We start from the raw sequence: 57671 nt of genomic DNA, 5'->3' as shown, positions 1-57671 counted from the left end.
AGGCTGCTGGCCTGGCTGGAGAGCACCGGCACGGATGTGCTGTGCATCCAGGAGACCAAGTGCGCCGCCGAACAGTTCCCGGCGGAGCAGCTCCGCGAGCTCGGTTACGAGTCCGCGGTCAACGCCACCGGCCGGTGGAACGGGGTCGCGCTGGTCTCCCGGGCCGGCCTGTCCGACGTCGTCACGGGACTGCCCGACGGTCCCGAGTACGACGGAGCGCAGGAGCCCCGGGCGATCTCCGCGACCTGCGGCCCGGTCCGCGTCTGGTCGGTGTACGTGCCCAACGGCCGCGAGGTCGAGCACGCCCACTACGCGTACAAGCTGCGCTGGTTCGAGGCCCTGCGGAACGCGGTCGCCGCGGACGCGGCGGATGCGCGGCCGTTCGCGGTCCTGGGCGACTTCAACGTGGCCCCGACGGACGAGGACGTCTGGGACCCCGCTCTCTTCGAGGGGGCCACACACGTCACGCCCGCCGAGCGCGCCGCCCTCGCCGCACTGCGCCGGGAGGGCCTGTCCGACGTCATGCCGCGCCCGCTCAAGTACGACCGCCCCTACACCTTCTGGGACTATCGGGAGCTGCGCTTCCCGAAGAACAAGGGCATGCGGATCGACCTGGTCTACGGCAACGCGCCCTTCGTCGCGGCGGTCGAGGACAGTTATGTGGATCGCGAGGAGCGCAAGGGCAAGGGCGCGTCGGACCACGCCCCGGTGGTCGTGGATCTCGCCCTCTGACGGTCCCGGTGCCTCTGGCGGCCCCGGCACCTCTGACAGCTCCGGTACATCCGACGGGCCCGGAAACACGGGGGGACGGGGCGCGGAACATCCGGTACCGCGCCCCGGGCCCGCGACCGACGGACGGCCGTTGTCAGTGGTGGCCGATACGGTGAGGGTGTCCTTGTCCCGCTTGCTGGCTGCTTGCTCCGACCAGGACGGCCCCGTCCGTACAGCGCCGGGCGGGGCCCCTTCGCTCCCGCGTCAGCGCGCGGGAAGGCCGTCCGGTTCCGGCTCGGCGGTCCGGCGCGTCCCCAGCGTCGCCCGGGCCGTCATCAGCGACAGGCCCATCAGCGCGGCGCTCACCCACAGCGGTGCCCGGAAGCCGAACCCGGCGTCGATCGCGAGCCCGCCGAACCAGGGGCCGAACGCGGCGCCCACGTTGAACGCGGACGTGGCGAACGAGCCGGACAGCGTCGGGGCGTCGGCCGCCGCCCGGAACACCCACGAGATCAGCGCCGTGCCGGTGCCGAACGCCAATGCTCCCTGCACGAGGACGAACACGACCGTCGCGGCCGGATTCCCCGCGGCCGGCGCGAACCCGGCCCAGCCGGCGGCGAGTGCGACGAGCCCGGTCGCGGCGACGGCCACCGGCCTCCTGTCCGCGAGCCGGCCGGCGACGGTGACACCGACGAAGGACCCCAGACCGAACAGGGCGAGCAGCACCGGCACCCAGCCGCGACCGAGCCCGGTGACGCGTGTGGCGAGCGGTTCGAGGTAGGAGAACGCGCAGAACGTCGCCCCCTGGACGAGGGCCATGGTCAGCAGCGTCAGCAGCAGCCGCGGCCGGGCCAGCGCCCGCAACTCGACCCGGACGTCCACCGGGACGGCCTCGGGCCGGGTGCCCGGGATGGTCCTGGCGATCACGACGGCGGCCGGGACGGAGACGAGGGCCACGGCCCAGAACGCCGACCGCCACCCCCAGGCTCCGCCCAGCACCGCCCCGGCGGGCACCCCCGCCACACAGGCGAGGGTGACGCCCCCGACCACCACGGAGGTGGCACGCGCCCGGGCCCCGGGTCCGGCCAGCGACACCGCGGTCACCAGGGCCACGGACCAGAAACCGGCGTTCGCCAGCGCGCCGACGACCCGGGTCGCCAGGAGTACCCCGTAGCCGGGGGTGAGCGCCCCGACGACATGGGCGGCGCCGAAGACGCAGAGGAAGAACAACAGGGCGCGGCGGCGCGGCCAGGTGCGGCTGAAGAGCGCCGTCAACGGCGCCCCGACGATCATCCCGACCGCGAAGGCCGAGGTCAGCAGCCCCGCGGCGGGAATCGAGGTGTGGAGGTCGGCTGCGATGTCCGAGACCAGCCCGGACAGCATGAACTCGGACGTGCCCTGGGCGAAGACGGCGAGGCCGAGTGCGTAGACGGCGAATGGCATGAAGGAACCCCATGAACGGCTGACGGATGGACCGAGCGAAGGGGTGTGGGCCGCGCCCGCCCGTCACGACGGGCGGCAACGCGGAAGAACGTCCGGGGTGTTCGGGACGTGACCCGGCCGGGCGGCGGACGCCGGACGGGAGATCTGCGCACGAGCGCATACGGGGAACGCGCGGCCCACACCATGGTGGTCCCGCGGTGGCAACGGGCAGCGGAGGCGCCCGTGACCGGAACGGCCACGGGGGTGCGCACTCGACAGGGCTTCGGCCACCGGCGGACCGGTGGCTAGTCTCTGTCTGACTCGGGGCTGGACATGCCGCCGAAGCTATCAGCCGGTTCCCGCCCCGGGCCACCCGGTTTTCCCGTCGGCCCACCGGATTCGCGGACGGGCCGTGCGTGCGGGCGGCGCGGCCGGCAGGGCCGCGCGTACGACGGACCGCGCGCCTGTGGTGCGTACGACGTGGAGGATGCGACCCTGAGTGGTATGAACATCCCTTTCCTGGACAACTGGCGTAAGCGTCACGACGGGACGCGTGGGCAGGGGCTCGCCTCCGTCGTGGCGGCCGATCCCGAGGGGGTGGCCGAACTGCTGGCCGAGTGCGAGTTGCTGCGTGCCCGGGCGGGGCAGCGCGGCCTCCGACTCGACGACAGCCCGGCCTCGTTGGCGGCCCTCGACCAACTGCCGCCGCGCTGGCGCGACGACCCCGAGGAACTGCCCTGGCTGGGCAACGACGCGGGGCTGTACCTCGGCACGGTCCTGGTGCGCAATGTTCCCGGCGCGGTCTGGAGCATCTGGCCCAGCGGCCGGCCCGTGGTGAGCCTCGCCTCCGGGCGGGAGATCGACGTCGTCGAGGCCGGGCTGGACTGGGCGATGACGGGGAGCCCGGAGCTCTCGCAGGTGTACTCGGAGTCGGCGGAGGGGTAGCGCTTTCCATAAAACAGAAAAAGAAGCCTTATGCCCCATTTATGCGTGTCGACGGGGAAGTCCCTTTTCCCGCTGGATAGTTTGCGCTGACCTCGACAAAGCGAAATGTGGGTGGGGCAGCGCATGGCCGTCGATCCGTTGATCGAACTGCGGGACGTCAACAAGCACTACGGGCAGTTGCACGTGCTGCGCGACATCAACCTCACCGTCGGCCGCGGGGAGGTGGTGGTGGTCATCGGCCCCTCGGGCTCGGGCAAGTCGACGCTCTGCCGGACCATCAACCGGCTGGAGACCATCGAGTCCGGCCGCATCGTGATCGACGGCAGGCCCCTTCCCGAGGAGGGCAGGTCACTGGCCCGGCTCCGGGCCGAAGTGGGCATGGTCTTCCAGTCGTTCAACCTGTTCGCGCACAGGACCGTGCTGGCCAACGTCTCGCTCGCCCAGCTCAAGGTCCGGGGGCGCAGGAAGGACGAGGCCGACCGGCGCTCCCGGGAACTGCTGGAACGGGTCGGGCTCGCCGCGCACGCCGACAAGTTCCCCGCCCAGCTCTCCGGCGGGCAGCAGCAGCGGGTGGCCATCGCCCGGGCTCTCGCCATGGACCCCAAGGCCCTGCTCTTCGACGAACCCACCTCGGCACTCGACCCCGAGATGATCAACGAGGTGCTCGAAGTCATGCGGCAGCTCGCCCGGGACGGCATGACCATGGTCGTCGTCACGCACGAGATGGGCTTCGCCCGCTCCGCCGCCAACCGCGTGGTGTTCATGGCCGACGGCCGGGTCGTCGAGGACCGCAGTCCCGAGGCGTTCTTCACCGCCCCGGAGAGCGACCGCGCCAAGGACTTCCTGTCCAAGATCCTCAAGCACTGACGGGGGCTCCGAGTTGCGTACGAGAAGAGTCGCGGCCGTTCGCGCCGTTCTGCTGCTGGTCTCCGTGCTCGCCGCCGGGTGCGGCAAGGAGGGCAGCCCTCCGGTGAAGGGACCGAAGGCCGGTCAGTTGCCCGTGTACCGGGTCGACACCGGCTTCCGGCTGTACCGGTCACCGACCTGGACCGCGGCGAGGAAACGCGGCTACCTCCGGGTCGGGGCCAAGGAGGACCAGCCGTACCTGGGCGAGAAGGACCCGGCCACCGGCGCCTACTCCGGATTCGACATCGAGATCGCCAGGATGATGGCGGCGTCGCTCGGCTTCGAACCGAAGACCATCAGATTCCGGACGATCGCCTCCGCCAACCGCGAGACGGCGCTCCAGAACGGCCAGATCGACTACTACGTCGGCACCTACACCATCAACGCCATGCGCAAGAAGCTCGTGGGCTTCGCCGGTCCCTACTACATGGCCGGCCAGTCGCTGCTCGTCCGCACCGACGAGCACGACATCCACGGCCCCCAGGACCTGGCCGGCCGCACGGTCTGTTCGGCGGCGGGCTCGACCCCGTACCAGCGCATCGCCGCCGACTACCCGAAGGCGATCCTGGTCTCCTACGACACGTACTCGATCTGCGTGGACAACCTGCTCACCTACCAGGTCGACGCCGTCACCACCGACGACGCGATCCTGCTCGGCTTCGCGGCCAAGGCGCCGAAGGAGCTGAAGGTGGTCGGCAAGCCGTTCTCGAAGGAGCCGTACGGCATCGGCGTCCCGCGCGACGACAACGCCCTGCGGTTCGCCCTCGACGACGCCCTGGAGGCCAACCAGAGGAACGGGAACTGGAAGAAGGCGTTCGAGGCCACGCTCGGCCTGTCCGGAGCACCCGCGCCGACCCCACCGCCCATCGACCGCTACCCGGCGAGCTGAGAGGACGGCAACCCGCATGGACGTGCTCACACAGAATTTCTCGCTCTACGGCGAGGGCTTCCTCGGCACCCTCGAACTCACCGTCTACTCCTCCGTCCTGGCGCTGCTCCTGGGATTCGTCATGGCGTCCTGCCGGGTCGCGCCCGTCGGCTCGCTCCGGACCCTCGGCACGGTGTGGGTCACGGTGCTGCGCAACACCCCGCTGACCCTGCTGTTCTTCGCCGTCCTGCTCGGGCTGCCGCGCTTCGGCCTGATCCTCCCCTTCAAGGTCTTCGCGGTCCTCGCGCTCGGCTGCTACACCTCGGCGTTCATCTGCGAGGTGCTGCGTTCCGGCATCAACACAGTGCCGAAGGGACAGGGCGAGGCGGCCCGGAGCCTCGGGATGACGTTCGGCCAGACGCTGAGCCACGTCGTGCTGCCGCAGGCGTTCCGTTCGGTGATCCCGCCGGTCGGGTCGACCCTGATCGCACTTGCCAAGAACTCCGCGATCGCCGGGGCGTTCAGCGTCACCGAACTGCTCGGCACCTACAAGACCCTCAACGAACTGGGATACAGCATCATCTGGACCTTCGTCTGGATCGCCGTCGGCTACCTGATCATCACCCTGTCCATCAGCGCGCTGTTCCACGCGATGGAGAAGCGCTGGGGAGTCGCCCGATGACCACCCGCACCGAGCCGTCCGCCACCGCGCTCCACGACATCCCGGGCCCGGTCACCCGCAGGCGCCACCGGATCTACTCGGTCGCCTCGACGGTCCTGATCCTCGCCGTGATCGGCTGGGTCGTCTTCCTGCTCCTGGACACCGGGCAGTTCGCCGCGGCCAAGTGGACTCCCTTCGCGTACAAGGGAATTCAGGAACTCCTGCTGCGCGGGCTGGGCAACACCCTCAAGGCGTTCGGGTACGCGGCGGTGCTCTCGCTCGTCCTCGGGGCGGTGCTCGCCGTCGGCAGGCTCTCCGACCACCGGATCGTGCGCTGGATCGCCGCGGTGCTCGTCGAGTTCTTCCGGGCCATGCCCGTGCTGGTGATGATCTTCTTCGTCTTCGTGGCGCTGAGGGTCCAGCCGCTGCCCGCCCTGGTCGCCGGTCTGACCCTGTACAACGGATCGGTCCTCGCCGAGGTGTTCCGCACCGGGATCAACTCGGTCGACCGCGGCCAGCGCGAGGCCGCGTACGCCCTGGGAATGCGCAAGACCCAGGTCACCACGTACGTGCTGGCCCCGCAGGCGGTGCGTGCCATGCTGCCCACCATCATCAGCCAGTTGGTGGTGGCGCTGAAGGACACCTCGCTCGGCTATCTGATCACCTACGAGGAGTTCCTCCACGCGGGCAAGCTCATCGCGTCCAACCTCGACTACGATCTCCCCTTCATCCCCGTGGTGATGGTGATCTCGCCGATCTACATCGGGATGTGCATGCTGCTCTCCTGGTTCGCCACCTGGGTGGCCAGACAGGAGCGGCGCAGCCCGAAGACGAAGGCCGTGGAGGTGGCACCGGCCGAACCGGGAACGCTGCTGCCGGGAGCGCGGTAGGCCGTGTCGACGAAGCGGTACCACCCGGCCGGGGGCAGGATCGCGCGGCGAAGGGCGAATCGAGGACACGGCCGGGCCGGGGAACCGCCGTGAGGGGGTTCCCGAGGAGCGGTGCCCGTCCGGCAGCAGCCGGTGATCACTTCTCGCCCGAAGCAACGGACGCGTCCGACGGGTCCGCCGGAGGGACGGGAAGAAGGTCAGCTGCGGCCGGTCGGGTCGTGCTCGACGTGCGGCCGACCGCGCCGGTCACCGGGACGTGCCGGTGACCGGCCGGTGCCGGACCGTACGGTGGGGCGGGGCCGCGGCCGACGGGGACGGCCGCCGGAGGCCGCGACGAGGGGGACGGGCGTCGCGGCCCCGGCGCCGTTCCCGAGGGACCGCGATCCGCGTGCCGGACGACACGACGGGCGTGCCGCTCCCGGACCCCCGGCTCAGCGCAGGGCGCTCTTCGCCTGCCAGTCGGCCCACGACACGTTCCACGCCCCGTACCCGTTGCCCTCGGCGACCGTGCCCTTGGCGTCCGCGCCGGTGATCTCGAACGGGTCGCCGACGCGCACCTGCCGGTACAGTTCGCCGGCGTTCGCGTCGCTCATCCCGACGCAGCCCGAACTGCGGTTGGCGACCCCGAAGTAGCCGGCGTTCCACGGCGCGGCGTGCGCGTACATGCCCGACCAGGTCAGCCGCATCGAGTAGTCGACCATCTTGTCGTAGGCGTCGCCCAGGCCGACCGTCTCCGAGCGCATGTTGATCGTGCCCTCCTTGGACATCAGCACGGCCGTGCCGCGCCAGGACGCCTTCTCGCCGCCCGGAGTGCCGGCGGACATGGGCACGTCCATCACGGTCTTCCCGTCCCGCTTCAGCGCGAGCCGGTGCCGGTCGAGATCGACCCTGACCACCTGTGCGGCGCCGACGATGAACGTGGTGCGGTAGTCGCGGACGAACCAGCCGCCGGACGGGCCCGAGTCGATGCCGTTGAGACCGGCGTCGAGCGTGACCTTCGTGCCGGACTTCCAGTACTCCTTGGGCCGCCAGTCCACGCGGTCCTTGCCGGAGTAGTCCCGCAGCCAGCCCCAGGAACCCTCGGTGTTGTTCGACGTGGTGACCTTCAGGGCCTTCTCCACCGCGGCCCGGTCCTTCACCGGGTTGTCGAAGACGACCGACAGGGGCTGGCCGATGCCGACCGTGGTGTTCTTGCCGGGGGCCAGGGTCAGCTTGTTGACCTTGTCGGCCGCGGCTGTGGTGAACTCGGCACGGTCACTGCCGCCCTCGGTGTCCTTCGCCTCGACGCGGTAGGCGGTGCCGGGGGCGGCGGGCCGGTCCGATGTCCAGGTCCGGCCGTCGGCGGATATGCGGCCGGTCAGCGCGTCCCCCTCGGCCGCGCCCACCGTGACCGTCCCGAGCCTTCCGGCGGCGAGGCTCACCTTCACCGGCTGACCGGGGGTGGCCGCGGAGCCCCGGAGGTTCACCGTGATCGCGGTGTCGTGCGCGGGAGTCTTCCCACCGGCCTTCCCCGTGTCCGTTACCGAGTCCGACGCGGAGGCGCCGGAGCAGGCGGTGAGGGAGACGCCCAGCGCCGCGGCACCGACGACCAGCGGGAGCCGGGCCGGGCGGGCGAGGGGAGCGGTACGGCGTATGCGCCGGCGTGCGGGGAACAACGGATGACCTCCAGGACGGTGCTCTTCGACGAGGGAAGAGGTATGCATCCGACCATAGGTTCCGCATATCGGCCTAAAACCGGGAAAACGCCTGTGTGACATCGGTCGCAGCACAACGGTCATCGTCCGGTCACACATGCCGCTCGGGGCGGTCACGGACCGCTGTGAGCATCCTGTGCGACCCCGCGGATCCGACGGCGGGGCGGAACAGGGAGGGTCTCGCCTCATGCCGATGCTGCTCGCGACCGAAGACCGCAGCCGTGACGAGGAGCTGCGGATACGCGCTCTGACCGCGGCGGAGCACCGGGCCTTCCTGGCCACACGCACCGACGCGAGCTTTCTGCAGTACCCGTCCTGGGCCGGGGTGAAGGACCGGTGGGCCGCCGAGACGATCGGCTGGCACGGCGACTGCGGCGAACCGGCCGGGGCCGCCCTGGTGCTCTACCGGCAACTCCCGGGAACCCGGAAGCACTTCGCGTACCTGCCCGAGGGGCCGGTGGCCGACTGGGCCGACCCCGGCATCGACCGCTGGCTCCGGCCGCTGATGGCGCACCTGCGTGCGGCCGGTGCCTTCGCCGTCCGTATCGGTCCGTCGCCGGCGTACCGGCGCTGGGACACCGCCCGCCTCAAGGCGGCCACCGGCCCGGGCCGCAGGGTCGGCGACGTACTCGCCACCGAGGTCGACCCGCTGGGCGCGGCCGTCGCCGAACGCCTCCGGGCCCGCGACTGGCACCGTTGCGGCGGCGACTCGGGCGAGGACGCCGACGCGCAGCCCCGCTACGTCTTCCGGGTGCCGCTCGCCGGCCGGACGCCCGACGAGCTGTGGACCGGGCTCAACCAGGAGTGGCGGCGCAACGTGCGCAGGGCGCGGAAGGCCGGGGTGCGGATCGTCATCGGCGGCGCGGCCGAACTCCCCGAGTTCCACCGGCTGCTGCGGATCACCGAGGAGCGCGACGGCTTCCGGCTCGGCCGCTCCCTCGCGTACTACCAGCGGCAGTACGCCGTGCTCAACGCCGAGCATCCCGGCCGGATGCGGCTCTACCTGGCCGTCCACCAGGGGGAGATCCTCGCCGCCCACACCATGATCAGCACCGGTCGCCGGGTCTGGTACCAGACCGGCGCGTCCGCCGACCACCGTCGTGAGGTCCGCCCCAGCAACGCGCTCCAGTGGCGCATGATGCTCGATGCCCACGGCCTCGGCGCCGATGTGCACGACATGCGCGGGGTACCCTCCACCCTTGACCCCGGTGACCGCCCCTTCGGACTGCTGCGCTGGAAGCTCGGCACCGGCGGTCAGTTGGTCGAGACCCTCGGGGAATGGGAGACATCGGTGGGCGGAGCAGCCAACAACGCCTTGTACCGGGCATTCCAGGCATATCTGGCGCGCCGATGACGGCCACCGGTACGGCCCCCGCCGAGACCGCGGAGCGACGGTCCGGCTCGGTGCTGCGCAGCGGCGCCGTCATGGCGGCCGGCTCCATGGTGTCCCGGGCGACCGGTTTCGTCCGCTCCGCCGTCGTCGTCGCCGCACTCGGCACCGGCCTGGAGGCCGACGGGTACACCGTCGCCAACACCGTGCCCAACATCCTCTACATGCTGCTCATCGGCGGCGCGCTCAACGCCGTCTTCGTCCCGGAACTCGTCCGGGCCGCCAGGAACCACGACGACGGCGGAGCCGCGTACACCGACCGGCTGCTCACCCTCTGCACCATCGGGCTCCTCGCCCTCACCGCGCTCACCGTCGTCGGCGCCCCGTGGATCGTCTCGGCCTACGCCCCCGGCTACCACGGCGAACAGGCCGGGATGACCATCGCCCTGACCCGCTACTGCCTGCCGCAGATCCTGTTCTACGGGCTGTTCACACTCCTGGGCCAGGTGCTCAACGCCCGTGACAGGTTCGGCGCCATGATGTGGACCCCGGTCCTCAACAACCTCGTGATCATCGGCGTGTTCGGGATCTACCTCGGCGTCGCCGCCGGCTCCGGCGGCACGCTCGACGCGGCCCAGGCGAGGTGGCTCGGCTGGGGGACGACCGCCGGGATCGTCGTGCAGACGCTCGCGCTGATCCCCGTGCTGCGCGCCGCGGCGTTCCGCTGGCGGCCCCGGTTCGACTGGCGGGGCAGCGGCCTCACCCGGCCGTTGCGCGCGGCGGGCTGGCTCGTCCTGCTCGTGCTGACCAACCAGATCGCCTACTGGGTGGTGACCCGGCTCTCCACCGCCACCGGTCAGCACGCCGTCGAGCAGCACGTGGCGGGCGGTCCCGGCTACACCGCGTACAGCTACGCCTATCAGTTGTGGGTCGTGCCGCACGGCATCGTGACCGTCTCGCTGGTCACCGCGCTGATGCCCCGGATGAGCCGGTCCGCGGCCGACGGCGATCTGCCGGGGGTGCGGCGGGACGTCTCGTACGCCCTGCGCACCTCGGCCGCGGTCGTGGTGCCCGCGGGGGCCGTGCTGTTCGCGCTGGCACCGTGGGTGATGGGCGCGGTGTACGGCTACGGGCGCACGAACGACGCGGACATCGCCGTCATGGCGGGCATGATGATGGCGTTCGCGCCCGGACTGATCGCGTACTCCGGGCAGTACGTGCTCTCCCGCGCCTTCTACGCGATGAGCGACACCCGCACCCCGTTCCTCCTCAACCTGGTGATCGCGGCGCTCAACGCCGGGCTCTGCGTCGCCGCGTATCTGCTGCTGCCGGTCCGCTGGGCCGTGACGGGCATGGCCGGGGCGTACTCGGTGGCCCTGTTCGCGGGCTTCGGCGTCACCGCGTACGTGCTGCGCCGCAGGCTCTCGCACGGGGCCGGTCCCCGGTCGCCGCTGCCGCGCTCGTCCGGACTGTGGGCGCAGGTCCGGCTGGTGGGGGCGGCCGTGCCCGCCGGACTGCTGGGGCACCTGACCGCCCGCGCCTGCGACGGCCTCGGGGACTTCGCCGCGGTGGGGGCGGGGACCGCCGTGCTCCTGCTCACGATCGCGCTGCTGGCCCGGCCGCTCCGGCTGCGGGAGGTCGACGCCGTGATCACCGCGGCCCGGAGCCGACTGCGGCGGGCATGACCCCGACGACCGGACCACCCGTTCACCGGTTCGAATCCACTTCTTGATCGCTGGGATACTGCTGCCATGCCTCGCGTGTTGCTGATCGAAGACGACCCCTCCGTACGCGAAGGGGTCGAGCTGGGGCTGCGCCGGCGCGGCCACGAGCTGCGGGGCGTCGAGACCGGGGAGGAGGGGCTGGCCGCCCTCGCGGAGTTCCGTCCCGACCTGGTGCTCCTCGACCTGATGCTGCCCGGCGTGAACGGGGTCCAGGTCTGCCGCCGGATACGGGAGACCAGCCAGCTCCCGATCATCATGCTCACGGCACGCGGCGACGACTTCGACGTGGTCGTCGGCCTGGAGGCCGGCGCCGACGACTACATCGTCAAACCCGCCCGCACCGAGGTGATCGAGGCGAGGATCCGCGCCGTGCTGCGCAGGCTCACCGAACCCGCGGGACGCGACGGCGTGGAGCACCACGGCGAACTCGCCATCGACCGCGCCGGGCTCTCGGTCGCCAAGTCCGGGCAGCGCGTCCTGCTCGCCCCCTCCGAACTGAAGCTGCTCCTGCACCTGACCGCCTCGCCCGAGCAGGTCTTCAGCAGGCAGCAACTGCTCGAATACGTCTGGGAGCACAGCTACCACGGGGACGCCCGTCTGGTCGACGCCTGCGTACGACGGCTGCGGCAGAAGATCGAGGACGTCGCGGGCAGCCCGCGCTACATCCAGACCGTCCGCGGCTTCGGCTACCGCTTCGGACCGCTCGCGTGAAACTCCTCGCCGCCCGCTCCGGGCTGCGGACCCGGCTCGTCGCGGCCTTCCTCCTGGTCGCGGCCGCCAGTGCGGTCACCACCGCGACCCTTACCTACCGCGAGGCCCGTTCCGCCATCCTCCAGCAGGCCCAGGACACGGCCGTCGCCCAGTTCCGCGACCGGATCGGCAGCCTCGCCATGACCCTGCCGGTGGAGCGCGAGCACCTGCGGCGGTCCTGCCAGACGCTGGCCCGGGAGGGCAAACCGCACACCTGGCGGGTGTTCGCCGAGTACGGGAACATCCGGGTCTCCTCCACCGACCGGCCCACCTCCGACGTGATCACGCCCGCCCTGCGCGAGGCCGTCCGCGGCAGCGCCCGCGGCTCGTTCCAGCGGGTCGTCAAGAACGGCGAGCCCTGGCTCACCGTGGGCATGCCCGCACTCTTCGAGCGGGGCGACGGACGGCAGCCCACCGGCCTCGTCCTCTACGCCGTGATGCCGCTCTCCACCGAGGAGGCCAACATCAGCGCCATGGTCACCGCGGCCCGCGACGGCGCCCTGCCCGCTCTCGCGATCGCCGTGGTGCCCGCCCTGCTCGCCGCCCGCAGCGTGCTGCGCCCGGTACGCGACCTGGAACGGGCGGCGACCGGCATCGGCAGGGGAGAGCTCGACACCCGCATCGAGGTCAAGGGCTCCGACGAACTCGCCGGACTCGCCCGCACGTTCAACGAGTCGTCCACCAAGCTCCAGGAGTCGGTCGCGGAACTGCGGCGCGCGGAGGCGCGGGCCAGACGCTTCGCCTCGGACGTCTCGCACGAACTGCGCACCCCCCTCGCCGGGATGCTCGCCGTCACCGAGGTGCTCGACGAGGACGCCGCCCACCTGAACGCCGACACCGCCGCCGCCGTACGGCTGATCAGCGCCGAGACCGGGAAACTCGCCACGCTCGTCGAGGACCTGATGGAGATCTCCCGGTTCGACGCGAGGGCCGCCGGCCTCCATCTCGACGAGGTGGACGTCGCCGAGACCATCCGCAAGACCCTGCAGAACAGGCACTGGGACGACCGCGTCCGCACCGAACTCCCGGACGGGATCCGGGCGATGCTCGACCCCCGGCGCTTCGACGTGATCGTCGCCAACCTCGTCGGCAACGCCCTCAGACATGGCGCGACGCCCGTCACCGTACGGCTGCGGACCGAGCACCGGGGCGCCGGGCGGTGGCTGGTGACTGAGGTGGCGGACCACGGGCCGGGCATCGACCCGGCGGTGCTGCCGCACATCTTCGACCGGTTCTACAAGGCCGACGAGGCCCGTACCCGGTCGGCGGGCAGCGGACTCGGACTGGCGATCACCCAGGAGAACGTACGGCTGCACGGCGGAACCGTGCACGCCGCGAACGGACCCGGGAGAGGCGCCGTCCTCACCGTGGAACTGCCGCTGGAGGCGAAGACGACATGAGGCGCGCACGACTGCTCGCGGCATTGCTGCCCCTGGTGGCGGCATCGGCCGGGTGCGGCATCCGGGCGACCGACGTCGTCGACATCGGCGACCCGGCGACGGTGGACGTGCCACCGGGGCGGGAACAGGGCACCGTGCTCTATTTCGTCTCCCCGCCGCCCGACGGACGACTGATGCCGGTGGTGCGGCCGGTCGAGATGGTGGTCCGGGAACCGCCGGACAACACGGGTGCCGAACGGGGGTGGCGCGATCCCGCCAAGGCGATGGTCATGCTGATCGCCGGCCCCGACGAGACCGAGGCCGCCGCCGGGCTGCGCACCGAACTGCCGCGCGGTGACATCGTGTCGAGCCTGAGCCTGGACCCGGCCGGGGTGCTGGTCAGGCTGAAGGTGCCGGTCACGGAACTGTCCGACGTGGCCCGGCAGCAGCTGATCTGCACGGCGAAATCGGCCCGCGGCTCGGACCACGGCGTGCAGGTGCGGGTGATCGGCTCCGACGGCACCGTCGACCGCGGCCCCTGCTCCGTCTGACCGTGCCGTCGACGCCCTCCGCGCCGGCGCGGCGCCCGGCCCCGGTCCACCTCCGCCCGCGCGGGTGAACCGGGACCGGCGTCGACGCGGCGCGTCCGCGCGACCGGACGCGCCGGGGCCGTGGGCCGGGTCCGAGGGGAGGTCAGGCGCCCCAGCGCAGGGCGATCGTGTCGCCCACGTTGATCACCCTGCCGCGGTCGGCTCCGGTGAGGGCCGAGCCGTCGACGCCGGCCTTCCATGTGCCGACCCCGCTGTTGGCCCTGCCGTTGAGAGCGGTGATCGTGGCGGTTCCGGAGGACGGCGTCACACCGCTGACGCAGCCGGAGGGAGTGGCCGCGGTGGTTGCCGCGTCGAGGACCGCGCCGAGGGTGGTCGTGGCACCGGTGGGTGTGAAGGAGACGGAACACACCTTCAGATCGCCCGTGCCGTCGTCCACGGTCAGGGCCAGTTTCGTGGCGGTGCCGGGGGTGAAGGCGCCCTGGGCCACCCACTGGGGCGCGCCGCCGGTGACGGGGACCGGGGGAGCGGCGGTGAAGCCGCCCCCGGCGACGGCACGCAGCCCGTCGACGGACGCGTAGGCGGAGGGCGTGGTGTCGCCCGGCAGGTACCTGAAGCCGCCGCCGGGGTTGAACTGCTGGGCGATGAGGAAGTCGACGGGCGTCTTGCCGGCGGAGGTGAGGAAGTCGCCGGTCTGCGGGTTGACGCCGCAGGCGTTCAGGCCGGAGACGGCCCAGCCGTTGGAGTCGGTGTTGACACCGAACGTCGCGTTGAAGGCGCCACTGCCCGGAACGAGTTTGCTCTTGAGGAACGCCTTGGCCCGGGTGATGTCCGTGTCGGTGTTCGGGACACCGGTGACGCAGAGGGCTGCCATCGCGGCGCCGGTCATGTCGATGTCGCTCGGGGCGGCGAGCCGGCCCGGATCGCCCTCGGCCCTGCTGTAGTCCCAGCCGCCGTCGTTGTGCTGGTTGGCGCGGATACGGGCGATCAGGGAGTCGCGCAGGGACTGGGGTATGCGCTGCGCTCCCGCCGGTGTTCTGGCGCCGCCGAGGGCGAGCGCGGCGAACACGGTCCCGTTGAAGTTCGCCGGGGGGCCGAAGTAGCCCGGCTCGGCAGTCTGCCAGTAGCCGTAGATGTCGCCGATGAGATTGCGTGAGGCGGAGACGCGGGACGGGTCGACGCCGGCCGCGTAGGAGTTGAGGGTGGCGCGTTCGTAGTCGGTGACCACCGGTGTGGCGGACGGCCAGCCCGCCGTGGCGAGCAACGCGCGGTAGACGGATCTCGCGTTCTTCGTGGTGTCGCCGCCGGGTGTGACATCGACGGCCGCGGTACCGGCGGAGGCGAGCGCGCTGAACGCCCACTCGTTGGAGAGCCCCGGGCCGGCGTAGGAACCATCCGCCGCTTGAAGGGACTTGAGGTACGCGACGCCGTTCGCCCGCGAGGTGGCGATCTGGCCCGGTGTGGCAGTCGCGGCGGCCGGCAGGACACTCAGACAGAACGCCCCGATGGAGGCGGTCGCCGTGAACGCGAGACGGCGTGAGATCAAAGGACGGGACATGGCCTGCTCCTGGGATGAGGGGCGCGCCGCCCCGGGCCCGCGGCCCCCCGGCGGGAGACGACAGCGAGCGGGGCCGCCGCCCGAACGCGTGGACCGGCTTCCTGTGATGCGTCGCCGCCTGGGCATTCGGGCTCGGAACGGCCCCCAGCCGCCCCACACCGCTGCGCGTCAGCCCCGGATTCTCACCGGGTTCCCCCACGTGGCAGCGCTGGACGCTACCGGACGCGTTGCCGTCCCGCCAGACAGCCCGGGCCGCCTCTCCGGATGCGTGACCGGTGCCTTGACGGAGCATCGCCCAGCGTGCTGAAATCCGCCTGATATGCACTGAGTTCCAGGGGAAGCCGGTCGAAGTCCGGCGCTGACCCGCAACCGTAGGCCCGGCACCGCCGGGCGAGCCGGATTACCTGGAGCCTGATTCGCAGCGATGAGCGCCGTCGTGGACTACGGCGTGGTCGACCCGCTCCGCCCCGCGTGAATTCCGGGGTGAGGGCGCCTCAGCCACGTTCGCGTTCCCACGGACACGGAACGAGGGGGCCGCGGTGGGGACCGCACAGCGAAGAGACCGACGTACGGGGCCCGGAGCGTTCCTGTCCCCGATGCCCGCCGTGTTTCTCCTGCTTGCCATGTGCGTGACATTCGTCACCGCCGGTCCGGCCACGGCCGACCCCATCGGGAGCTGCACGGCCACCAGGGGCGCGATCGTCGCCGTCGACTTCGGACCCTTCGCGGGCAAGGTGGAGCGCGGCTGCGACACGACGCCCACGACGGGGTACGAGCTCCTCCACGAGGCGGGCTTCACCACGGAGGGCACACAGCACGACGGCCCGGCCTTCATCTGCCGCATCGGCCTCGGCTCCGGAACGCGGTACCCGACCGCGGACAACGAGTCCTGCGTACTCACCCCGCCGGCCACGGCCTACTGGTCGTACTGGATCGCCTCACCGGGCCAGAACACGTGGACCTACAGCCAGTACGGGGCCATGGACCGCAAGCCGAAGGACGGTGACGTCGACGCCTGGGTGTTCGGCGGCACCGACATCGGCGGCACCACCGGCAAGCCGGCCTTCACCCCGGACGAGGTGCGCGCCGGCGGCGGCACCGGGACCCCGGACCCCGGGAACACTCCCACGGTCCCGGCCGGGGAGATCGATGTCGCGGGTGCCGCGGCCTGGATCGGCGGCACGCTCAAGGACGGCGAACGCGTCGTCGACGACGGCGCCGACACCCCCAACTACCTGCTGACCACCGAGGCGGCGTACGCTCTCGCCGCCGCGGGTGGCGAGAGCACCGCCCTCGACAAGGTCACCGCGTTCCTCGCCGCCCACACCGACGCATACGCCTACGCGTCCGGTGACGACCAGGCCCCCGACGCCACCGCGGCGGCCCGTCTCGCGCTCGTCGCCGAGGCCACGGGAGCCGACCCGCACCACTTCGGCGGCCATGACCTGATCGCCGACCTCGTGGACAACATCTGCGCCGCGGGCCCCGACGCGGGCAGCCCCACCCCCGGCTGCAGCGCCAGGGGCGATTTCAGGAACGCGACCTACGCCGACGGGCAGGCGTTCGCCGTACTGGCCCTGCTCCGCGCCGGCACCGGCATTCCGGCCGAGGCCGTCGAGCGGCTGACCCAGTTGCAGTGCGAGGACGGCGGCATCACCAGCATTCTGATCCGCCCCGGTGAGAACTGCGACGGCGATCCCGCCACCACCGGTCTCGTGGCCCTCGCACTGCGGGGGGCGGGCGGCCGGGACGCGGCGGTGACGAAGGCCCGGACCTATCTCGGGAAGGCGCAGCGCCAGGACGGTTCGTTCCCCGGCTACACCGGGGCCACGACCGGCAGTGTCCACGCCACCGCGTACGCCGCGCAGACACTGCGTGCCCTCGGCGACACCGCGCGGGCCGACGCCGCCGTGTCCTGGCTCTCGCGGGAGCAACTGGACGGAGGAGGTTTCGGTTTCGAGGAGGGGGCCACGGACCCGGCTCTCTACGCGACGTCACCCGCGGTCCTCGCCGGCGCCGGGACCGATCTGGTCCTTCTGACGACGAGGAAGCCCGATCCGACCGGCTCCCCGACCACCGCTCCGACCGTTCCGGCCGGTGAGGGCCCCGATCTGAAGAAGGGCGTCGCCTACCTCACCAGCGGGACCAACCTCAGACAGGGGCGGTACTACGCCGCGGGCGGCGCCTCGTCCCGCGCCGACTTCGGACTGACCATCGACGGCGCGTACGCGCTAGCGGCCACCGGTCTGAACAACGACAAGCTGCGCGGCATCGTCGACTTCCTCGACGAGGGCGGCAGGGACGGTGAAGGCCGGACCCTGCGGGACTGGACCGGAGCGGGGACGACGTACGCGCTCGGCGGCTCCATCGGCAAGGCCGCCCTGCTGGCCGAGAGCGTCGGCCGCGATCCGCGCTCCTTCGGCGGCCAGGACCTCATCGCCGCTCTCGGCAAGGCAGTGTGCACCGGGCCGAGCAAGGCTCCCGACCGCAGCTGCGCGGACAGGGGCGCCTACACCTACGCCCCCTCCGTCTTCGCCCAGTCCCTCGCGGTCATGGCCCAGTTGCGTGCCGACGAGGGTACGGCGGCCCAGGAACCGATCGCCTACCTGGAGAGCCTTCAGCACGGCAGCGGCGCGTGGCCCAGCCTGATTCCCGCCACCGGTGACTCCGACGTCGACTCCACCGCCGTCGCGGCCATGGCCCTGGACCTGGCCGGGGGCGAGAAGGCCGACCGGGCCGTCGACAAGGCGCTGGCCTGGATAGCGAGCAAGCAGCTGCCCGACGGCGGCTTCCCCGGCGCGGCCGGCGACTCCGTCAACTCCGCCGCTCTCGCCGTGCAGGGGCTCTCCCTGGACGCGCCGCGATACGTCTCCGAGATCGCCAGGGCCCGGAAGTTCCTCGCGGGCCAGCAGAACGCCGACGGCGGGTTCAACGTGGCGAAGGAGGGACAGCGCGGATCCGATCTGCGCGCCTCCACCCAGGCGGTCGGCGGGGCGACCGGGATCTCGTTCGGCACGCTGGAGCGCGGCCTGACCGGCACCACACCGCAGCCCACGCCCACCCCCGGCGCCACCACCCCGCCCATCATCACCCCCGGGGACACGGCGGGAGGGACGGGAGGCATCGTCGACACCGGCACGGGCGGCTCCGGCGGAGGAGCGCTGGCCTCGACCGGCACGCGGATCGGCGCGCTCCTCGGCCTCGCGGCCGTGCTCGTCGGTGCCGGGTGGCGGGTGGTCGTCGTGGCCCGCCGCCGGCCGGCCGCAGGGGGACGGATATGAGTACCACCGGCTGGCGCAGGACCGTACGGGCGGCAGCCGCCCTCCTGCTGGCGACCGCCGCGCCGATCGCCGGCGCACCATCAGCGGCGGCGGATCCGCAGTCCATGGGCCGGTGCACCACCACCTCCGGAGTCGTTCTCGCCGTCGACTTCAGCCACTGGGGCGGCCCGGTCTACCGCTCCTGCGGGACCACACCCACGACCGGCTACGAACTGCTCAACCAGGGCGGTTGGCGCACCACCGGCACCGGGCACGACGGCCCCGCCTTCATCTGCCGCATCGGATACAGCGGACACCGGGGCGGCAAGCAGTACCCGACGCCCCAGCAGGACGACTGCGTCCTGACGCCACCCGCTTCCGCCTACTGGTCGTACTGGCACGCCGACCCCGGTGCGAACGACTGGGAGTACAGCCAGCTCGGCGCCATGCTCTACAAGCCGAAGCCCGGCAGTGTCGACCTGTGGATCTTCGGCGGAACCGACATCGGCGGCACCAGGGGCAGGCCCGCGCTCACCCCCGACCAACTGCGCGCCCACAACGCCGAGCCGAAGGGCGGGGTGGGCGAGCCGGTATCGACGGAACGGGCTCCTGAGCTGTCGCCGGGCACCGACACGGGCCCGAGGGCGCCCGGGCGGAAGGAGCCCTCGCCGTCGAAGTCCGCCTCGGCCTCCGCCTCGGCGAAGCCGTCCGGCACTCCGTCGCCGAGCGGGACGGAGCCGGGATCGCCGAGCCCTTCCCCGACCGCCGCGGACGGTCCTGCCGAGGGTGCGCCGGGCGCCGGAACCGAGGTCGTCGACGCGGCCCCGGCCGGCGACGCGAAGGTCGACGCGGGGTCGGTCCTGCCGGTGGTGGTGGGCGGCTCGCTGATCGTGCTCGTCGGTGGGGCGGCCGTGTTCGCGGCCAGGCGCCGGCGCCGCACGGAGTAGCCGCGGTGCCGCGCACCACGCCCGTGACGACACCCGTGGCCGGACACGCTCCGGACACGGGCGGCCGTCGCCTGCCGAGAACGCTTCACCCGGTCGCCTGGTGGATCTGGGCGCTGGCCCTGGCCACCGCCGTCAGCCGCACCAACAACCCCCTGCTCCTGTTCCTCGTGCTCGCCGTTCTCGGCTACGTCGTCACCGCGCGCCGCACCGACGCTCCCTGGGCGCGAGGCTTCACCTACTACCTCTACCTCGCCCTCACCGTCGTCGCGATCCGGGTGGTCTTCCGGACCGTCTTCGCCACCGGCATCGGCCCGCACGACCACTTCCTCTTCTCGCTCCCGCACATCGCCACCCCCGACTGGTACGCGGGCATCCGGCTCGGCGGACCCGTCTCGTTGGAGGCCCTGCTCTCGGCCGCCACCGACGGGCTGCGGCTTGCCTGCATGCTGTGCTGCGTCGGGGCCGCCAACACCCTCGCCAATCCCAAACGGGCCCTCAGGGTTCTGCCCGGCGCCCTCCACGAACTCGGGGTCGCCGTCACCGTCGCCATCAGCGTCGCCCCCCAACTCGTGCAGAGTGTGCAACGAGTCGCCCGTGCCCGCAGACTGCGGGCCGGGCGGAGCAGAGGTCTCAAGGCACTGCGCGGCATCGTCGTCCCCGTCCTGGAGGACGCCCTCGAACGTTCTCTGCGGCTGGCCGCCGGAATGGATTCCCGGGGCTACGGCAGAGCGGGCGGCGCGACCCGCCGTTCCCGCCGGGCGACCGGGGCGCTGATGCTCCTCGGGATGTGCGGTCTGTGCGCCGGGGTGTACGGACTCCTCGACGCGACCACACCCACGTTCCTCGGGTTCCCGGCGATGGCGGCGGGAGCCGTGCTGTGCGTGGCGGGTCTGCGTCTGGGGGGACGCAGGGTCTCTCGCACCACGTACCGGCCCGACCCGTGGCTGCTTCCCGAATGGGCTGTCGCCGGAGTGGGCGTGCTCTCCGCCGTCCTGCTGTTCGGCAACGTGGGCTACAACGCGGCCGAGCTCAACCCCTCCATCTATCCGCTCAGTTGGCCCTCGCTGCCGTGGGTGCCGGTCCTCGCGATCCTGCTGGCCGGGACCGCCGGGTTCCTGGCGCCGCCGCCGACCCCGCTCCACCCCGTCGTGCCTCCGCGGCGCACCGAGAAAGCCGAGGCCACGTGATCACTTTCGACCAGGTCACCGTCCACTACGACGACGCGGCCGAACCCGCGCTGCGCGAGGTCGACCTCACCGTCGAGGAGGGCGAGCTCTGCCTCGTCGTCGGTCACACCGGCGTCGGCAAGTCCACGCTCCTGGGCGCCGTCAACGGGCTCGTGCCCCATTTCACCGGCGGCACACTCCACGGCCGCGTCACCGTCGACGGCAGGGACACCGCCACCCATCCGCCCCGGGAGCTCGCGGACGTGGTCGGTGTGGTCGGGCAGGACCCGCTCGACGGCTTCGTCACCGACACCGTCGAGGAAGAACTCGCCTACACGATGGAGCAGTTGGCCATCGCTCCGACGGTCATGCGCAAGCGCGTCGAAGAGACCCTCGATCTGCTGGGTCTGGCCGACCTCCGCCACCGCGCCCTGCACGAACTCTCCGGCGGCCAGCAACAGCGCGTGGCCATCGGCTCCGTCCTCACCGCGCACCCCCGTGTCCTCGTTCTCGACGAGCCCACCTCCGCCCTGGACCCGACCGCCGCGGACGAGGTCCTCGCCGCCGTGACCCGCCTCGTCCACGACCTCGGCGTCACCGTCCTGATGGCCGAGCACCGCCTCGAACGCGTCGTCCAGTACGCCGACCGCGTGGTCCACCTCCCGGGCGGCGGGCGCGTCGTGCACGGGCCCCCCGCCGAGATCCTCAGGTCGTCCTCCATCGCCCCGCCGATCGTCGAACTCGCGCGCGCCGCGGACTGGCACCCGTTGCCGCTGTCCGTCCGCGACGCCCGCCGTGCCGCCGCCCCGCTCCGTCGCGCGCTGGCCGGTGTCACGCCCGCACCGGTACGTCCCGTTCCGGCGGCGGGGACGGTGCTTCTGGACGCGCACGGCATCACCGTCAGCTATCACGGCGTCCCCGCCGTCCGCGAGGCCGACCTCGGCCTGCGCGGTGGCGAGATCACGGCGCTCATGGGGCGCAACGGTTCGGGAAAGTCCTCCCTGCTGTGGGCGTTGCAGGGATCCGGCCCGCGCGGGGCCGGGCGCGTGCGCGTCACCGGCGAGGGAGCGCCGCGCGATCCGCGCACCCTGCCCGCGGCGGCGGCGCGGCGGCTCGTCGGGCTCGTTCCGCAGACCCCGTGCGACCTGCTCTACCTGGAGAGCGTCGAGCAGGAACTGCGGCAGGCCGACAGCGAGTCGGCCGACGGGAGCGAGAGTCCCGGGGCGCGCGAGATCCTCGACCGCCTCGCCCCGGGCATCGACGACGCGACCCACCCCCGTGACCTGTCCGAAGGGCAGAAGCTGGCCCTCGTCCTCGCGATCCAGCTCACCGCGACGCCTCGGGTCCTGCTCCTCGACGAACCGACACGCGGGCTCGACTACCGGGCCAAGGCGGAGCTCACGGAGATCGTCTTCGCCCTCGCCGCGGAAGGCCGCACCGTCGTCATCTCCACGCACGACGTCGAGTTCGTGGCACGGACGGCCGACCGGGTCGTCGTCATGGCCGAGGGCGACATCGTCGCGGACGGCCCCACCCGCGAAGTCATCGTCGCCTCACCGGTGTTCGCACCGCAGACCGCCAAGATCCTGGCACCGCTGCCCTTCCTCACCGTCGACCAGGCGACCTCGGCACTCGACGCGCACGACACCGCGTCCGGCGACGGCGAGGACCGGTCATGAGCGCCGGTGGCGCGACGGCCATCCGGATCGGCCCACGGGCCTCGCTGGTCATCGCCCTGGCCGCCCTCGTCGGAGTGGTGGCGTTCTTCTGGCCCTTCGTCGTCGCGCCCGGAACGTTCGGCTCGAACTACACCCCCACGCTCATCTTCGGCGTCCTCCTGGTCCTCGTGCTCTGCGTGGTGCTCTCCGAGATGGCCGAGGGCGGCATCAACTCCAAGGCCCTGGCCATGCTCGGCGTGCTGTCCGCCGTCAACGCGGCACTGCGCCCCCTGGGCGCCGGAACGGCCGGCATCGAAACGGTCTTCTTCGTCCTGGTCCTGGCCGGGCGCGTCTACGGGCCGGGCTTCGGCTTCACCCTCGGCTGCACCTCGCTCTTCACCTCCGCGCTGATCACGGGCGGCGTCGGACCGTGGATGCCGTACCAGATGTTCGGCTGCGCCTTCGTGGGCATGCTCGCCGGATTCCTGCCCCGCGCCACCGGCCGCCGGGAGGTCCTGATGCTCGCCGCCTACGGATCGGTCTCGGGCTACCTCTTCGGGTTCCTGCTGAATCTCTCCTTCTGGCCGTTCTCCCTCGACCCGAACAGCTCCATCGCCTACCTTCCGGGCCTGCCGTTCACGGAGCAGTGGCACCGGTACCTTGCCTTCGACCTCGCCACCTCGCTCGGCTGGGACACCGGGCGCGCGGTCACCAACTTCGTCTGCATCACGCTGGCCGGCCCGGCCGTACTCACCACCTTCCGCCGCGCCGCCCGCCGCGCCCGCTTCCGGGCCCCGGTGCGTTTCGCGCCCTCGCTCCCCAAGGGACCCGGCGGGGAGGACTGACGCCCGTCCCCGGCAGCCGTGTCCCCGGGGCGCGACCGAGGGCCGACCGGCAGGCGGGCCTCCGTCGCGGGCGTGGACGCACCTTGTTCTCCACGGCACTTCGAGTGGCGGGGTGGACTTACTAGGACGTCCAACTATATCTTCGGGGGACTAGGTCCGCGGTGCAGGGAAGCCGGTGTGAATCCGGCACGGTCCCGCCACTGTGACCGGGGAGTGTGCTGCCATCCACACGCCACTGGCGAGGTCTGCCGGGAAGGCGGGCGGTACGCGGAGATCCGGGAGTCAGGATACCGGCCGCGGAATGTTCCGTGTTTTCCACGAGGATGGAGCAGACACGCATGGCACCGGTCCGTACCCCCGACCACGACCCTGGTGATCCGGCGGAGCGCAGGCGACCCGTCGCGCGCTCGTAGACCTCCGGGGCCCCGGCCCCGTAGCTCGCTGTCCCACGGCTGTCCCGGCAGGACACACCTCCGTGTGCCCGGCTGCGGCCCGCCGTGCCATCCCCGGATCTCACCTGACGAGAGCAGGCAACCATGGTCCGTGAACTCACCCATTTCATCGGTGGCAAACACACCACCGGCACGTCCGGCCTCTTCGGCGACGTGTACGACCCCAACACCGGCACCGTCCGGGCCCGCGTGCCGCTCGCCGGCCGCGCCGACACCGAGACGGCGATCGCCGACGCGACCGCCGCGCAGCAGGACTGGGGGCAATGGAACCCGCAGCGGCGTGCCCGCGTCCTGTTGCGTTTCCTCCGGCTGGTGGAGGCGGAACGCGATTCCTTGGCCCGCCTGCTGTCGTCGGAACACGGCAAGACCGTCGCCGACGCGCACGGCGACATCCAACGCGGTCTGGACGTCGTCGAGTTCGCCGCCGGAATTCCCCATCTCCTCAAGGGCGAGTTCACGGACAACGCGGGCACCGGCATCGATGTGCACTCCTTGCGCTCCCCGATCGGTGTGGTCGCCGGAATCACACCGTTCAACTTCCCCGCGATGATTCCGCTGTGGAAGGCGGCACCCGCTCTCGCGTGCGGGAACGCCTTCATCCTCAAACCGTCGGAACGGGACCCGTCCGTACCGCTGCGGCTTGCCGAACTGTTCCTGGAGGCAGGCCTGCCGCCCGGCGTCCTGAACGTCGTCAACGGCGGCAAGGAAGCTGTCGACACCCTCCTGGAGGACCCCAGGGTGGGCGCGCTCGGTTTCGTCGGCTCCACTCCCGTCGCCGCGCACATCTACGCCACCGCCGCCGCGCACGGCAAGCGGGCGCAGTGTTTCGGCGGTGCCAAGAACCACATGATCGTGATGCCGGACGCCGACCTGGACCAGGCCGTCGACGCACTCATCGGCGCCGGATACGGATCGGCCGGAGAGCGCTGCATGGCGATCTCCGTGGCCGTGCCCGTCGGGCAGGAGACGGCCGACCGGCTCGTCGCCGCGCTCGGGGAACGCATCGCCGCGCTCCGGATCGGCCGCTGCGACGACCCGGAGGCCGACTTCGGCCCCCTGGTCAGCCGGGACGCCGTCGACAGGGTCCGCCGGTACGTGGACATCGGTGTCACCGAGGGCGCCGAACTCGTCGTCGACGGACGGGACTTCTCCCTGCCCGGCCACGAGGAGGGCTTCTTCGCGGGAGCGTCCCTCTTCGACCGTGTCACCTCGCGGATGCGGATCTACCGGGAGGAGATCTTCGGTCCCGTCCTGTGCGTGGTGCGTGCCGCCGACTACGAGGAGGCGCTGCGCCTGCCCAGCGAGCACCCCTACGGAAACGGTGTCGCGATCTTCACGAGGGACGGTGACACCGCCCGCGATTTCACCCGCCGGGTGAACACCGGCATGGTCGGCGTCAACGTCCCGATCCCCGTCCCCGTCGCCTACCACACCTTCGGCGGCTGGAAGCAGTCCGGATTCGGCGACCTGAACCAGCACGGCCCGGACGCCATCCGCTTCTACACCCGTACCAAGACCGTCACCTCGCGCTGGCCCTCGGGCGTCAGGGAAGGCGCGAGCTTCACCCTCCCGACCATGGGATGAGCGCCATGACCACCACCCTCACCGAAGACCAACAGGCCCTGGTGGAGACGACCCTCGACTTCGCGCAGGACCACCTGGCCCCGCACGCCCTCCAGTGGGATCAGGACAAGCACTTCCCGCTCGACGTGCTGCGCAAGGCCGCCGGGCTCGGACTCGGCGGTGTCTACGTGCGCGAGGAAGCGGGAGGCAGCGGCCTCGCACGCGCCGACGGAGTCCTCGTCTTCGAGGCCCTCGCCTCCGGCTGCCCCTCCATCGCCGGCTACCTCTCCATCCACAACATGGTCGCCTGGATGATCGACACCTACGGCGACGAGAGCCAGCGGGCACGATGGCTGCCACGCCTGTGCGCCATGGACGACCTGGGAAGCTACTGCCTCACCGAACCGGGCGCGGGATCGGACGCCGGCGCGCTCGGCACCCGCGCGGTGCGGGACGGCGACGACTACGTACTGACCGGAGTGAAGCAGTTCATCTCCGGGGCGGGCGCCTCCCAGCTGTACATCGTCATGGCACGCACCGGCGGAGAGGGGCCCGGCGGCATCTCGGCGTTCGTCGTGGACCGGGACGACCCCGGCCTGTCCTTCGGGCCGAACGAGAAGAAGATGGGCTGGAACGCCCAGCCCACCCGCCAGGTGATCCTGGACGGCGTCCGGTTGCCCGCGGACCGGAGGCTCGGCCGGACGGGCGACGGCTTCCGGATCGCCATGAGCGGCCTGAACGGCGGCCGGCTCGGAATCGCCGCCTGTTCCCTGGGCGGTGCCCGCAGTGCCCTCAGCAAGAGCCTCGCGTACCTCGCCGGCAGGGAGGCGTTCGGCGCCCGGCTCCTCGACGCGCAGGCCCTGCAGTTCCGCCTCGCCGACATGGCGACGGAACTCGCCGCCGCCCGCGCCCTCGTCCACCAGGCGGCCGAGGCCCTGGACCGCGCCGATCCGGGGTCCCCGCAACTGTGCGCGATGGCCAAACGCTTCGCCACCGACACCGGCTACGCCGTCGCCGACCGGGCCCTCCAGCTCCACGGCGGATACGGCTACGTGACCGAGTACGGCATCGAGAAGATCGTCCGTGACCTTCGCGTCCACCAGATCCTGGAAGGAACCAACGAGATCATGCGCGTCATCGTGGCCCGTGGACTGACGGAGGCGTTCCGGTGACCGCCGCCGAGGAACACGTGCTGCTCCGTACCGAGGGGCGCGCGGCCCACCTCACGCTCAACCGGCCGGCGGCGCTCAACGCGCTGACGCACGCCATGGTCCGGCGTATCGACGAGGCGCTGACCGCCTGGGAGAACGATCCGGCCGTGGAGACCGTGATCATCACGGGCGCGGGCGAACGGGGCCTGTGCGCGGGCGGCGACATCCGCTCCATCTACGAGGACGCGCGCGCCGGGGGCACGGCCTCCGCCGGCTTCTGGCGGGACGAATACCGGCTCAACGCCCGTATCGCGCGCTACCCGAAGCCGTACATCGCGGTGATGGACGGGATCGTGATGGGCGGCGGTGTCGGTGTCTCCGCGCACGGCAGCGTCCGCATCGTCACCGAGCGCTCCCGGATCGCGATGCCGGAGACCGGCATCGGCTTCGTCCCCGACGTGGGCGGCACCTATCTGCTGGCCCTCGCACCCGGTGAACTCGGCACCCACCTGGCGCTGACCGGCGCGCGGATCGGCGCGGGCGACGCGCTGCTGTGCGGACTCGCCGACCACTTCGTCCCCTCCGGCGACCTGCCCCGACTGCTGGACGACCTCGCCACGCGCCCGGTCCGGGACGCGCTCCGGCGCTGCGTCCGCCCGGCGCCGCCGGGTGAACTGGCGGGCCGTCGGCCCTGGATCGACGCCTGCTACGGCGCCGACACGGTCGAGGAGATCGTCGCCCGGCTTCGTGGCCATGGACCGGGCGTCGCCGACGCGACGGCGGACACCCTGGTGGCGAAGTCGCCCACCGCGTCGAAAGTCACGCTCGCCGCGCTGCGCCGTGCCCGGCGGCTCGGTCCGCTGGAACGTGTCCTGGAGCAGGAGTACCGGATCTCCACCGCCGCACTCGCCTCGCACGACCTGGCCGAGGGCATCCGGGCCCAGGTCATCGACAAGGACCGCAGTCCCCGCTGGGCACCGGCCGCTCTTGCCGAGGTCACCGACACGGACGTGGCGCGCTACTTCGCCCCGCCCGCCGGGGGCGAACTCCAACTGGCCACAACCACACAGGAGGTGCCGTGGTGAACAGCCGGCGCACGATCGGATTCATCGGCCTCGGGCACATGGGCGGCCCGATGGCCGCGAACCTCGTCGGGGCCGGGCACCGGGTCCTCGGCCACGACCTGATGCCCGAGGTCCTCACCGCGGCGGCCGGGACCGGTGTGGAGGCCGCCGGATCGTCGACGCAGGTCGCGGCAGCGGCGGACGTGGTGATCACGATGCTGCCGGCCGGACGGCACGTCCTCGGCCTCTACCGGGAGGAGGGTCTGCTGGCCGCCGCCCGGCCGGGCACCCTGTTCATCGACTGCTCGACCATCGACGTGGCCGACGCGCGCAGCGCCCACGAGGCGGCGGCCACCGCCGGAATGCGCGCCCTGGACGCCCCGGTCTCCGGGGGAGTCGTCGGCGCCGAGGCAGGCACACTCACCTTCATGGCGGGGGGAGGCGACGCCGAGTTCGCCGAGGCCGACCCGCTCCTGGCGGTCATGGGCGGGAAGACGGTGCACTGCGGCGGGCCGGGTGCCGGGCAGGCCGCGAAGATCTGCAACAACATGATTCTGGGCGTCTCGATGATCGCGGTGAGCGAGGCGTTCGTCCTCGGGGAGAGCCTGGGCCTGTCCCATCAGGCCCTGTTCGACGTGGCCTCCACCGCATCCGGCCAGTGCTGGTCCCTGAACGTCAACTGCCCGGTGCCGGGCCCCGTCCCGGGCAGCCCCGCCAACCGCGGCTATCGTCCCGGTTTCGCCGCACCGCTGATGGCCAAGGACCTGGGACTGGCCGCCGACGCCGCGAGAGCAGGCGGTGTGCACGCCGAACTGGGGCTGAGGGCGGCGGAGTTGTACGCGGCCTATGCCGAGGGATCAGGTGCGGACCACGACTTCTCCGGGATCGTCGGAACGATCAGGGAGCAGTCGGCGCCGCGGACGTCACGGAACGGAGACAGCACATGACCACAACGCGGTACGAGACGATCCGGGTCGAGCGCAAGGGGCGCAGCGCCCTTCTCACGCTCGACCGGCCGGGGGCCCTCAACGCACTCGACCTCAAGCTGATGAACGAGGTCGTCGCCGCGACGGCGGAGCTGGACCGGGACCCCGGCGTCGGCTGCATCGTCCTCACCGGATCGCCGAAGGCGTTCGCGGCCGGGGCCGACATCAAGGAGATGCGCCCCCGGAGCTACATGGACATGTATCTGAGCGACTGGTTCACCGCCTGGGACCGGCTCGGAGCGCTGCGCACGCCGACGGTCGCGGCCGTCTCCGGCTACGCGCTCGGCGGTGGCTGCGAACTGGCGATGCTGTGCGACATCCTGCTCGCGGCCGACACCGCCGTATTCGGCCAGCCGGAGATCAAGCTCGGCGTCATCCCGGGTATCGGTGGATCCCAGCGGCTGACCCGGGCGGTGGGCAAGGCCAAGGCCATGGAGATGTGCCTGACCGGCCGCACCATGGACGCCGCGGAGGCGGAGCGGGCCGGGCTCGTCTCGCGCGTGGTGCCCGCCGACGAGCTCCTCGGCGAGGCGCTCGCCGTCGCCGAAACCGTCGCGGGGATGTCCCTGCCCGTCGCGATGATGGCGAAGGAGGCGGTGTCCCGGGCCTTCGAGACGACCCTCGCGGAAGGCGTCCGCTTCGAACGCCGTCTCTTCCACGCCGTGTTCGCCACCGAGGACCAGAAGGAGGGCATGACCGCCTTCGTCGAGAAGCGCCCGCCCGGATTCACACACTCCTGAGCCGCGCGCCCGATCCGCACGACGGTGAGCGGCAGCCGCCCGGCCGCTCACCTGTCGTGGGCCCCACCGGAGAGGGAACGCGAATACGCCGATCGGGGCCCGACCCCGCACCGCGCCCGCGGCGGCATGCCGTCGTGCACGGCGTCGTTCACGGGCGGACACGGTGGCGGGCATTCGGGCCCGGTCCCACGGCGGTCCTGACGCGGCGGGCGGGGCGGCGCTACCCTGCGGCGGACAATCCTTCACTTGGAGGTACGCATGCGACGATCCGTCGCGCGGAATGTGTCGTTGTCGGCGGTTCTCGCCGCCGTAGTCACGATCGGGGCCGCCGCCCCCTCGTCGTCGTCCGCACCACCCGCCGCGCCGACCCCCAAGTCCCCGGTGGCTGTGGGGTACGGAGGCGCGGTCTCCAGCGTCGACGCGGATGCCACGGCCGCCGGGATCGAAGTGCTCCGCAAGGGCGGCAACGCGGTGGACGCCGCGGTCGCGACCGCGGCCGCACTGGGGGTCACCGAGCCGTACTCGGCAGGCCTCGGCGGTGGCGGCTACTTCGTCACCTACAACGCCAGGACGCACACCGTGGAGACCATCGACGGCCGGGAGACCGCCCCGCGCCGCGCCGACTCCTCGCTCTTCCTGGAGAACGGCAAGCCGATCGCCTTCGACGACGCCGTCACCAGCGGGCTGAGCGTGGGGACCCCCGGCACCCCCGCCACCTGGGACGCCGCGCTCGACGCCTGGGGCAGCAAGTCGCTGCGGGACGTGCTGAAGCCGGCCGTGCGGCTCGCCAGGAACGGCTTCGTCGTCGACAGCACGTTCCGCTCGCAGACCGAGGGCAACCAGGCGCGGTTCGCCGACTTCCCGGCGACCAGAAAGCTCTTCCTGCCGGGCGGTCGTCTGCCGGTGGTGGGCTCCGTCCTCAAGAACCCCGACCTCGCGCGCACCTACGAACTGGTGGGCCGCAAGGGCGTCGACGAGCTGTACCGGGGAGGGCTGGCCGACGACATCGTGCGCGCCGTGCGCACACCACCGGTGGACCCGAGGGCCGAACGAGTGGTGCGGCCCGGCGAGCTCACCACCAAGGACCTGCGGTCGTACCACGTGCTGCGGCAGGCCCCGACCGAGGTGCGCTACCGGGGCCTGGACGTGTACGGCATGGCGCCCTCCTCGTCCGGTGGCACCAGTGTCGGCGAGGCGCTCAACATCCTGGGCCCCACGGATCTCTCGAAGCTGAGCGAGGAGCAGTACCTGCACCGCTACATCGAGGCCAGCCGGATCGCGTTCGCGGACCGGGGACGCTGGGTCGGCGACCCGGCGTTCGAGGACGTTCCCACGCGGGAGCTGCTCAGCCGGCGGTTCGCCGCCTCGCGGGAGTGCCTGATCAAGGACGACGCGGTGCTGACCAGCCCGCTCGCGCCGGGCGATCCGCGGCATCCGGCCGCCTGCCGGACCGGCGGACCGGCCGCCCCGACGACGTACGAGGGGGAGAACACCACCCATCTCACGACGGCCGACAAGTGGGGCAACGTCGTCGCCTACACCCTCACGATCGAGCAGACCGGCGGCAGCGGCATCACGGTGCCGGGACGCGGCTTCCTGCTCAACAACGAGCTGACGGACTTCTCGTTCGCGCCGGCCAGTCCGGCGGTCCACGACCCGAACCTGCCCGGACCGGGCAAGCGTCCGCGGTCGTCCATCTCACCGACGATCGTCCTGAAGCACGGCAGGCCGGTGCTGGCCCTGGGATCGCCGGGCGGCGCCACGATCATCACGACCGTGCTCCAGTCGCTCATCGGCACGGTGGACCGGGGGCTCCCCCTGGTCGACGCCATCGCCGCGCCACGCGCCAGCCAGCGCAACTCGGCCAAGACGGAGCTCGAACCGGGGCTCTGGAACAGCCCGGTGCGCGCCCGGCTGGAGGCGTTGGGCCACGCCTTCACACCGAACCCGGAGATCGGGGCGGCGACCGGCGTCCAACGTCTGCCCGACGGCCGGTGGCTCGCGGCCGCGGAGACGGAACGCCGGGGCGGCGGATCGGCCATGGTGGTGCGACCGTCCGGGCATGCATGACATAGCGTCAATTATCTTGTGTACGGGGCTGGTTCGGTGCGGTAGTCGCACACCGAACCAGCCCCGCACTCTTGACGGGAACATGGTTTCGGGTTCATCGTGTCGGCGTCGGTAAGGAAAGTTTCCTAATAGAAGGGCACCCCCCTGTGCGTACTCGAACGCTCGCCCTCTCCGCCGCCTCCGCAGCCGTGCTCCTCACGGCCGCCGCCCTGACGCCCGCCGCCGGTGCCGCGCGACCGGCCGGTGCCGGGATCACGGAGGGCTCCGTCAGCGCGGCCGATCTGCTGGCCAAGGTCACCTCGTGTTCGCAGATATCCAACGGCAAGTACCGTACGGACGAGGAGACATCGGCGACCGTACCGGTCTGTGGCAAGAACGGCGCCGTGTTCTGGAAGGCCGACATGGACATCGACTGCGACGGCCAGATCACCAGCGCCTGCAACGAGGACACCGATCCCTGGTTCCAGGACGACACGGCGTTCCACACCTCCGACGACAAGCCGCTGAACGCGGAGAAACTGCCGTACGTCGTCGTCCCGAGCAGCAGCAGCATCTGGAACTACAGCAGCGCGGGAATCAAGGGCGGCGGCGTCGTCGCCGTCATCTACAACAACAAGGTCGAGTACGCCGTCGTCGGCGACACCGGCCCCAGCAAGATCATCGGCGAGGCCTCGTACGCCACCGCCAAGGCGCTCGGCATCGACCCCGACCCGGAGACCGGCGGTGCGGAGTCCGGCGTCACCTACATCCTGTTCAAGAACTCCCAGGCGTCACCGATCGAGAGCCACAACGCCGCGGTCACCGCGGGTGAGGCTCTCGCCAAGCAGTTCATCCAGAACAACTGACGGCGCGATCTGAACGGTTCACTCGCTCGCGGTGCCGGGAGGCCCGGCGGTGGGAAACGGGCCACCGCGTCCGACGGGGCGATTCACAACGCGGTGAGGACGCGCGGCCCGTCGTCGGTGATCGCGACCGTGTGCTCGGCGTGCGCCGCCCGGGAGCCGTCGGACGTGCGCAACGTCCAGCCGTCCCGGTCCGGGTGGAACGCGTCGGTGCCGCCGCCGATCAGCATCGGCTCGATCGCCAGCACCATCCCGTGCCGCAACGGCATTCCGCGGCCCGGCCGTCCCTCGTTGGGGACGGCCGGGTCCTCGTGCATGGACCGCCCCACGCCGTGGCCGCCGAACCCGTCCGGAATTCCGTAACCGGCCCCGCGGCACACCGTGCCGATCGCGTGGGAGATGTCCCCGATCCGGTTGCCGACGACCGCTGCCGCGATGCCCGCCTCCAGTGCCGCGAACGCCGTGCCGATCAGCCGGGTGTCCGCGGGGCGGGCGCGTCCGACGGTGAAGCTGACGGCGGAGTCGCCCGCCCAGCCGCCGAGCGTCGCCCCCGCGTCGATGCTCACCAGATCGCCGTCGCGCAGCCGCTGGTCGGTGGGGATGCCGTGCACGATGGCGTCGTTGACGGACGCGCAGATCACAGCCGGAAAGGGGGTGGGGGCGAAATGCGGCCGGTAGTTCAGGAACGGCGACCCGGCACCCGCCTCGCGCAGGACCTCGCGGCCCACCTCGTCCAGTTCGCGCAACGAGACGCCCACCGCCGCCGCCTCCCGCACGGCCGTCAGCAGCCGGGCGACGACCCGGCCGGTCTCGCGCATCGCTTCGATGGATGTGTCTGTCTTGAGCTTCACCATGCCAATTACTATACCGGTCCGAGCGGTATTAGAATGACGGCATGGTGCGAACACCCCTGACCCCGGAGGAACGCCGTCGCGGCGAACGCCTCGGAGCGCTGCTCCGCGAGGCGCGCGGCGCGCGCAGCATGACCGAGATCGCGGCGAACGCCGGGATCTCCGCCGAGACCCTCCGAAAGATCGAGACCGGCCGGGCCCCGACTCCCGCCTTCTTCACCGTCGCGGCCCTGGCCGGGGCGCTCGGGCTCTCCCTCGACGAACTCCTCACCCGCTGCGCCCCGGAGCCGGACGCGGTGCCGCTCGCCGGGTAGCCGGGACCTTCGCCGCGTTCGACGGGAGCGCCGGATCAGCCGGCGACAGCCAGTTGGATCCGCCGGTGACGGGCCCGGCCGGCAGGGTTCCCGTCCCGGTCAGGGCACTTCCGCCTCCTCGCTCCGCGCTCCGAGGTCCAGTCGCTGGACGGGGGGCCGGGCGGGTGACGGGTAGAACTGGCGGGCCCAGCGCCGGAACGGACCGATCGGACCGTCGCCGACGGTGAGCCGGGGCGGCTGCTGGTACTGCTTGTGGTTCCAGATCGGGAAGTCGGCCGCGGTGAATTCGCAACTGGACCGGAAGATGGCGCGGTCCAGCAGGCGGGCCGCGGTGCGGCTCACCGCGCGCGCGAGCGGAGCGGGGAGCCGGGCAGGTTCCGAGAAGGCGACGCGGTTCTGCTGGCGGAACTGCATGCGGTTGGGGGCGATCGCCGTCGGCAGCACCATCGTGCACATCCGCAGCCCCATCCGGGCCGTGTACACATCGACGTGCAGGCAGCCGAGCCCGTAGCCGTCCACCTCCACCTCGACGACGAAATCCCCGAGCAGGGGCGCCGATTCATGGGCCCGCATGGACAGGTGGAACGTGGTGTCGTCGTACGCGACGGGGCCGCCCATCTCGGCCTTCTTCCAGCCGTGCAGCGTGGCGAAATGGCCGATGTCCACCGAGTTCTCGATGACCTCCTGGGCGTTGCCGGCCAATTCCCAGGCGGCCCTTCGGGCGGGGCGGTGGCCGATCGTGTGCCATTCGGGGACGGACCAGTCCGGTGCCCGGCCGTCGTGATGCCGCCAGACGAAGACGGCGCCGTTGACCTCGTGCACCGGAAGTTGTGCCAGGGGTGTTCTCGGGGGCTGCGTGTCGTACCCCGTCCGCACACAGGTTCCGTCCGGGCCGAACGCGAAGGAGTGGAAGGGGCAGACCAGGTCGTCCCCCTCGACCTTCGCCAGACCGAGGTGCGCGCCGAGGTGCGGGCAGTACGGGCGGATGGCACGGACCGCTCCCGTACCGAGCCGGTACAGCACCACGTCCTGTCCCGCGAGGGGCCGGGTGAGCACGCTCCCGGGACGCAGTTCGTCGGAGAAGGCCAGCGCCGACCAGCCGCTCGGATACGGCAGGCCGGGCGCGCACGCGACATCGGCCGGTGTAGGGCCCTCGCTGATTCCGCGTCCGTACTCGCGTGACAGTCCCACGACGTCCCCTTTCACGACTGGTCGCCTGGAGGCTGCCCAGACCGTCCCGAGATCCTCGCGACTCCACGCGGATCACTCGAACGGGTGGGAATGGGAAGCGAGTTGACGTCTGTCCCGAAACGGTGCCGCGCCGCGGCGCCCGTCGCCGGGAGCGAGTGGCACCTCGCTGCCCGTCGCCGGTCAGCCCGGGGCCAGGCGGCTGAGCGACTCCCACTCCCGGTACTGCTCGGTCCGGGCCCGGTCCATGTCCCGCACCAGGTCGAACGAGCGCCCGCCGAGGATCAGGCGTCGCGGCGGTTGCGGCAGCCGGGCCAGTTCCAGGAGGGCCGGTGCGGCCGTGCGCGGATCGGGGCCCGCGTCGTCGCCCCACATCTCCGCCATGCGGGCGCGCAGCCCGTCGTAGGCCGGATCCGGTGCAGTGGCCGTGGTGCCCGCGGTGAACAACTCGGTGGCATAACCGCCCATCTGCACGACGGTGACCTTGATCCCGAACTCTTCGACCTCCCCCGCCAGTGCCTCGCTGACCGAGTCGAGCGCGGCCTTGCCCGCCCCGTAGAACCCGACGGAGGCCATGCCCCCGCCGGTCCCCATGGACGTGATCTGCAGGAGGCGTCCGGAGCCCTGTGCGCGCAGGTGGGGGAGGACGGCCTGGGCCACCCACACCGCGCCGAAGAAATTGACGTCGAGGTGGTCCCGGACCTGCTGCTCCGTGGCCTCCTCCACCATGCCGTACAGCAGGCCGCCCGCGTTGTTCACCACGACGTCGAGCCGCCCGAAGGCGGTCACCGCCCGCTCCACCGACTCGAACACGGCCCGGCGGTCCGAGACGTCGAGGGACAGTCGCACGAGGGCGTCGGGGTGCCGGGCGGCCAGGTCGGCGAGCGGCCCGACGTCACGGGCTGCCGCCACCACCCGTTCCCCCGCGGCCAGTACCGCCTCGGTGAACGCGCGGCCCAGGCCGCGGGACGCGCCGGTGATGAACCAGCATCTCGCGTCCGGTGCGGAGCGCACCGGACACACCGAATCCGTCGTAGTCACCGGATCCACGAAACCCCTCCTCGTATCCGCGACGGGCGTCGTGGCCGGCGGTCCGTGACCCCTGAGCACGCCCTTCGGCGAGACGATACGGTCTGTTTCGTTGGAGACGCTATCCAATAACCGGGAGCCGGACCAGGTGGTTCCGCCTTCCGGCTCGTTCGATCGGCCGGGACCGAGGGGGCGGCGGGCACCTGCCCCCTCGGTCCCGGCCGCGGGCGATCCCGCCGGTGCCTACCGGGCCCGCCGCTCGTACCCGACCAGGCGTACGCAGACGGCGAGCCCGGCGATGGCCTGCTCCAGCTCCGCCAGGCCCGGGTAGCTGGGCGCGATGCGGATGACGGTGTCGCGCGGGTCGTCGCCGTACGGATGCGTGGCGCCGGCCGGGGTCAGCACGATGCCGGCCCGCGCGGCGTGACGCACGACCTCCTCGGCGCAGCCGTCCGGCACCTCCAGGGTCACGAAGTAGCCGCCCTTCGGGGAGGTCCAGGTGGCGAGCCCGGTACCGCCCAGCTCGGCGTCCAGTATCCGTGCCACCGCCTCGAACTTCGGCTGCAGCAGGGCGCGCTGGCGCTCCATGTGCGCGCGCACGCCGTCGGCGTCGCGCAGGAAGAGGACGTGCCTCAGCTGGTTGATCTTGTCGGGGCCGATCGACCGCTTCGCGTTGTTGCCCAGCAGCCACTGCACGTTGGCGGGCGACGAACCGAAGAAGGCGACGCCCGCACCGGCCGCGGTGATCTTCGACGTGGACCCGAAGACGAACACCCGGTCTGCGTTGCCGGCCCCGGCGCAGGCGGCGAGCAGGTCGGCGATCTCGACCGGTTCGTCGGTGAGGTGGTGGGCGGCGTAGGCGTTGTCCCAGAAGATCCGGAAGTCGGGTGCGGCGGCGCTCATGGCGGCGAGCCGGGCCACGGTCGCGTCGCTGTAGCAGACGCCGTCCGGGTTGCTGTACTTCGGAACGCACCAGATGCCCTTGACCGTCGGGTCGTCGGCGACGAGCCGTTCCACGACGTCCATGTCCGGGCCGTCGGCGGTCATCGGTACCGGGATCATGTCGATGCCGAACCGCTCGCAGAGCGCGAAGTGCCGGTCGTAGCCGGGCACCGGGCACAGGAACGCGATCCGCTCCTGGTCCACCCAGCGAGACTCGGCGCCCGGCAGCACGTCGAGGAGGGCGTGGACCAGGCAGTCGTGCATCAGCTCAAGGCTGGAGTTCCCGGCAGCGAGCAGCTGGGGGGCCGGTACCTGGAGGACCTCGGCGAAGATCTCCCGGAGCTCGGGCAGCCCCTGCTGACCGCCGTAGTTGCGTACGTCGGTGCCGTCGGCGGCGGTGTGCCGTCCACCCGGCAGGGACAGCAGGTCCTCGCAGAGGTCGAGCTGGTCGGGCGCGGGCTTGCCCCGGGTGAGGTCGAGCGAGAGCCCGAGCCCCACCAGCTCCCGGTAGTCCCGGCGGGCGCGGTCCAGAAGCCCGTGCGGGGTGTCGGGGTTCGGCTCGGTGGTCATGGTGGTTCCTCTCGCAGATGCCGCGTGAACGGGGTCTGCCGCGAGAATACAAACCGTGCGGGAGGGCGGACCGGGCGGGAGACGCCGGCCCGTGGGTGCCTCTCCCGGAGCCGGTGCGCAGCCGGTGCGGCCGGTCCGGACCGGGCCGGTACGAGCGGGCGGCGACCGCGGACCGGGCGGGCGCCACCTTCCCCGCATGTGGACCGCACGGGTGCGAAACATGATCGACTCCGCCGGTTCGCCGCGATGGTCTTGCCCCGCTGTGTGACGGGGCCTACGTTCTCCTCTACGCACGTCTCTACGGGCGTAGAAACGCGTTGAGGCTCTCTGACGCCGCGTCGAAGGAGCAGCTCATGTCCCACGTCGTACGCGCCGCACTCGTCCAGGCGACCTGGACCGGCGACACCGAATCGATGATCGCCAAGCATGAGGAACATGCGCGCGAGGCCGCCCGCCGGGGCGCGAAGATCATCGGCTTCCAGGAGGTGTTCAACGCCCCCTACTTCTGCCAGGTGCAGGATTCCGCACACTACCGCTGGGCCGAGGCCGTCCCGGACGGCCCGACGGTCCGGCGGATGCGGGAACTCGCCCGCGAGACCGGCATGGTGATCGTCGTGCCGGTCTTCGAGGTCGAGCAGTCCGGCTTCTACTACAACACCGCCGCCGTCATCGATGCCGACGGCTCCTATCTCGGCAAGTACCGCAAGCACCACATCCCGCAGGTCGAGGGGTTCTGGGAGAAGTACTACTTCAAGCCGGGCAATGCCGGCTGGCCGGTCTTCGACACGGCCGTCGGCAAGGTCGGCGTCTACATCTGCTACGACCGGCACTTTCCCGAAGGCTGGCGCCAACTGGGCCTCAACGGAGCACAGTTGGTATACAACCCCTCGGCCACCTCGCGCGGCCTGTCCGGATATCTCTGGCAGCTGGAGCAGCCCGCGGCCGCCGTCGCCAACGAGTACTTCGTCGCCGCGATCAACCGTGTCGGCCAGGAGGAGTACGGCGACAACGACTTCTACGGCACGAGCTACTTCGTCGACCCGCGCGGTCGGTTCGTCGGTGACGTCGCAGGCGACAAGGAGGAGGAGCTCGTCGTCCGCGACCTCGACTTCGGGCTCATCGACGAGGTCCGCCAGCAGTGGGCGTTCTACCGGGACCGCCGGCCCGACGCGTACGAGGGACTGGTCGAGCCGTGAGCAGCCTGTACGAACGCCAACGCGCCGTCGGTCCCGACTGGCTGGCGCTCTATTACAGGCATCCGCTGGAGATCACCCACGGCGAGGGCCGTCACGTCTGGGACGCCGACGGCAGGCGTTACCTCGACTTCTTCGGCGGCATCCTCACCACGATGACCGCACACGCGCTGCCCGAGGTGACCAAGGCGGTCAGCGAGCAGGCGGGGCGGATCATCCACTCCTCCACGCTCTACCTCAACCGCCCGATGGTCGAACTCGCCGAGCGCGTCGCCGCGCTCTCCGGCATCCCGGACGCGCGGGTCTTCTTCACCACCTCCGGCACCGAGGCCAACGACACCGCGTTGCTCCTCGCCACCGCGTACCGCCGGTCGAACCAGATCCTCGCGATGCGCAACAGCTACCACGGGCGTTCGTTCTCCGCGGTCTCCATCACCGGCAACAGCGCCTGGTCGCCGACGAGCCTGTCTCCGTTGCAGACGCTCTACGTGCACGGCGGCGTCCGCGGCCGGGGCCCGTACGCGCACCTCGGCGACGCGGAGTTCATCGCGGCGTGTGTGGCCGATCTGGAGGACCTGCTCGGCCACACGCACGCGCCCGCCGCCCTGATCGCCGAACCCATCCAGGGCGTCGGCGGGTTCACCTCGCCGCCCGACGGGCTGTACGCGGCGTTCCGCCGGGTGCTCGACCGCCACGGGGTCCTGTGGATCTCCGACGAGGTGCAGACCGGATGGGGCCGCACCGGCGAGCACTTCTGGGGCTGGCAGGCGCACGCGGAGAACGGCCCGCCGGACATCCTGACCTTCGCCAAGGGCATCGGGAACGGCATGTCGATCGGCGGTGTGGTGGCCCGCGCCGAGGTCATGAACTGCCTCGACGCCAACTCCATCTCGACCTTCGGCGGATCCCCGGTCACCATGGCGGCCGGTCTCGCCAACCTCTCGTACCTGCTGGAGCACGATCTGCAGGGCAACGCCCGACGCGTCGGCGGACTGTTGATCGAACGTCTGCGCGCGGTCGGCGCCGCTTCGGAGTGTGTACGGGAAGTGCGCGGCCGGGGGCTGATGGCCGGGATCGAACTCGTGAAGCCGGGCACCGACGAGGCGAATCCCGAGGCGGCGGGCGCCGTGCTCGAAGCGGCCCGGGAGGGCGGCCTGCTCATCGGCAAGGGCGGTGGCCACGACACCAGCGTGCTGCGGATCGCGCCGCCGCTCTCGCTGACCATCACGGAGGCGGAGGAGGGCGCGGAGATCCTGGCAGAGGCCCTTCGGGCGGCCGGGTGAGGACGCCGACCGGGCGCCGGTGACGCGGGTGGCATCGGTGGCCGGGCGCGCCGAGGGCCGGGCCCCGGTGGTCCCGGGGCCCGGCCGGAGGATCAGCCCCGGTGGCCGGTGGGGCGGGTGAGGTCCAGGGTGCGGACCGGGTCGAGCTCGCCGTGATAGGCGAGGTCCCGGTATCGCACGTCGGTCACGGAGAGCGTGGCCGCGGCGACGCCCCGGGGGACGGTGACCTTGAACGTCACGGAGCCGTCCTTCTTGGTCGTGCCGGTCAGCGTGTGCACCGTGCCGCCCGCCGTCAGCTCGGTGGTGACCTTCGCGTCCTTCACCGGCTTGCCCTGGGCCGTGCGCACCACGGCCTTCGCCGTGACCTTCCAGGGGGAGTCGGAGCCGGGGCGGCCGAGCAGGTTCGTGTCGGCCGCCAGTGACCCGACGGCGAGCTGCGACGGCGGGCCGGGCTGGGCGAAGGAGACCTGGTCGACGGTCCAGAAGGCGCTGTTGGTGCCGGTGTAGCGGAAGCTCAGCCGGGCCGACTCGGCGCCGGCGGGGACGGCGAGCTCCAGACGCTCCACGGTGTTGACGTCGCTCCGGTAGGACCTGACGAGCTGCGGGGCGCCCCCGTCGTACGCGACGTACACGTCGCCGGTCTGGGGCCCGTCGACGCGGTAGTCGGTGGCGAACGAGACGGTCGCGCTCGTCGCCCCGTTCAGCTTGTACGCGGGGCTGACCAGAGTGGAGTCGAACTGCCCGGCGGCGTGCGCCTTGTCGTCCCACTCGTCGGAGTCGGCGACCGCGAACACGTCGCGGGCGCGGACGTTGGTCTCGCGGCCCTGGCCGCGCTCGGTGTTGGACCAGAACTCGTCGGTGGCGAAGGCCCAGCCGCGCCATTCGGTGACGCCGCCGGCGGGCATCCTCGAGTTGTCGATGGACCAGCCCTCGGGCGCGGTGTTCGTCCAGCCCCTGGTGTCGGCCGGGAGCTTCGTCTCGTCGACGGGGCCGCGGAGCGAACCGCGCAGCGAGTCGAAGGCGTCGGGCTCCAGCCGGTCGAGCGCCGTGCCGTCGAGGTTCCAGGCCGGGTCGGTGGCGACGCCCTCGTGGCGCAGGACCGTCGGCGCGATGTCGGTGATCTTGACGTCGTGGCGCACCGAGCCGGGGGCGATGCCCTGGCCCCGGGCGATCACGAACGTGCCGCGCTCCAGCGGGGTGTTGCCGCCGTGGCCGCCGGTGGGGGTGTGGCCGTGGTCGGCGGTGACGACGACGAGCCAGTCCTCGTCGGCGTAGGTCGGACGGGAGGCCACGGCGTCGAGCAGTCGGCCGATCTGGCCGTCGGCGGTGTTCAGGGCCTTGAGGTAGGCGGCGCTCGCGGAGCCGGTGCTGTGACCGGCGCCGTCGACCTCGTCGAGGTGGACGAAGGCCGAGTCGGGGTTGCCGTGCGCGAGGTAGTCCGCCGCCTTGGTGGTGGTGCCCTCGTCGTTGCCGCCCGCGATCCGCAGATCGGTCTTCTCCCCGAATATCTTCTGCGGGATCGGACTCCAGGTGCCGACGACCAGGGTGGAGACGTCCGGGTCGGCGGTCTCCAGCCGGGTCGCGTAGTCCGGGTACTGCCCGTAGTTCGGGTTGGTGAAGTCGTTGTCCTTCACGTTGTGCTTGTCGGGCCAGACCCCCGTGGCGATCGACGACCAGCCGGCCCCCGATACGGTCGGGGCCATCGGGGCGGCGTAGAGGTTGCTGCGTGCGGTCAGGCCCTCGGCCATGAGCTGGTTCAGACGCGGTACGTCGGCACGCGAGAAGGCGTCGAAGGTGGCGCCGTCGATGCCGATGACCAGGGTCTTCGCCTGCTTGGTGCCGGACGGCAGGCCGGCGTACGGGGCGGTCGGCGCGGCCGTGGAGTCCTGGGCGTGGGCGACCGTGGTGGCGAGCGGCAGAGCGACGGCGGCGACGGTGGCGGCGGCCAGCACCGTACGCGCGGAGCGCGACAGGGACACGTGATCCTCCGGGATCGGTCGGTGGACACCGGGCAACGGGGGCGCCCGGTGAGGTGTTCAGACTCGCCTCCGGTGGTGAGCGGACCGCGCCGCGCACGGGACCGGAGCGTGAACCGTACCCAACATGTGGACCAGACCCGTCATCATTTCGTTATGAAGGGGTCGCCGGGCGGAGGGTGTCGTTCCCGGTCGTCGGATCCCGATGCGTCGTTCCCGGCCGCCGGATCCCGATGTGTTGTTCCCGGCGCCGGATCCGCCTGCCGACGGATTCCGGTGTGCGTCCGGTCGCGCCGGGGTGTGCTCTGGGCCGGTGGAGTGCCGGGAGGGGGAAACGGAAATGTCTTCGGCGGTTGGCCGCCGCGGTATTGCCACAGTGGGTAACCCGCTTCTACGTTCGTCACCACACGCCGTATCTACGTGCGTAGATGGCCCGTTCCGTCGCTGCGAGGAGGGGTTGCCCGGCCTGAACGGTGCTTTGACCCGCCGGAACGGACCGGTGCCGGGAGCGGCCGGGGCGGCTCGCCGCGTCCGGCTCTTCGACGCCTTCCCGGCGACGCCCCGGGGACGGGCGGCGCCGACGTTCCGGCCCGCACGCCAGTACCCCCGTATCCGACGCGAATGGAGCAGAAGCTGTGACCCGCACTCTGATCACCGGCGGCCTGGTCATCACCGCCTCCGACGAACTCCACGCCGACGTGCTCGTCGAGGGCGGCCGGGTGGTGGCCATGGCCACCCACGGCAGCCATGGGTGGACCGCCGACCGCGTCATCGACGCCACGAGGAAGTACGTCATTCCCGGCGGTGTCGACGCCCATACGCACATGGAGATGCCGTTCGGCGGCACGCTCGCCTCGGACACCTTCGAGACGGGGACCCTGGCAGCGGCCTGGGGCGGCACCACCACCATCGTCGATTTCGCCATTCAGCCCAGGGGCGGTTCGCTCGTCGAAGGGCTCGACGCCTGGCACGAGAAGGCGGACGGGAAGTGCGCCGTCGACTACGCCTTCCACATGATCATGTCCGATGTGAACGAGTCCTCGCTCAAGGAGATGGACGCGCTCGTCTCGGCCGGCGTCACCTCGTTCAAGCTCTTCACCGCCTATCCGGGGGTCTTCCTCTCCGACGACGGCCAGATCCTCCGGGCCATGCAACGGGCCGCCTCCAACGGGGGTCTGGTGATGACACACGCGGAGAACGGTCTCGCGATCGACGTTCTGGTGGAGCAGGCGCTGGCGCGTGGCGAGAGGGACCCGCGCCACCACGGCGAGGTCCGCAAGGCGCTCCTGGAGGCGGAGGCGACACACCGGGTGATCCGGCTGAGCCAGGTGGCGGGTGCTCCCCTCTACGTGGTCCACGTGTCCGCGCAGGAGGCGGTCGCCGAACTCGCGCGCGCCCGAGACGAGGGCCTGCCCGTCTTCGGCGAGACCTGCCCGCAGTACCTCTTCCTGTCGACCGACAACCTGGCCGAGCCCGGATTCGAGGGCGCGAAGTACGTCTGCTCCACCCCGCTGCGCCCGGTCGAGCACCAGGCGGCCCTGTGGCGCGGGCTGCGGACCAACGATCTCCAGGTGGTCTCCACCGACCACTGCCCGTTCTGCTTCAAGGGGCAGAAGGAACTGGGCCGGGGGGACTTCTCGAAGATCCCGAACGGCATGCCGGGCGTCGAGAACCGCATGGACCTGCTGCACCAGGCCGTCGTCGACGGGCACATCAGCCGTCGCCGCTGGATCGAGATCGCCTGCGCGGCGCCCGCGCGGATGTTCGGCCTCTATCCGAAGAAGGGCACGATCGCCCCCGGGGCCGACGCCGACATCGTCGTCTACGACCCGCACGCGAAACAGGTCATGTCCGCCCGGACGCATCACATGAACGTCGACTACTCGGCCTACGAGGGCAAGCGGGTGACGGGACGGGTGGAAACGGTGCTCTCCCGCGGCGTTCCGGTGATCGCCGGCCGTACCCATGTGGGGCACGCGGGGCACGGGTGCTACGTGCCGCGGGGGATCGGCGAGTACGCCGGCTGAGTGCTCCTGTGCCGACCGCCGGCCACCCCGGTTCCCTCCCGGGCGGAGACTTCCGAACGGGGTGGCCGGCCGTGCGGTATCCGGCACGGGCCCGACTCGCGCGGCGCGACGGCCTCTTCCCAAGGGCCGGCAGGCAGTCCAGGATGGTCCCTCCGCGGCTGCCTCACGTGCCGTCGCACCGGTGCGGCACGCCTCTGCGGAACGGGCGTCCGCGGGGCGCGGCACGCGCGGGCGGCACCCGTAGAGCCTCTGCCGACGTGCGTGCGAGCACTCGCGGACCCAAGCATGGGGAGGACGGTATGCGCGCGAAGCCACCGCGACGGCACACCGGTTCCGCGTTCCCGCGCGCCACCTGCCAGCACCTGGACTAGGAGCACCCGCATGGACTTCGGACTCGTTCTCCAGACCGACCCGCCCGCCTCGGCCGTCGTCGATCTGATGCGCCGCGCCGAACGCAACGGCTTCCGCTACGGCTGGACCTTCGACTCGGCGGTGCTCTGGCAGGAACCGTTCGTCATCTACAGCCGGATCCTCGAACACACCGAACACCTCGTCGTCGGCCCCATGGTCACCAATCCCGGCACCCGCACCTGGGAGGTCACCGCCTCCACCTTCGCCACCCTCAACGACATGTACGGCAACCGCACCGTCTGCGGCATCGGCCGGGGCGACTCGGCGATGCGTGTCGCCGGACGCAGTCCGAACACCCTGGCCCGCCTCGGCGAGGCCATCGACGTCATCCGCGACCTCGCCGAGGGGCGGGAGGCGGACGTCGACGGTCAGCGGCTGCGCATTCCGTGGGTGAAGGACGGCAGGCTGCCGGTCTGGATGGCGGCCTACGGTCCCAAGGCGCTCGCCCTCGCCGGGCGGAAGGCTGACGGTTTCATCCTCCAGCTCGCCGACCCGTTCCTCACCGAATGGATGGTCAAGGCGGTGCGAAACGCCGCCGCGGAGGCCGGCCGCGACCCGGACTCGGTCACCATCTGTGTGGCGGCCCCCGCCTACGTCGGCGACGACCTCGACCACGCCCGTGAGCAGTGCCGTTGGTTCGGAGGCATGGTCGGCAACCATGTCGCGGACCTGGTCGCCCGGTACGGCGAGCACTCCGGCATGGTCCCGGACGAGCTCACCGCCTACATCAAGGAACGGCACGGCTACGACTACAGCCACCACGGCCGCACCGGAAACCCGGACACGGCGTTCGTTCCGGACGAGATCGTCGACCGCTTCTGTCTGCTGGGCCCCGCCGAGGCACACATCGACAAGCTCCGCGCCCTGCGCGGCCTCGGCGTCGACCAGTTCGCCGTCTACGCCATGCACGACGCGCGCGAGGCGACGATCGACGCCTACGGGTCCCGGATCATTCCCGCCGCGTCCGTCTGACCCGGTCCCGCGACGGTCACACCGGGGCCGTCGAACGGTTCAGCAGTGCGTTGATGTCGTAGGTCTCGTCGGGTGGCGGCGTCGCCGCGGGCACCGGTCGGCCGAAGGCCGAGAGGTTGACGACCGCGTGCGGCCCGCCCCCCTCCACCGTGATCTTCAACGGGTACGGCCTGCCGGTGGCGGCGACGTACATCGTCAGTGTCCGGTCGTCCCTGATCCTGGTCAGCGGGACCACGGGAGCCCCGTCGAGGGTGGTCCGCCGGCCCTTGTTCAGCGTTCCCCGGTCGTTGTCCGCGTTGTCGACGACCACATGGCGGAACGCGTCGAGATCGCACGCGTCGGTCACACCGCGCAGCCTGGGATCGTCGGCCGTCGCCTTCATCCAGCGCCCGTTCAGGATCGCGGCGAACGCCGGACCGCCGACCGGGACCTGGTTCTTCCAGAAATTCGCGTCCGGTTTGGCCCACACGTCGTCGCCGCGCTTCACGACGCGGACCGAGCCCCGGGTACCGCCGAGGTCCACCGAGCCGTCGCAGTCGCCGTTCCGGTCCAGGGTGAGGTCCAGCGCCGCCGAGGGGTTGCGTCCCTTCAGGTCGCCCCGCGTGTCGACGTGCAGGGAGCGGACGCTCAACAGCGCGTCGCGCGAGCGATCGGCGATCTGCTGGGCGGAGAGCGTGTCGATGCCGTTGTCCGCCCGGGCCACCCCACCGCCGACGAGGCCACCACTCGTGAGTCCCAGCACCAGGGCCGCCACACGGACGGCTCGGGGTGTGCCGCTGCGTCGGTTGGTCACGGCGCCTCCCTCCGGAGGGCCCCTCGGGGGCCTGTCGAGGCGTGCGATCAGGTCCATCCGAGCGTACGACGGGGCGGAACGGCGCGCGCGGCGCGGGGAACGGGGTACGGCGGTCCACCGGACGTCCCTCACCCCACGCCGCACGCTCCTGTGCCCCACGTGCGCCGGGCGTCCGCGCGGCCGACGACGTCCGCACCCCCTCCGGCCTCCCCGCCGAACGGTTGAGCGGACCGTCCCTCAGTCGTTACCCTCCGGTAAGGGTGTTCGGACGCACGGACGCGGGCACGGCCCGCCGACACGAGGGAAGGCGGGCAGCCCATGTCCTCGACGCAAGCGGTGACGACCGCCGAGCCGGTCCGCCCGCCCGGACTGGCCGACAGCGCACGGGAACTGGCCGAGGGGCGTACCACCTCCGTCCAGCAGGTGTCCGAGGCGCTGAACCGGATCGAGGCGAGCCGGAGCACCCTCAACGCCTTCCGGCATCTGCGCGCGGAGGCCGCGCTCGCCGAGGCCGCCGAGGCCGACCGACGGCTCGGCGCGGGGGAGCGGCTGCCCCTGCTCGGGGTACCGGTCGCGGTCAAGGACGACACCGACGTCCTCGGGATGCCCACCTACTTCGGCTGCGACGGCGACCTGCCCGTCGCCGCGGCGGACAGCGAGGCCGTGCGCAGACTGCGGGCCGCGGGCGCCGTGATCGTCGGCAAGACCAACTCCTGCGAACTCGGGCAGTGGCCGTTCACCGAGGGCCGCGCCTTCGGAGCGACCCGCAACCCGTGGCACACCGGACACACCCCCGGCGGTTCGTCCGGCGGTTCCGCCGCGGCCGTCGCCGCCGGGCTCGTGCCCGCCGCCCTCGGGTCGGACGGCGCCGGCTCCGTCCGCATCCCCGCGGCCTGGACCCATCTCGTCGGCATCAAACCGCAGCGCGGCCGGATCTCCGTCCACCCGCAGAGCGACGCCTTCCAGGGACTCACCGTCAACGGGCCCCTGGCCAGGACCGTCGCCGACGCCGCCCTGCTGCTCGACGCCGTCGCCGGACCCCACCCGGACGACCCGCACCGCCCGCCCGCCGTCGAGGCGTCCGCCGCCGCCCGCCGCGACCCCGGCCGCCTGCGCATCGCCGTCGCCTGGCGTCCCCCGCTCACCCTCACCCGCTCCGAGCCCCACCCCGATGTGCGACGGGCCGTCACCGAGATCGCCGAGGCCCTCGCCGGACTCGGCCACGACGTCGAGGAGGCCCGGCCGCGCTACGGGCTGATCGGCCTCGGCTTCGTCCCCCGCGCCACCGCGGGCATCGCGGAACTCGCCGCACGCCACCCGGACCCGGCCCTCCTCGATCCCCGTACCCGCAGCGCGCTGCGGACCGGGACCCGGCTCGGCGGCCGGGTGGTCCGGGCGGCCCGGGCGAGGGAGGTGCGCCAGCACCGCAGGATCGGCGCCTTCTTCCGCACGTCCGGCACCGGCGCCGGGTACGACATGCTGCTCACCCCGACGACGGCGCTGCCCCCGCCCCCGATCGGCAGGTTCGACGGACTGAGCGCCTGGCGCACCGACGCGGCGATGGCCGAGGCGTGCCCGTATGCCTGGCCCTGGAACGTCCTGGGCTGGCCCGGCATCAACGTGCCCGCCGGATTCACCGCCGACGGGCTGCCCGTCGGCGCCCAGTTGCTGGGCCCCTCCCGCAGCGAGGAACTGCTGATCTCGGTCGCCGCCCAGCTGGAGGCCGACCGGCGCTGGTACGAGCACCGGCCACCCGCCCCGTCCCCCTGAGGGCCTGTCGACGGGCTTCGGGCCGTGCCTTCGGACCGGTGTCGTCCGGTCGGGAGGGCGCCGACCGGACGGTGGCCTCGCCACCGGACCACCCGACCGGCCCACCGGGCCACGACCGGGTGATCCCACCCGCCGGGAACGCCGTCCGGGCCCCAGCCGTCCGCCGGACGGCGAACGACGTTCGCACGGGAGCGCCACAGGCAGGACCATGGAATGGACCCGAGTGGACGGGTACCGGAGCGATGGGTGGTGACCAGCATGGCGTCCGCAGGCCCCCCGCCGGCGTCCGGCGCCGAACCGCCGCGGCCCAGCCTTCCCCGGCACTCCGTCGACACGGCGAACGACGCGACCGCGGTGGTCTCCGGCACGGGGACGGTCGTCGGCTGGACGCAGAGCGCACAGGACCTGCTGGGATACCGCGCCGCCGAGGTCGTCGGGCGGCCCGCGGCCTCCCTGCTCGCGATGCCCGAGAACCCGGTCCGGGTGGCCGTGATCGCCGAACGCTGCCGCGCGGGCGTCGGGTGGAGCGGGGGCGGCGAGGTGCGGCGCCGCGACGGAGAGCGGATCGCCGTGGACCTGCGGGTCTCCGCCTCGTTCCACCTGGACGGCCGGGAGACGTTCCTGGTCTCGGCGCGCGAACGCAGGCCGGAATGGGCGGTGGGCCAGTCCGTGCTGGACGCCTTCCTGACCAATTCGCCGATCGGCATGGCGGTGATGGACCCGCAACTGCGCTACGTCTGGATGAACGACACCCTGGAACGCTTCGGCGGCGTCCCGCGCGAGCACCGGGTGGGACGCCGGATGAGCGAGGTGCTCCCGGGGATGGAGGCGGGCGCCATCGAGGCGCTGATGCACAGCGTGCTGGAGACCGGCGTCCCCGTCATCGACTACGAGTACCAGGGCTGGAGCTGGGCCGACCCGCACCGCCGACGCGCCTACTCCACCTCGTTCCTCCCCCTGACCGACGGCGACGACACGGTCACCGGCATCTGCTACATGGTCCTGGACGTCACCGACCGGTGGAAGGCCCAGCAGCGCCTGGCCCTGGTCAACGACGCCGGAGCCCGGATCGGCAGCACCCTCGACGTGATGCGGACCGCCCAGGAACTCGCCGACTTCGCGGTGCCGCGCTTCGCCGACCTCGTTCTCGTCGACCTGCTGGAGCCCGTCGCCAGCCCCGGGGAACCGGGCGTCCGGTCCAGTGGCCCCGGACCCGCGGCATTCCCCGCCGCACCGCTCCCGGGCAGTGACGCGCGCACGGGCGCGTCGTCGTCCCGGCCGCGGATGCGGCGCGCCGGGATGAGCTCGGTGCGCGAGGGCTGCCCGGAAGCGATCCGCCGGATCGGGGAACGGGTCGACTTCGTGCCGCCGCCGCACGACTTCCGGTTCCTCGTCGAGGGCGAACCCGTCCTGATCCCGGTCCTCAACTCCTTCAGCCATCTGATGACCGTCGAGGAACCGGAACGCGCCGCACGCATCCGTGAGTTCGGCCTCCACTCCCTCATCGCCGTACCCATGAGGGCCAGGGACACGGTGCTCGGACTCACCACCTTCGTACGGTCGGTGAACCTGGCCCCCTTCGAACCGGACGACGTCCTGCCCGCCCGCGAACTGGTGGCACGGGCCGCCGTGTGCGTGGACAACGCCCGCCGCTACACCCGCGAGCACGCCGCGGCCCTGACCCTGCAGCGCAGCCTGCTCCCGCACACCCTGCCCGGCGGGATGGCCCTGGACGTGGCCTCCTCGTACCTCCCGGCGGACGCCAAGGACGGCGTCGGGGGAGACTGGTTCGACGTGATCCCGCTGTCCGGCGCCCGGGTCGCCCTGGTCGTCGGCGACGTCGTCGGACACGGCATAAGCGCCGCCGCGACCATGGGGCGGCTGCGCACCGCGGTGCACACCCTCGCCGACATGGACCTGCCCCCCGACGAGCTCCTGGCCCACCTCGACGACCTCGTGATCCGTCTGAGCGAGGAGGAACCCGAGGGCGGGGCGAGCGACACGACGGTCCTCGGCGCCACCTGCCTGTACGCGATCTACGACCCGGTCACCCAGCTCTGCACCATGGCCCGCGCCGGTCACCCGCCCCCCGCCGTCGTCTCCCCGGACGGGCGCGTCAGCTTCCCCGAACTGCCCGCCGGCCCCCCGCTCGGCCTTGGCGGAATGCCCTTCGAGACCGCCGAGATCGCACTGCCGGAGGGCAGTCTCATCGGCCTCTACACCGACGGGCTCATCGAGAGCAGGGACCGGGACGCCGAACTCGGCATGTCCCGGCTCGGCGGCGCGCTCGCCCAGCGCGGGCTCTCACTCGACGCACTGTGCGAGTCCGTCGTGGAGCAGCTCCTGCCCGTCCCGCAGCCCGACGACGTCGCCCTGCTGCTCGCCCGCACCCACGAGCTGAGCGCCGACCACGTCGTCTCGTGGGAGGTACCGGCCGATCCGGCCGCCGTCGCCGGTGTCCGGGCCCGCACGGCCCGGCTGCTGCGGAGCTGGGGACTGGAGGAAATGGAGATGACGACCGAGCTGATCGTCAGCGAACTCGTCACCAACGCGCTGCGGTACGCCGACGGCCCGATCCGGCTGCGGCTGCTGCGCCAGTCCGTCCTGATCTGCGAGGTCTCGGACGCCAGCAGCACCTCGCCCCGGCTGCGGCACGCCAGGACCACCGACGAAGGCGGGCGCGGCCTCTTCCTGGTCGCCCAGCTCACCCGCCGGTGGGGCACCCGCTACACCCCCGAGGGGAAGGTCATCTGGACCGAGCAGGAGCTGCCGCCCGGCGCGATGTGACCGGCTCCGGCGCGCGATGCGGCGGGCTCCGGCGACAGCCCGCCCGTGCACACCCCGCATGTCGTGCTCATCGCCATGTACACGAACCCGTCATGCACGCACCCGCGATACGGGCACTCCTGCACACATGAACCCGCATGCGGACGTGATCATACGATCTACGGCCGGTGAGTATAGTCCGCTGCATGTTCCCCACCTTCCCCCCATGTGGTCAGCCCGCGCGTCGTGCGCGGCCGCGCACGCGCGACCTCGCCGTGCCCAGCTTCCGAATACACGGCCGGGGCTGGTGACGATGCCGACGACGACGCGGAATACGCGGACGCGCCCCGACCCCACGCACGGGTCCGTCTCGCGGCTGCGCCGTTGGGACTGGCCGGTGCTGCTGGTGTCCGCCGTGTCGGCCCTCGCGGTGGGCCTCTCCTCGCCCTCCGGCACGGGGCACGAGGCGTGGGGCCTCATCGCCGCGGTCGGGTACACGATCGCCGCGCTGGCCGCGGTGGTGTCCGCCACCCCGTGGGCCCGGGTCCCCGCCGTGATCGCGGCCGCGGGATCGGCGCTCGCCCCCCTGCTGTACCTCGTCGCGATCGACAAGGCGCAGATGGAGGTCGGCGTCGTGGAACGGTCGGCGGACCTGCTGGTCTCCTCCGGCACCGCGTACAACGCCGCACCGCACGTGGTGCCCGACTTCGATCCTTACCTTCCCGGCATGTCGGTCTTCGGGCTCCCGCACGTGATGTTCGGGGACACACCGTTCACCAGCGCCCGGCTGTGGTTCGTCCTCGGATTCCTGGCAGCCGTGCTCGGGGCCGTGCGGGTGCTGACCGGGGGCCGGGGCGACGGCGCCGCAGGTGCCCGGCGGACCGTCGGCGGCATCGACGCCGCGACGGGCGTCTTCTGGCTGCTCGCCTGCCCCGTCGTCGCGCTGCCGCTGACCACCGGAGGCGTCGACCCGCCGATCATCGGGCTCATCTGTCTGGCCCTTGCGTTCGCCGAGCGGCGCAATGCCCTGGGTGCGGGTCTGGCCCTGGGGGCGGCTGCCGCGCTCAAGTGGACCGCATGGCCCGCCCTGCCGGTGATCGTCGCCATGTTCGCCGTGTGCTGCGGCAGGCGTGCCGCCGTCAAGTGCGCGGGCGTGGCCGTCGGTATCGCCGTGCTCTGCACCGTGCCCGTGGCCCTGGTGAACATCGACGCCTTCTACCGGAACGTGATCCTCTATCCGCTGGGACTGGGGGAGGCGGCGTCGACCGCACAGAGCCCGCTGCTCGGCCACCTGATCGTGACGCTGGTCCCGCACGGCCGGACGGTCACCGTGGCGCTCATCGCGCTGAGCGCTCTGGGCGTGGGTGTGTCGCTGCTGGTCCGTCCGCCGCGGACCCCCGTCGCCGCTGCCGATCGGCTCGCCTACGGGCTGTTCTTCGCGATCGCCCTGTCCCCGGCCACCCGCATCGGATACGCCATCTTCCCCGTCGTCCTGTTCGTCTGGCCGCGCTTCGCCGCCCGGCTGGCCGCGGGACGCCCCGGGTCCGACGCCGACGCCGGGGCCGAAGAGCCCGGGGCCCAGCGGGTACGTGTGCCGCGGCAGGCGAACGGCGAGCCGACCCCGGCCGGTGCGGCCGACGTGTAGCGCCACGACTTCGGGCAGAAGCCCGGAAGGGGGGAACCCCGGCGGGAATCCGTGTGATTCCCGCCGGGGTTCCCCTCTGCGTACCGAGTGCACCGACCCGGTTACGGAACCCGGGCCGTCCACTCGGCCGTACCGAACTTGGTGCGTACGAGTTCCTCGGCGCGGGCCATCTCCTCCGACGTGACCTCGCCCGCGGTCAGGCCGTGGCGCCTGCGGAAGGAGTCGATCATGTTGTCGATGACCGCGGCGCGGGGGAGGCCGGTCTGCCGACGGAGCGGGTCGACGCGCTTCTTGGCGCTCTTGGTGCCCTTGTCGGACATCTTCTCCTTGCCGATGCGCAGGACGTCGAGCATCTTGTCGGCGTCGATGTCGTAGGACATCGTCACGTGGTGCAGTACCGCACCGGACCCGCCGGCCGGGCCCACGACGCGCTTCTGGGCCGCACCCGCGATCTTCCCGACCTCGGTCGCGATGTCGTTGAGCGGCTGGTACCAGGCCTTGATGCCCATGTCGCCGAGCGCACCGAGCACCCAGTCGTCGAGATAGGCGTAGCTGTCGGCGAACGACAGCCCGGAGACGAGGGCGTCCGGCACGGAGAGGGAGTACGTGATCGTGTTGCCGGGCTCCACGAACATGGCACCGCCGCCGGAGATGCGGCGGACGACCGTGACACCGTGGCGTTCGGCGCCCGCCGGGTCCACCTCGTTGCGCAGCGACTGGAAGCTGCCGATGATCACGGCGGGCGAGGCCCACTCCCACACCCGGAGCGTGGGCGGGCGACGGCCCGCCGCCACCTCGGCGGTGATGACCTCGTCGAGCGCCATGTGGAGCTCGGGGGACTGGGGGTCCTCGTGGATGAGCTGCCAGTCGTAGTCGCTCCACTCGGTGGCCTGCGCGAGCGCCCGCCGTACGGCGACGGCTACGCCCTCGGAGGTGAGACCCAGCATCACCGTCGAGGCGGGCAGCACCGCGTCGATCCGGGCGGCGAGTTGGGCGGTGGCGGTGTTGGCCGGAGCGCCCTCCAGCGCCGCGTCGATCGCCAGGATCGCCTCGTCCGGTTCCAGGAAGAAGTCCCCGGCCACCCGCACGTTCCGCAACGCGCCGCCCTCGACGTCCAGGTCGACGACGACGAGCTTGCCGCCCGGGACCTTGTACTCACCATGCACGGCCGTGCCTCCAGACCGACTCTTCCGCGATTCGGGCGCCGATCACACAGGACGCCACTGTCCGTGAAGTCTACGGCCGTCCCGTAATCCCCGGCGGGCGGGAGCGTCGTCGGGCACGCACGCCCGCGGACCGGGAGCGGACCGGCGGCCGTCCGGCGGGGGCGCGCCCCGGGGCACGGGCCGCCGCCGGTCCGGATCGGCCGGCCGTGAGGACGCGCCAGTCGCGCGTGCCGATGTCTGCGGGGGTGCCGTCCAGGATCCTGGCCGCGCGCGTCGCCGGTTCGAGGACGACGGTGGCGAGGCTCGCCCAGCGTCGGCCGAGCGGCTCGTCCGGGTCGGGCAGGCAGGTCACCGGCGGTTCCCCCTTCCCCGTCACCAGGAAGCCCACGAGGTCGTCGGGCGTGACCGGCGGCGGGGCGGCAGCGAGACGGGCTCGGACGAAGTCGCGGCGCTCACCGGAATCGGGCTGGTAGAGCCAGGTCTTCTCGTCCGCCGCCGGAGTCGGAGTCAGGAAGTGGTTGGTGCGCACGAACGTGCCGCCGCCGGATCGCACGGGGAACACACCCACCGGGCTCAGGTCGAGCAGGACGGTGTCCGTCCCGTCGAGGAGAGCGAACGATCCGGAGGAGGCGAGCGGTGCGCCGCGCACGATCTCGACGGCCTCGGCGACGCTGCCCGCCTCCGCCGGGACGATCGCCGCCAGCACGTGCACCGGGACGCCGCCGGTGCCGTCGAGGGCATGGCCGAGGATGTTGAAGTGCAGGGCGAGACCGGCGCTGTTGACGCCGATCTTCCCGAGGATGCCGTTCTCGGTGAGACCGGCACATCGTGCCTGCCGCCGCGCACCTCCTGCGTGTGCCACATCTCGTTCAGCTCGAAGTGCCAGTCCCAGGTCGGGACGCCGAACACGGCCGGGGCCGAACGGCCGTCCCCGGCGGTGCGGTGCACGAGCGTGGTGCATTCGCCGGGCGGCACGGCGGCGCTGCGCGCGAGGATCTCGGTGCGCGCGTCGAGGGCGGCGACGCGCCACACCTCCACGCCCGCTCCCCGGGCGATCCCCTCGATCTCGGCGCGTGCCCCCGGACGGAATGCCCCGACGGAGTCGAGGGCGCGTTCGGCGTCCTCGCGCACCCGTGCGGGGGCGATGCCCCCGAGCGCGAAGAGGCGGTCGTACGCGTCGATCGCGTCGGGGATGCCGTCACGCAGTTGTTCACCGCGGGCGATGCCGCGGGTGTGCGGATCGGCGTCGGCGGCGACGTGCCGACGGTGGTCGGGGCGGGGGATCGACGTCGTGGTCACGAGCGTCCTTTCGCGGTGTTCGGGTGGAGCCGCACGGCACCGCCGACGACCGTCGCGAGGTCGGCGTTGCCGGGCTGTGCCTGCGGGGCGAGACGGAGTGGACCGGCCGCGAACACGGTGAGGTCGGCGAGGTGGCCGGCGCGATCCGGCCGAGTTCGTGGGAGGCGCCCGCAGCGTGCGCCGCCGCCATGGTCATGCCGGCGTACGCTCGCCCCGGTCCCGGCGCGGGCCCGTGTCGTCAGGTGGGCGGTGACGCCCCGGTCGTGGCACCGCCGTCCGGCGGCCGGGCCGGGCCGCTGTTCGCGGCGGCCCGCCGGGGCGCGCCGCCTCGTACCGCCGGTCGTCCGCGCCCGGAGCGGGACGGAGTCGTCCGTGGTCAGGAACCCTGCGCGGGCGACGGCGCACGGGTCTGCTCGACCAGCAGGGCGGTGACGTCGCTGAACCTGCCGCGGCGCGCGTGAGCGGCCCGCTGACGGTGGGCTCCGCTGCCGGAGCGGAGCAGTCGGTCGACCAGGCCGGTGACGACGGCGGTGTCGCCGCAGGCGTCCAGCCCGGGCAGCGCGTCCCCCACCGAACGGTCGAGCAGCGCACGGGCGGGTGTCAGGTCACCGGTGGCGGTGTCCAGACCGTCCCCCTCCAGGCCGTCGTGCGCGGCACGCCACAGGGCGAGGCGGAGTAACCGGTCGGGAACGTCGGCGGCGGGGCGGTCGTCGGCGACGGCGCGGAGGGCGGTGGTGGCCAGGCCGCGGACGAGGAGGCCGAGCAGCAGCGCCTCCTCGGTGGTGGCGGCCACGTCGGCGACGCGGATCTCCAGCGTGGGCAGGTGCGGGGCGGGCCGGATGAACCAGTAGACCATCCTCGAGTCGAGAGCGGCACCGCAGCTCAACAACGCGTCGACGGCGCGGTGGTAGTCGTCCGGAGTGCGGAACGGCGGCGGGGGCCCGGCGGAGGGGAGACGTGACCAGAGGATGTTGCGCCAACTGGCATGGCCGGTGTCCCGCCCCCGGTAGAAGGGGGAGTTGGCGCTGAGCGCGAGCAACGTGGGCAGATGGGGGCGTAAGTGGTTGGAGACGGCGAGGGCGGTGGGGAGGTCGGGCATGCCCACGTGCACGTGACAGCCGCACACGGTGTGGGACTCCACCAGGTCGCCGAAGCGACTGCTGATGCGGTGGTAGCGGGGTTTGTCGGTGAGCGGCAGGGTCACGGGGGCGCCGTACGGGGCGCAGCCTACGGCGGCGAGGCCGAGACCATGGTGCTCCGCGGATTCGGAGAGCGCGTGCCGTGCCGCCGCCACGTGGTGGTGGGCCTGAGCGGCGGAGCGGCAGACGGGGGTGGCGGCCTCCACCTGGAACCGGGTGATCTCCTCGGTCAGCGCGCCGGCGGCGGGTACGGCACCGCGCAGGACGAGGGGCGCCTGGGCCGCCAGGTGGCCCGTCTCCGGGTCCAGCAGCAGGAATTCCTCCTCGATGCCGAAAGTGGGCGGCGAACCGTGGTACGCGTGCGGCGAGTTGGTGCGACCGTGTGCCATATGCGACTCCGTTCCTGCGGGGCGGAGAGTGCTTCCCCGCATCAGAAAGCTGGTGTCGTCGCGACCGGGCCGGGCGATGAACCGCTCCGCGTCCGAGCCGCGTTGGTGGGGACGCGTGCCTGACGGTGTGTCGAGCATGGGGCCGAGTCAGGGTTGCATGTTCGAGCCGGGGTGGCCAGGCCACCCCGGCCCCGGATGGTGCGGTTCGGGACGCGGCGTCGATCGCCGCGGCGCGGCGGTGGGCGGTGGTGAGTGCGGCGAGGCAGCGGCGGGGGCCGTGCCGCGGCGGTCGGCCCTCGTACGCAGGTGCGAAGGGGATGCAGGTGACACAATGGTGCGTGTGGCTCCACTGGTGGATGTGGCCTGCCGGAATGCGGAGCGCACGGCACGGTGGGGCCGGGAGAACGGGTGATCGACCTCGGAAGTCCGAGAACGGAACGGCCTCCGCCGTCGCGGCCGGGAAGCGGCAGTGCCACCGCCGCCCCTTTCCCGTCGTACGCGGCCGGAAAGGGCGGCGACGGTACCGAGCGGAGCGAACCCGTGGGCCGGGAGACCGGCCGCGGTATCCCACGAGGTGATCCGTGCGGTGATCCACGAGGTGCTGGAGCGTGACCGAATGCCCCTGCCCGATTCCGCCGCGTCCACATGGCGGCGCGAGGACACCGTGCGGACCGCGGGGCTGCTCGCGGTGGTGGCCGTACTGCACGTGGTGGCGTTCGGAGTGTTGTTCCTGCTCGTCGTCCCGCGGCATTACGAGGCAGGCTCCGAGGTGTTCGGTATCGGGCTCGGGATCACCGCGTACACGCTCGGTGTGCGCCATGCCTTCGACGCCGACCACATCGCCGCCATCGACAACACGACACGCAAACTGATGGCGGACGGCGGAAGACCCGTGTCGGTGGGTTTCTGGTTCGCGCTCGGCCATTCCAGCGTGGTCGTCGCCATGGCCGCGCTGGTCGCCGGGGGAGTGCGGCTCGCGGGGACACTGATCGACGAGGGCTCGGGCGCGCATCGGGCCCTCGGCGTGATCGGTACGAGCGTCTCCGCTTCCTTCCTCTACCTGATCGCGGTGCTGAACCTGATCGCGCTCGTCGGCATCCTGCGTGTGTTCCGGGCGATGCGGGCCGGACGCTACGACGAGGCGGAACTGGAGCGGCACCTGAACGCGCGCGGATTCATGAACCGGGTCCTCGGCCGGTTCACCCGGTCCGTCACCGGGCCGGGGCAGATGTATCCGCTCGGCCTCCTCTTCGGCCTGGGTTTCGACACCGCCACCGAGGTCGCCCTGATGGTCATGGCGGGCAGCGGGGCCGCGGCCGGGCTTCCCTGGTACGCGATCCTGTGTCTGCCGCTGCTGTTCGCCGCGGGGATGAGCCTGTTCGACACCCTCGACGGCACGTTCATGAACTTCGCCTACCGGTGGGCCTTCTCCCACCCGGTGCGCAAGGTCTTCTACAACATCGTCGTCACCGGTCTGTCGATCGCCGTCGCTCTCCTCATCGGCACGATCGAACTGGTCACCGTGGTGCACGACGAGCTCGGTCTGCGGGACGCGGTCACCGGCTGGATCTCCCGTCTGGACCTGGGCGACGTCGGCTATCTCATCGTCGGCCTCTTCGCGCTGGTGTGGGCGGCGGCGTCGGCCTACTGGAGGATCGCGAAGGTCGGGGAACGCCCGTCCGTGCGAGCCGTCGGCGGTCGTTGACACGGCCCGGGACGGACGCGGTCCGGGGCCGTGTGGTGGGTGTGTGCCACGTGGTCCCGGACCGTGGGGAGGAGAGCGAGGGGATGGGGTGGGGTTCAGCCCTTGCGTGCCTT

The 57671-nt window shown here is 72.0% G+C and carries 44 protein-coding genes and 3 riboswitches (1 of these 47 running past the window's edge); of the genes, 32 read left to right on the top strand and 12 right to left on the bottom strand.

Features of this window, described 5'->3' with window-relative positions; all coding sequences use genetic code 11:
• On the top strand, nt 1–732 hold the 3' portion of the coding sequence (locus ACF1CT_RS33170) for an exodeoxyribonuclease III (RefSeq protein WP_391787725.1). The gene continues 48 nt to the left of window position 1, outside the view; 732 of the gene's 780 nt are visible here — the last part of the coding sequence; its start codon lies off the left edge, out of view; the stop codon is at nt 730–732.
• Nucleotides 733–975: 243 nt separating this feature from the next.
• Here ACF1CT_RS33170 and ACF1CT_RS33165 read toward each other — a convergent pair whose 3' ends face one another.
• The gene (locus ACF1CT_RS33165) at nt 976–2154 is read right to left on the bottom strand and encodes a Cmx/CmrA family chloramphenicol efflux MFS transporter (protein ID WP_391787724.1); all 1179 of its coding nucleotides are present in this window, start codon (nt 2152–2154) and stop codon (nt 976–978) included.
• A 483-nt stretch (nt 2155–2637) separates the two neighbouring features.
• Here ACF1CT_RS33165 and ACF1CT_RS33160 point away from each other — a divergent pair, with 483 nt between their 5' ends.
• The 5 genes from ACF1CT_RS33160 (at nt 2638) to ACF1CT_RS33140 (ending at nt 6403) form a co-directional block, all read left to right on the top strand.
• Nucleotides 2638–3078 carry a DUF6278 family protein gene (locus ACF1CT_RS33160; RefSeq protein WP_391787723.1) on the top strand — a complete coding sequence of 147 codons (441 nt, stop codon included), beginning with the start codon at nt 2638–2640 and terminating at the stop codon, nt 3076–3078.
• 123 nt (nt 3079–3201) lie between these two features.
• A complete protein-coding gene (locus tag ACF1CT_RS33155) occupies nt 3202–3945 on the top strand; it encodes an amino acid ABC transporter ATP-binding protein (RefSeq protein WP_391787722.1) in 744 nt (247 codons plus the stop codon).
• Between the two features lie 13 nt (nt 3946–3958).
• Nucleotides 3959–4873 carry a glutamate ABC transporter substrate-binding protein gene (locus tag ACF1CT_RS33150; protein WP_391787721.1) on the top strand — a complete coding sequence of 305 codons (915 nt, stop codon included), beginning with the start codon at nt 3959–3961 and terminating at the stop codon, nt 4871–4873.
• 16 nt (nt 4874–4889) lie between these two features.
• Nucleotides 4890–5534: an amino acid ABC transporter permease gene (locus ACF1CT_RS33145; protein ID WP_391787720.1), complete on the top strand. Its 645-nt coding sequence runs from the start codon at nt 4890–4892 to the stop codon at nt 5532–5534.
• Nucleotides 5531–6403 carry an amino acid ABC transporter permease gene (locus ACF1CT_RS33140; protein ID WP_391787719.1) on the top strand — a complete coding sequence of 291 codons (873 nt, stop codon included), beginning with the start codon at nt 5531–5533 and terminating at the stop codon, nt 6401–6403. The genes ACF1CT_RS33145 and ACF1CT_RS33140 overlap by 4 nt, the downstream gene beginning before the upstream one ends.
• 431 nt (nt 6404–6834) lie before the next feature.
• Here ACF1CT_RS33140 and ACF1CT_RS33135 read toward each other — a convergent pair whose 3' ends face one another.
• The gene (locus tag ACF1CT_RS33135) at nt 6835–8058 is read right to left on the bottom strand and encodes an Ig-like domain-containing protein (RefSeq protein ID WP_391787718.1); all 1224 of its coding nucleotides are present in this window, start codon (nt 8056–8058) and stop codon (nt 6835–6837) included.
• Between the two features lie 226 nt (nt 8059–8284).
• On the opposite strand from ACF1CT_RS33135, the gene ACF1CT_RS33130 reads away from it, so the two are divergent.
• The 5 genes from ACF1CT_RS33130 (at nt 8285) to ACF1CT_RS33110 (ending at nt 13831) form a co-directional block, all read left to right on the top strand.
• The gene (locus ACF1CT_RS33130) at nt 8285–9451 is read left to right on the top strand and encodes a lipid II:glycine glycyltransferase FemX (protein ID WP_391787717.1); all 1167 of its coding nucleotides are present in this window, start codon (nt 8285–8287) and stop codon (nt 9449–9451) included.
• Nucleotides 9448–11112 (top strand): murein biosynthesis integral membrane protein MurJ, encoded by a 1665-nt coding sequence (gene murJ / locus ACF1CT_RS33125; RefSeq protein WP_391787716.1) that lies wholly within the window; start codon nt 9448–9450, stop codon nt 11110–11112. Before ACF1CT_RS33130 ends, murJ begins: the two co-directional genes overlap by 4 nt.
• A gap of 66 nt (nt 11113–11178) precedes the next feature.
• On the top strand, nt 11179–11862 hold the full coding sequence (locus ACF1CT_RS33120; protein ID WP_391787715.1) for a response regulator: 684 nt from the start codon (nt 11179–11181) through the stop codon (nt 11860–11862).
• On the top strand, nt 11859–13301 hold the full coding sequence (locus ACF1CT_RS33115; RefSeq protein ID WP_391787714.1) for an ATP-binding protein: 1443 nt from the start codon (nt 11859–11861) through the stop codon (nt 13299–13301). The genes ACF1CT_RS33120 and ACF1CT_RS33115 overlap by 4 nt, the downstream gene beginning before the upstream one ends.
• Nucleotides 13298–13831 (top strand): hypothetical protein, encoded by a 534-nt coding sequence (locus tag ACF1CT_RS33110; protein WP_391787713.1) that lies wholly within the window; start codon nt 13298–13300, stop codon nt 13829–13831. Before ACF1CT_RS33115 ends, ACF1CT_RS33110 begins: the two co-directional genes overlap by 4 nt.
• Before the next feature lie 142 nt (nt 13832–13973).
• On the opposite strand, the gene ACF1CT_RS33105 is transcribed toward ACF1CT_RS33110, so the two are convergent.
• Nucleotides 13974–15386, bottom strand: coding sequence for a hypothetical protein (locus ACF1CT_RS33105; protein ID WP_391787712.1), 1413 nt, complete (start codon nt 15384–15386; stop codon nt 13974–13976).
• 120 nt (nt 15387–15506) lie between these two features.
• Nucleotides 15507–15582: riboswitch (cobalamin riboswitch) on the bottom strand.
• A gap of 139 nt (nt 15583–15721) precedes the next feature.
• Nucleotides 15722–15791, top strand: a riboswitch (cobalamin riboswitch).
• Between the two features lie 191 nt (nt 15792–15982).
• Between ACF1CT_RS33105 and ACF1CT_RS33100 the strand changes: the two genes are divergently transcribed.
• The 12 genes from ACF1CT_RS33100 to ACF1CT_RS33045 all read left to right on the top strand — a co-directional run bounded on the left by ACF1CT_RS33100 (nt 15983) and on the right by ACF1CT_RS33045 (nt 32133).
• Nucleotides 15983–18667, top strand: coding sequence for a prenyltransferase/squalene oxidase repeat-containing protein (locus ACF1CT_RS33100; protein ID WP_391787711.1), 2685 nt, complete (start codon nt 15983–15985; stop codon nt 18665–18667).
• Nucleotides 18664–19593 carry a hypothetical protein gene (locus tag ACF1CT_RS33095; protein ID WP_391787710.1) on the top strand — a complete coding sequence of 310 codons (930 nt, stop codon included), beginning with the start codon at nt 18664–18666 and terminating at the stop codon, nt 19591–19593. Before ACF1CT_RS33100 ends, ACF1CT_RS33095 begins: the two co-directional genes overlap by 4 nt.
• A gap of 5 nt (nt 19594–19598) precedes the next feature.
• A complete protein-coding gene (locus ACF1CT_RS33090) occupies nt 19599–20780 on the top strand; it encodes an energy-coupling factor transporter transmembrane component T (RefSeq protein ID WP_391787709.1) in 1182 nt (393 codons plus the stop codon).
• Nucleotides 20777–22438 (top strand): ABC transporter ATP-binding protein, encoded by a 1662-nt coding sequence (locus tag ACF1CT_RS33085; protein ID WP_391787708.1) that lies wholly within the window; start codon nt 20777–20779, stop codon nt 22436–22438. Before ACF1CT_RS33090 ends, ACF1CT_RS33085 begins: the two co-directional genes overlap by 4 nt.
• Nucleotides 22435–23262 (top strand): ECF transporter S component, encoded by an 828-nt coding sequence (locus ACF1CT_RS33080; RefSeq protein WP_391787707.1) that lies wholly within the window; start codon nt 22435–22437, stop codon nt 23260–23262. Before ACF1CT_RS33085 ends, ACF1CT_RS33080 begins: the two co-directional genes overlap by 4 nt.
• A gap of 135 nt (nt 23263–23397) precedes the next feature.
• A riboswitch (cobalamin riboswitch) is annotated at nt 23398–23576 on the top strand.
• Between the two features lie 222 nt (nt 23577–23798).
• Entirely contained in the window at nt 23799–25298 is a 1500-nt protein-coding gene (locus ACF1CT_RS33075) for a CoA-acylating methylmalonate-semialdehyde dehydrogenase (protein WP_391787706.1), read from the top strand.
• On the top strand, nt 25295–26449 hold the full coding sequence (locus ACF1CT_RS33070) for an acyl-CoA dehydrogenase family protein (RefSeq protein WP_391787705.1): 1155 nt from the start codon (nt 25295–25297) through the stop codon (nt 26447–26449). Before ACF1CT_RS33075 ends, ACF1CT_RS33070 begins: the two co-directional genes overlap by 4 nt.
• Nucleotides 26446–27513, top strand: a complete 1068-nt coding sequence (locus tag ACF1CT_RS33065; RefSeq protein WP_391787704.1) for an enoyl-CoA hydratase/isomerase family protein — start codon at nt 26446–26448, stop codon at nt 27511–27513. The genes ACF1CT_RS33070 and ACF1CT_RS33065 overlap by 4 nt, the downstream gene beginning before the upstream one ends.
• Nucleotides 27510–28439 (top strand): 3-hydroxyisobutyrate dehydrogenase, encoded by a 930-nt coding sequence (gene mmsB / locus ACF1CT_RS33060; RefSeq protein ID WP_391787740.1) that lies wholly within the window; start codon nt 27510–27512, stop codon nt 28437–28439. The genes ACF1CT_RS33065 and mmsB overlap by 4 nt, the downstream gene beginning before the upstream one ends.
• Nucleotides 28436–29218: an enoyl-CoA hydratase gene (locus ACF1CT_RS33055; protein ID WP_391787703.1), complete on the top strand. Its 783-nt coding sequence runs from the start codon at nt 28436–28438 to the stop codon at nt 29216–29218. The genes mmsB and ACF1CT_RS33055 overlap by 4 nt, the downstream gene beginning before the upstream one ends.
• A 258-nt stretch (nt 29219–29476) precedes the next feature.
• Nucleotides 29477–31288: a gamma-glutamyltransferase gene (gene ggt / locus ACF1CT_RS33050; protein ID WP_391787702.1), complete on the top strand. Its 1812-nt coding sequence runs from the start codon at nt 29477–29479 to the stop codon at nt 31286–31288.
• A gap of 146 nt (nt 31289–31434) precedes the next feature.
• On the top strand, nt 31435–32133 hold the full coding sequence (locus tag ACF1CT_RS33045; protein WP_391787701.1) for a glycoside hydrolase family 75 protein: 699 nt from the start codon (nt 31435–31437) through the stop codon (nt 32131–32133).
• Nucleotides 32134–32216: 83 nt separating this feature from the next.
• On the opposite strand, the gene map is transcribed toward ACF1CT_RS33045, so the two are convergent.
• The gene (gene map / locus ACF1CT_RS33040; RefSeq protein ID WP_391787700.1) at nt 32217–32984 is read right to left on the bottom strand and encodes a type I methionyl aminopeptidase; all 768 of its coding nucleotides are present in this window, start codon (nt 32982–32984) and stop codon (nt 32217–32219) included.
• Between the two features lie 41 nt (nt 32985–33025).
• Here map and ACF1CT_RS33035 point away from each other — a divergent pair, with 41 nt between their 5' ends.
• Nucleotides 33026–33295, top strand: a complete 270-nt coding sequence (locus tag ACF1CT_RS33035; protein WP_391787699.1) for a helix-turn-helix domain-containing protein — start codon at nt 33026–33028, stop codon at nt 33293–33295.
• A gap of 99 nt (nt 33296–33394) precedes the next feature.
• Here the strand turns inward: ACF1CT_RS33035 and ACF1CT_RS33030 are convergent, their stop codons facing one another.
• The 3 genes from ACF1CT_RS33030 to ACF1CT_RS33020 all read right to left on the bottom strand — a co-directional run bounded on the left by ACF1CT_RS33030 (nt 33395) and on the right by ACF1CT_RS33020 (nt 37024).
• Nucleotides 33395–34486 carry a Rieske 2Fe-2S domain-containing protein gene (locus ACF1CT_RS33030; protein WP_391787698.1) on the bottom strand — a complete coding sequence of 364 codons (1092 nt, stop codon included), beginning with the start codon at nt 34484–34486 and terminating at the stop codon, nt 33395–33397.
• Nucleotides 34487–34666: 180 nt separating this feature from the next.
• Complete coding sequence (locus tag ACF1CT_RS33025; protein ID WP_391787697.1) at nt 34667–35533, bottom strand: SDR family NAD(P)-dependent oxidoreductase; 867 nt, start codon at nt 35531–35533, stop codon at nt 34667–34669.
• Nucleotides 35534–35755: 222 nt separating this feature from the next.
• Nucleotides 35756–37024: an aminotransferase class I/II-fold pyridoxal phosphate-dependent enzyme gene (locus ACF1CT_RS33020; protein ID WP_391787696.1), complete on the bottom strand. Its 1269-nt coding sequence runs from the start codon at nt 37022–37024 to the stop codon at nt 35756–35758.
• 353 nt (nt 37025–37377) lie between these two features.
• On the opposite strand from ACF1CT_RS33020, the gene ACF1CT_RS33015 reads away from it, so the two are divergent.
• Both ACF1CT_RS33015 and ACF1CT_RS33010 read left to right on the top strand, forming a co-directional pair.
• Nucleotides 37378–38220 (top strand): nitrilase-related carbon-nitrogen hydrolase, encoded by an 843-nt coding sequence (locus ACF1CT_RS33015; protein WP_391787695.1) that lies wholly within the window; start codon nt 37378–37380, stop codon nt 38218–38220.
• The gene (locus ACF1CT_RS33010) at nt 38217–39500 is read left to right on the top strand and encodes an aspartate aminotransferase family protein (protein WP_391787694.1); all 1284 of its coding nucleotides are present in this window, start codon (nt 38217–38219) and stop codon (nt 39498–39500) included. The genes ACF1CT_RS33015 and ACF1CT_RS33010 overlap by 4 nt, the downstream gene beginning before the upstream one ends.
• A 92-nt stretch (nt 39501–39592) precedes the next feature.
• Here ACF1CT_RS33010 and ACF1CT_RS33005 read toward each other — a convergent pair whose 3' ends face one another.
• A complete protein-coding gene (locus ACF1CT_RS33005; RefSeq protein ID WP_391787693.1) occupies nt 39593–41479 on the bottom strand; it encodes an alkaline phosphatase family protein in 1887 nt (628 codons plus the stop codon).
• A 632-nt stretch (nt 41480–42111) separates the two neighbouring features.
• On the opposite strand from ACF1CT_RS33005, the gene hydA reads away from it, so the two are divergent.
• Both hydA and ACF1CT_RS32995 read left to right on the top strand, forming a co-directional pair.
• Complete coding sequence (gene hydA, locus ACF1CT_RS33000) at nt 42112–43503, top strand: dihydropyrimidinase (RefSeq protein WP_391787692.1); 1392 nt, start codon at nt 42112–42114, stop codon at nt 43501–43503.
• 381 nt (nt 43504–43884) lie between these two features.
• Entirely contained in the window at nt 43885–44886 is a 1002-nt protein-coding gene (locus ACF1CT_RS32995; RefSeq protein ID WP_391787691.1) for a TIGR03842 family LLM class F420-dependent oxidoreductase, read from the top strand.
• 16 nt (nt 44887–44902) lie between these two features.
• Here ACF1CT_RS32995 and ACF1CT_RS32990 read toward each other — a convergent pair whose 3' ends face one another.
• On the bottom strand, nt 44903–45679 hold the full coding sequence (locus ACF1CT_RS32990) for a hypothetical protein (RefSeq protein WP_391787690.1): 777 nt from the start codon (nt 45677–45679) through the stop codon (nt 44903–44905).
• A gap of 318 nt (nt 45680–45997) precedes the next feature.
• Between ACF1CT_RS32990 and ACF1CT_RS32985 the strand changes: the two genes are divergently transcribed.
• The 3 genes from ACF1CT_RS32985 to ACF1CT_RS32975 all read left to right on the top strand — a co-directional run bounded on the left by ACF1CT_RS32985 (nt 45998) and on the right by ACF1CT_RS32975 (nt 51860).
• On the top strand, nt 45998–47449 hold the full coding sequence (locus ACF1CT_RS32985) for an amidase (protein WP_391787689.1): 1452 nt from the start codon (nt 45998–46000) through the stop codon (nt 47447–47449).
• A gap of 258 nt (nt 47450–47707) precedes the next feature.
• Nucleotides 47708–50236 (top strand): SpoIIE family protein phosphatase, encoded by a 2529-nt coding sequence (locus ACF1CT_RS32980; RefSeq protein ID WP_391787688.1) that lies wholly within the window; start codon nt 47708–47710, stop codon nt 50234–50236.
• A 292-nt stretch (nt 50237–50528) separates the two neighbouring features.
• Complete coding sequence (locus ACF1CT_RS32975; protein ID WP_391787687.1) at nt 50529–51860, top strand: glycosyltransferase 87 family protein; 1332 nt, start codon at nt 50529–50531, stop codon at nt 51858–51860.
• A gap of 101 nt (nt 51861–51961) precedes the next feature.
• On the opposite strand, the gene ACF1CT_RS32970 is transcribed toward ACF1CT_RS32975, so the two are convergent.
• The 3 genes from ACF1CT_RS32970 to ACF1CT_RS32960 form a co-directional block, all read right to left on the bottom strand.
• Entirely contained in the window at nt 51962–53026 is a 1065-nt protein-coding gene (locus ACF1CT_RS32970; protein WP_391787686.1) for a biotin/lipoate A/B protein ligase family protein, read from the bottom strand.
• A gap of 70 nt (nt 53027–53096) precedes the next feature.
• Entirely contained in the window at nt 53097–53888 is a 792-nt protein-coding gene (locus ACF1CT_RS32965) for a C45 family autoproteolytic acyltransferase/hydolase (RefSeq protein WP_391787685.1), read from the bottom strand.
• An 813-nt stretch (nt 53889–54701) separates the two neighbouring features.
• Nucleotides 54702–55853: a glutamate--cysteine ligase gene (locus tag ACF1CT_RS32960; protein ID WP_391787684.1), complete on the bottom strand. Its 1152-nt coding sequence runs from the start codon at nt 55851–55853 to the stop codon at nt 54702–54704.
• Nucleotides 55854–56469: 616 nt separating this feature from the next.
• On the opposite strand from ACF1CT_RS32960, the gene ACF1CT_RS32955 reads away from it, so the two are divergent.
• On the top strand, nt 56470–57558 hold the full coding sequence (locus tag ACF1CT_RS32955; RefSeq protein WP_391787683.1) for a HoxN/HupN/NixA family nickel/cobalt transporter: 1089 nt from the start codon (nt 56470–56472) through the stop codon (nt 57556–57558).
• Nucleotides 57559–57671: the final 113 nt, after the last annotated feature.

This window comes from Streptomyces sp. NPDC014734, assembly GCF_043083325.1.
GTDB lineage: Bacteria > Actinomycetota > Actinomycetes > Streptomycetales > Streptomycetaceae > Streptomyces.
This window is presented reverse-complemented; position numbering and strand designations above follow the sequence as displayed.

What these genes read in the sequence shown, in the direction of transcription:
- ACF1CT_RS33165 (WP_391787724.1), bottom strand. Translation starts at nt 2,154, where the DNA reads ATGCCATTCGCCGTCTACGCACTCGGCCTCGCCGTCTTCGCCCAGGGC.
- ACF1CT_RS33160 (WP_391787723.1), top strand. Translation starts at nt 2,638, where the DNA reads ATGAACATCCCTTTCCTGGACAACTGGCGTAAGCGTCACGACGGGACG.
- ACF1CT_RS33155 (WP_391787722.1), top strand. Translation starts at nt 3,202, where the DNA reads ATGGCCGTCGATCCGTTGATCGAACTGCGGGACGTCAACAAGCACTAC.
- ACF1CT_RS33145 (WP_391787720.1), top strand. Translation starts at nt 4,890, where the DNA reads ATGGACGTGCTCACACAGAATTTCTCGCTCTACGGCGAGGGCTTCCTC.
- ACF1CT_RS33140 (WP_391787719.1), top strand. Translation starts at nt 5,531, where the DNA reads ATGACCACCCGCACCGAGCCGTCCGCCACCGCGCTCCACGACATCCCG.
- ACF1CT_RS33130 (WP_391787717.1), top strand. Translation starts at nt 8,285, where the DNA reads ATGCCGATGCTGCTCGCGACCGAAGACCGCAGCCGTGACGAGGAGCTG.
- murJ (WP_391787716.1), top strand. Translation starts at nt 9,448, where the DNA reads ATGACGGCCACCGGTACGGCCCCCGCCGAGACCGCGGAGCGACGGTCC.
- ACF1CT_RS33120 (WP_391787715.1), top strand. Translation starts at nt 11,179, where the DNA reads ATGCCTCGCGTGTTGCTGATCGAAGACGACCCCTCCGTACGCGAAGGG.
- ACF1CT_RS33110 (WP_391787713.1), top strand. Translation starts at nt 13,298, where the DNA reads ATGAGGCGCGCACGACTGCTCGCGGCATTGCTGCCCCTGGTGGCGGCA.
- ACF1CT_RS33105 (WP_391787712.1), bottom strand. Translation starts at nt 15,386, where the DNA reads ATGTCCCGTCCTTTGATCTCACGCCGTCTCGCGTTCACGGCGACCGCC.
- ACF1CT_RS33100 (WP_391787711.1), top strand. Translation starts at nt 15,983, where the DNA reads ATGCCCGCCGTGTTTCTCCTGCTTGCCATGTGCGTGACATTCGTCACC.
- ACF1CT_RS33095 (WP_391787710.1), top strand. Translation starts at nt 18,664, where the DNA reads ATGAGTACCACCGGCTGGCGCAGGACCGTACGGGCGGCAGCCGCCCTC.
- ACF1CT_RS33080 (WP_391787707.1), top strand. Translation starts at nt 22,435, where the DNA reads ATGAGCGCCGGTGGCGCGACGGCCATCCGGATCGGCCCACGGGCCTCG.
- ACF1CT_RS33075 (WP_391787706.1), top strand. Translation starts at nt 23,799, where the DNA reads ATGGTCCGTGAACTCACCCATTTCATCGGTGGCAAACACACCACCGGC.
- ACF1CT_RS33070 (WP_391787705.1), top strand. Translation starts at nt 25,295, where the DNA reads ATGAGCGCCATGACCACCACCCTCACCGAAGACCAACAGGCCCTGGTG.
- ACF1CT_RS33055 (WP_391787703.1), top strand. Translation starts at nt 28,436, where the DNA reads ATGACCACAACGCGGTACGAGACGATCCGGGTCGAGCGCAAGGGGCGC.
- ggt (WP_391787702.1), top strand. Translation starts at nt 29,477, where the DNA reads ATGCGACGATCCGTCGCGCGGAATGTGTCGTTGTCGGCGGTTCTCGCC.
- map (WP_391787700.1), bottom strand. Translation starts at nt 32,984, where the DNA reads ATGGTGAAGCTCAAGACAGACACATCCATCGAAGCGATGCGCGAGACC.
- ACF1CT_RS33035 (WP_391787699.1), top strand. Translation starts at nt 33,026, where the DNA reads ATGGTGCGAACACCCCTGACCCCGGAGGAACGCCGTCGCGGCGAACGC.
- ACF1CT_RS33020 (WP_391787696.1), bottom strand. Translation starts at nt 37,024, where the DNA reads ATGACCACCGAGCCGAACCCCGACACCCCGCACGGGCTTCTGGACCGC.
- ACF1CT_RS33015 (WP_391787695.1), top strand. Translation starts at nt 37,378, where the DNA reads ATGTCCCACGTCGTACGCGCCGCACTCGTCCAGGCGACCTGGACCGGC.
- ACF1CT_RS32995 (WP_391787691.1), top strand. Translation starts at nt 43,885, where the DNA reads ATGGACTTCGGACTCGTTCTCCAGACCGACCCGCCCGCCTCGGCCGTC.
- ACF1CT_RS32985 (WP_391787689.1), top strand. Translation starts at nt 45,998, where the DNA reads ATGTCCTCGACGCAAGCGGTGACGACCGCCGAGCCGGTCCGCCCGCCC.
- ACF1CT_RS32980 (WP_391787688.1), top strand. Translation starts at nt 47,708, where the DNA reads ATGGCGTCCGCAGGCCCCCCGCCGGCGTCCGGCGCCGAACCGCCGCGG.
- ACF1CT_RS32975 (WP_391787687.1), top strand. Translation starts at nt 50,529, where the DNA reads ATGCCGACGACGACGCGGAATACGCGGACGCGCCCCGACCCCACGCAC.
- ACF1CT_RS32960 (WP_391787684.1), bottom strand. Translation starts at nt 55,853, where the DNA reads ATGGCACACGGTCGCACCAACTCGCCGCACGCGTACCACGGTTCGCCG.
- ACF1CT_RS32955 (WP_391787683.1), top strand. Translation starts at nt 56,470, where the DNA reads ATGCCCCTGCCCGATTCCGCCGCGTCCACATGGCGGCGCGAGGACACC.